The 57,671-nt window shown below is 64.0% G+C and carries 41 protein-coding genes and 1 riboswitch; of the genes, 21 read left to right on the forward strand and 20 right to left on the reverse strand.

All coding sequences use genetic code 11. From position 1 onward, the window contains the following. The first annotated feature begins 686 nt into the window (after positions 1-686). The gene (locus EA187_RS18705) at positions 687-1,784 is read left to right on the forward strand and encodes a TIGR00341 family protein (protein WP_164856403.1); all 1,098 of its coding nucleotides are present in this window, start codon (positions 687-689) and stop codon (positions 1,782-1,784) included. Between the two features lie 8 nt (positions 1,785-1,792). Here EA187_RS18705 and ppk1 read toward each other — a convergent pair whose 3' ends face one another. The 4 genes from ppk1 to EA187_RS18725 all read right to left on the reverse strand — a co-directional run bounded on the left by ppk1 (position 1,793) and on the right by EA187_RS18725 (position 6,176). Beyond that, a complete protein-coding gene (gene ppk1 / locus EA187_RS18710) occupies positions 1,793-3,871 on the reverse strand; it encodes a polyphosphate kinase 1 (protein ID WP_127781258.1) in 2,079 nt (692 codons plus the stop codon). 99 nt (positions 3,872-3,970) lie between these two features. Then, positions 3,971-4,738 carry a hypothetical protein gene (locus tag EA187_RS18715; protein ID WP_127781259.1) on the reverse strand — a complete coding sequence of 256 codons (768 nt, stop codon included), beginning with the start codon at positions 4,736-4,738 and terminating at the stop codon, positions 3,971-3,973. Further along, on the reverse strand, positions 4,735-5,301 hold the full coding sequence (locus tag EA187_RS18720) for a peptidylprolyl isomerase (RefSeq protein WP_127781260.1): 567 nt from the start codon (positions 5,299-5,301) through the stop codon (positions 4,735-4,737). Before EA187_RS18720 ends, EA187_RS18715 begins: the two co-directional genes overlap by 4 nt. An 83-nt stretch (positions 5,302-5,384) precedes the next feature. Continuing rightward, positions 5,385-6,176: a hypothetical protein gene (locus tag EA187_RS18725; RefSeq protein ID WP_115607909.1), complete on the reverse strand. Its 792-nt coding sequence runs from the start codon at positions 6,174-6,176 to the stop codon at positions 5,385-5,387. Between the two features lie 228 nt (positions 6,177-6,404). Here EA187_RS18725 and EA187_RS18730 point away from each other — a divergent pair, with 228 nt between their 5' ends. The 4 genes from EA187_RS18730 (at position 6,405) to EA187_RS18745 (ending at position 11,154) form a co-directional block, all read left to right on the forward strand. Then, positions 6,405-7,430 (forward strand): ROK family protein, encoded by a 1,026-nt coding sequence (locus EA187_RS18730; protein WP_164856404.1) that lies wholly within the window; start codon positions 6,405-6,407, stop codon positions 7,428-7,430. A gap of 203 nt (positions 7,431-7,633) precedes the next feature. Further along, a complete protein-coding gene (locus tag EA187_RS18735) occupies positions 7,634-8,920 on the forward strand; it encodes a diaminopimelate decarboxylase (RefSeq protein WP_127781262.1) in 1,287 nt (428 codons plus the stop codon). A 37-nt stretch (positions 8,921-8,957) separates the two neighbouring features. Further along, positions 8,958-10,496: an MBL fold metallo-hydrolase gene (locus EA187_RS18740; protein WP_127781263.1), complete on the forward strand. Its 1,539-nt coding sequence runs from the start codon at positions 8,958-8,960 to the stop codon at positions 10,494-10,496. A gap of 115 nt (positions 10,497-10,611) precedes the next feature. Beyond that, on the forward strand, positions 10,612-11,154 hold the full coding sequence (locus EA187_RS18745; protein ID WP_127781264.1) for a hypothetical protein: 543 nt from the start codon (positions 10,612-10,614) through the stop codon (positions 11,152-11,154). Positions 11,155-11,587: 433 nt separating this feature from the next. Here the strand turns inward: EA187_RS18745 and EA187_RS18750 are convergent, their stop codons facing one another. Further along, positions 11,588-12,469: a hypothetical protein gene (locus tag EA187_RS18750; protein ID WP_127781265.1), complete on the reverse strand. Its 882-nt coding sequence runs from the start codon at positions 12,467-12,469 to the stop codon at positions 11,588-11,590. A 241-nt stretch (positions 12,470-12,710) separates the two neighbouring features. Further along, on the reverse strand, positions 12,711-13,070 hold the full coding sequence (locus EA187_RS18755) for a cupin domain-containing protein (RefSeq protein WP_115607900.1): 360 nt from the start codon (positions 13,068-13,070) through the stop codon (positions 12,711-12,713). A 675-nt stretch (positions 13,071-13,745) separates the two neighbouring features. Between EA187_RS18755 and EA187_RS18760 the strand changes: the two genes are divergently transcribed. The 3 genes from EA187_RS18760 (at position 13,746) to EA187_RS18770 (ending at position 16,871) form a co-directional block, all read left to right on the forward strand. Further along, entirely contained in the window at positions 13,746-14,669 is a 924-nt protein-coding gene (locus tag EA187_RS18760; protein ID WP_127781266.1) for a hypothetical protein, read from the forward strand. Positions 14,670-15,339: 670 nt separating this feature from the next. Next, positions 15,340-16,383, forward strand: a complete 1,044-nt coding sequence (locus EA187_RS18765; protein ID WP_127781267.1) for a hypothetical protein — start codon at positions 15,340-15,342, stop codon at positions 16,381-16,383. A 107-nt stretch (positions 16,384-16,490) separates the two neighbouring features. After that, entirely contained in the window at positions 16,491-16,871 is a 381-nt protein-coding gene (locus EA187_RS18770) for a hypothetical protein (RefSeq protein WP_127781268.1), read from the forward strand. Positions 16,872-17,273: 402 nt separating this feature from the next. Here the strand turns inward: EA187_RS18770 and EA187_RS18775 are convergent, their stop codons facing one another. Then, positions 17,274-19,991: a cation-translocating P-type ATPase gene (locus EA187_RS18775; protein ID WP_127781269.1), complete on the reverse strand. Its 2,718-nt coding sequence runs from the start codon at positions 19,989-19,991 to the stop codon at positions 17,274-17,276. A gap of 549 nt (positions 19,992-20,540) precedes the next feature. Between EA187_RS18775 and EA187_RS18780 the strand changes: the two genes are divergently transcribed. After that, positions 20,541-22,484, forward strand: a complete 1,944-nt coding sequence (locus tag EA187_RS18780) for a hypothetical protein (RefSeq protein ID WP_206524425.1) — start codon at positions 20,541-20,543, stop codon at positions 22,482-22,484. Between the two features lie 72 nt (positions 22,485-22,556). Then, positions 22,557-24,419 carry a tetratricopeptide repeat protein gene (locus EA187_RS18785; RefSeq protein WP_127781271.1) on the forward strand — a complete coding sequence of 621 codons (1,863 nt, stop codon included), beginning with the start codon at positions 22,557-22,559 and terminating at the stop codon, positions 24,417-24,419. Between the two features lie 132 nt (positions 24,420-24,551). Here EA187_RS18785 and EA187_RS18790 read toward each other — a convergent pair whose 3' ends face one another. The 3 genes from EA187_RS18790 to EA187_RS18800 all read right to left on the reverse strand — a co-directional run bounded on the left by EA187_RS18790 (position 24,552) and on the right by EA187_RS18800 (position 29,404). Further along, positions 24,552-25,412: a hypothetical protein gene (locus tag EA187_RS18790; protein WP_127781272.1), complete on the reverse strand. Its 861-nt coding sequence runs from the start codon at positions 25,410-25,412 to the stop codon at positions 24,552-24,554. 420 nt (positions 25,413-25,832) lie between these two features. Beyond that, positions 25,833-27,956 carry an ATP-binding protein gene (locus tag EA187_RS18795; RefSeq protein ID WP_127781273.1) on the reverse strand — a complete coding sequence of 708 codons (2,124 nt, stop codon included), beginning with the start codon at positions 27,954-27,956 and terminating at the stop codon, positions 25,833-25,835. Positions 27,957-28,210: 254 nt separating this feature from the next. Further along, the gene (locus EA187_RS18800; protein ID WP_127781274.1) at positions 28,211-29,404 is read right to left on the reverse strand and encodes an FIST signal transduction protein; all 1,194 of its coding nucleotides are present in this window, start codon (positions 29,402-29,404) and stop codon (positions 28,211-28,213) included. A 304-nt stretch (positions 29,405-29,708) separates the two neighbouring features. Here EA187_RS18800 and EA187_RS18805 point away from each other — a divergent pair, with 304 nt between their 5' ends. The 3 genes from EA187_RS18805 to EA187_RS18815 all read left to right on the forward strand — a co-directional run bounded on the left by EA187_RS18805 (position 29,709) and on the right by EA187_RS18815 (position 32,927). Continuing rightward, the gene (locus EA187_RS18805) at positions 29,709-30,155 is read left to right on the forward strand and encodes a CBS domain-containing protein (RefSeq protein WP_127781275.1); all 447 of its coding nucleotides are present in this window, start codon (positions 29,709-29,711) and stop codon (positions 30,153-30,155) included. Positions 30,156-30,327: 172 nt separating this feature from the next. Next, positions 30,328-31,305 (forward strand): ATP-grasp domain-containing protein, encoded by a 978-nt coding sequence (locus EA187_RS18810; RefSeq protein ID WP_164856405.1) that lies wholly within the window; start codon positions 30,328-30,330, stop codon positions 31,303-31,305. Between the two features lie 194 nt (positions 31,306-31,499). Next, positions 31,500-32,927 carry a hypothetical protein gene (locus EA187_RS18815; protein ID WP_115607881.1) on the forward strand — a complete coding sequence of 476 codons (1,428 nt, stop codon included), beginning with the start codon at positions 31,500-31,502 and terminating at the stop codon, positions 32,925-32,927. 435 nt (positions 32,928-33,362) lie between these two features. Here the strand turns inward: EA187_RS18815 and EA187_RS18820 are convergent, their stop codons facing one another. After that, positions 33,363-34,106 (reverse strand): flavodoxin family protein, encoded by a 744-nt coding sequence (locus EA187_RS18820; protein WP_127781277.1) that lies wholly within the window; start codon positions 34,104-34,106, stop codon positions 33,363-33,365. Between the two features lie 199 nt (positions 34,107-34,305). On the opposite strand from EA187_RS18820, the gene EA187_RS18825 reads away from it, so the two are divergent. From EA187_RS18825 to EA187_RS18835, 3 genes are all read left to right on the forward strand, one after another. Continuing rightward, entirely contained in the window at positions 34,306-35,808 is a 1,503-nt protein-coding gene (locus tag EA187_RS18825) for an SDR family NAD(P)-dependent oxidoreductase (RefSeq protein ID WP_127781278.1), read from the forward strand. A 210-nt stretch (positions 35,809-36,018) separates the two neighbouring features. Beyond that, complete coding sequence (locus EA187_RS18830) at positions 36,019-36,882, forward strand: PhnD/SsuA/transferrin family substrate-binding protein (RefSeq protein ID WP_164856406.1); 864 nt, start codon at positions 36,019-36,021, stop codon at positions 36,880-36,882. A 104-nt stretch (positions 36,883-36,986) separates the two neighbouring features. Continuing rightward, positions 36,987-37,937, forward strand: a complete 951-nt coding sequence (locus EA187_RS18835) for an aldo/keto reductase (RefSeq protein WP_127781279.1) — start codon at positions 36,987-36,989, stop codon at positions 37,935-37,937. A 94-nt stretch (positions 37,938-38,031) separates the two neighbouring features. Here the strand turns inward: EA187_RS18835 and EA187_RS18840 are convergent, their stop codons facing one another. Together EA187_RS18840 and EA187_RS18845 are read right to left on the reverse strand one after the other, a co-directional pair. Next, positions 38,032-38,364, reverse strand: coding sequence for a hypothetical protein (locus tag EA187_RS18840; protein WP_127781280.1), 333 nt, complete (start codon positions 38,362-38,364; stop codon positions 38,032-38,034). A gap of 11 nt (positions 38,365-38,375) precedes the next feature. After that, positions 38,376-39,152, reverse strand: a complete 777-nt coding sequence (locus tag EA187_RS18845) for a collagen-like protein (protein WP_127781281.1) — start codon at positions 39,150-39,152, stop codon at positions 38,376-38,378. A 174-nt stretch (positions 39,153-39,326) separates the two neighbouring features. On the opposite strand from EA187_RS18845, the gene EA187_RS18850 reads away from it, so the two are divergent. Beyond that, a complete protein-coding gene (locus EA187_RS18850) occupies positions 39,327-41,318 on the forward strand; it encodes a serine/threonine-protein kinase (RefSeq protein ID WP_127781282.1) in 1,992 nt (663 codons plus the stop codon). 13 nt (positions 41,319-41,331) lie between these two features. On the opposite strand, the gene EA187_RS18855 is transcribed toward EA187_RS18850, so the two are convergent. Continuing rightward, positions 41,332-42,252: an SDR family oxidoreductase gene (locus EA187_RS18855; RefSeq protein WP_127781283.1), complete on the reverse strand. Its 921-nt coding sequence runs from the start codon at positions 42,250-42,252 to the stop codon at positions 41,332-41,334. Between the two features lie 625 nt (positions 42,253-42,877). Between EA187_RS18855 and EA187_RS18860 the strand changes: the two genes are divergently transcribed. Beyond that, positions 42,878-45,103 carry a S9 family peptidase gene (locus EA187_RS18860; RefSeq protein ID WP_127781284.1) on the forward strand — a complete coding sequence of 742 codons (2,226 nt, stop codon included), beginning with the start codon at positions 42,878-42,880 and terminating at the stop codon, positions 45,101-45,103. Between the two features lie 190 nt (positions 45,104-45,293). Here EA187_RS18860 and EA187_RS18865 read toward each other — a convergent pair whose 3' ends face one another. From EA187_RS18865 to EA187_RS18885, 5 genes are all read right to left on the reverse strand, one after another. Further along, the gene (locus EA187_RS18865) at positions 45,294-45,605 is read right to left on the reverse strand and encodes a DUF3817 domain-containing protein (RefSeq protein ID WP_127781285.1); all 312 of its coding nucleotides are present in this window, start codon (positions 45,603-45,605) and stop codon (positions 45,294-45,296) included. A gap of 65 nt (positions 45,606-45,670) precedes the next feature. Next, positions 45,671-46,030 (reverse strand): hypothetical protein, encoded by a 360-nt coding sequence (locus EA187_RS18870; protein WP_127781286.1) that lies wholly within the window; start codon positions 46,028-46,030, stop codon positions 45,671-45,673. A gap of 241 nt (positions 46,031-46,271) precedes the next feature. Further along, positions 46,272-47,216 (reverse strand): hypothetical protein, encoded by a 945-nt coding sequence (locus EA187_RS18875; RefSeq protein ID WP_127781287.1) that lies wholly within the window; start codon positions 47,214-47,216, stop codon positions 46,272-46,274. Positions 47,217-47,441: 225 nt separating this feature from the next. Then, the gene (locus EA187_RS18880; protein ID WP_127781288.1) at positions 47,442-48,653 is read right to left on the reverse strand and encodes an MFS transporter; all 1,212 of its coding nucleotides are present in this window, start codon (positions 48,651-48,653) and stop codon (positions 47,442-47,444) included. A 301-nt stretch (positions 48,654-48,954) separates the two neighbouring features. After that, positions 48,955-50,289 carry an aspartate aminotransferase family protein gene (locus EA187_RS18885; RefSeq protein WP_115607855.1) on the reverse strand — a complete coding sequence of 445 codons (1,335 nt, stop codon included), beginning with the start codon at positions 50,287-50,289 and terminating at the stop codon, positions 48,955-48,957. Between the two features lie 288 nt (positions 50,290-50,577). Continuing rightward, positions 50,578-50,792: riboswitch (cobalamin riboswitch) on the reverse strand. Between the two features lie 240 nt (positions 50,793-51,032). On the opposite strand from EA187_RS18885, the gene EA187_RS18890 reads away from it, so the two are divergent. Next, the gene (locus tag EA187_RS18890) at positions 51,033-51,572 is read left to right on the forward strand and encodes a hypothetical protein (protein WP_127781289.1); all 540 of its coding nucleotides are present in this window, start codon (positions 51,033-51,035) and stop codon (positions 51,570-51,572) included. 105 nt (positions 51,573-51,677) lie between these two features. Here the strand turns inward: EA187_RS18890 and EA187_RS18895 are convergent, their stop codons facing one another. Beyond that, positions 51,678-53,603 (reverse strand): peptidase associated/transthyretin-like domain-containing protein, encoded by a 1,926-nt coding sequence (locus EA187_RS18895; RefSeq protein ID WP_127781290.1) that lies wholly within the window; start codon positions 53,601-53,603, stop codon positions 51,678-51,680. A 607-nt stretch (positions 53,604-54,210) separates the two neighbouring features. On the opposite strand from EA187_RS18895, the gene EA187_RS18900 reads away from it, so the two are divergent. Next, positions 54,211-56,367, forward strand: a complete 2,157-nt coding sequence (locus EA187_RS18900) for a sulfatase (RefSeq protein ID WP_127781291.1) — start codon at positions 54,211-54,213, stop codon at positions 56,365-56,367. A 285-nt stretch (positions 56,368-56,652) separates the two neighbouring features. Then, a complete protein-coding gene (locus tag EA187_RS18905) occupies positions 56,653-57,330 on the forward strand; it encodes a DUF2293 domain-containing protein (RefSeq protein ID WP_127781292.1) in 678 nt (225 codons plus the stop codon). Positions 57,331-57,671 lie beyond the last annotated feature (341 nt).

A 57,671-nucleotide genomic window follows, 5' to 3' on the forward strand; every position in this document is an offset into this window, starting at 1 on the left:
CCAGGAGGTTGCATTCAGCGATTGGCTTTGAATCTCCCAATCGCTACGAAGAGAAGATGGCCCGCGCCGCGCTAGGTCAGGCGGCATGAATTAAGAGATGACTGTCCAGGAAAGCGGGGCAACTTCACACACCCGCATAAAACCTTGCGATGGTCCCTCTCTCGGACGGTCAACGTCACCCACAACTTCCCAAACGTTGAACCCAATGCGGCACGACTCACTCCCCCCACAACTCGCCCCACACCCGCATAAAACCTCGCGATGGTCCCTCTCTCGGACGGTCAACACCACCCACAACTTCCCAAACGTTGAACCCAATGCGGCACGACTCACTCCCCCCCACAACTCGCCCCACACCCGCATAAAACCTTGTGATGGTCCCTCTCTCGGACAGACACACCGGACGGCGGCCGTCCACCTCGCAAACTTCCCCACGACCTCTCAAACCTCCCCACAACGCGAACCTCCCACGCCCCACAACCACCTAACCACACAACCTCACAACCTCAACGCGAACCTCCCACGCCCCACAACCACCTAACCACACAACCTCAACGCGAACCTCCCCAACACACATGGCAACTCCCATCTTCGCGAACCTCGGTGCCTTCCCACCCCCCCTCCACCTGTGCGAACCTCCCCACTTCGATGCCCCCACACGCCCGGTCCCACCTCCCGAGTGCCAGATGGCCCTTCGACAGGTCGACATCTACCTTCCCCCCGAGCACGAGCCTCTTGGCGAGCTCAAGGACGCCCCCAGCGCCCTCTCCCGCCACGATCTGACATTCGATGACGACTCCACACTGACCTCCATCGTCCTGGAAACCGGCGACTCCGACGCGCTCCTGGAGTGGCTGCACGCGAAGGTCGGCGATATCGAAGGGCATCGCATCGTCGTGCGAGAGGTGCTGGCAACGCTGCCCCGACAGGGCGAAGAGGAAGGAGAAACGACCGTCGAAGAGCTGGGGGCGCTTCAAAACGGAGACGAAAATAACGAGGAGGAGCAAGACAAGGGGGCGGCCGCCCGCATCAGCCGCGAGGAGGTCTACCAGGACGTCACTGACGCGATCAGCGTGACCAGCGTGCACTACGCCCTGGTGGCGCTCTCCACCATCGTGGCCGCCGGCGGCATGCTGCGCGACAGCTCCGCGGTGGTGATCGGCGCGATGGTCATCGCCCCCCTGATCGGCCCCAACATCGCGCTGGCCCTCGGAGCCACCCTGGCCGACTGGAAGCTGATTCGACGCTCCGCCCTGGTCAACTTCCTGGGACTCCTCCTTGGACTCGGACTCGCCGTGCTCGGCGGCTTCTTCCTTCCGGTGGACATCACCGTCGGCGAAATCGCATCGCGCACCCGCGCCGGACTGGCTGACGTGGTGCTGGCGCTGGCCGCCGGCGCCGCGGGCGTGCTCTCGGTGACCCGCGGGGTCTCCACCGCACTGATCGGCGTGATGGTCGCGGTCGCACTTCTTCCCCCTCTGGTTACCACCGGACTTTTGCTGGGCACCGCCCACTGGAGCGGCGCCTACGGTGCGGGCATGCTTACGCTGATCAACCTGGTGGCCATCAACCTGGCGGGCATCATCACCTTCCGCATCCAGGGCATCCGCCCGATGACCTGGTATGGCGAGGAGAAGGCCCGACGCCTGAGGTTCTATGCCATCGGGCTCTGGCTGGTGCTGATGGGATTGCTGATCGTGGTGATTGTTTTTGCCCCCCCGAGCTCAATCACCGGCGACGAAGCCTCCTCCCCCTCCACGACCATCGAGACCCCGCTGGACTGAGCCCAACCTCACCCCTCGCTCAAACTCTTCAAAAGGCTCTGCTGCGAAACCACGATCTTCTCCTCCTCGCCAGCCTCCACACGCACATAGCTGCCGTCGGCCTGCAACTCCCAGGCGTTGAGGTTGTCGCGAAAATGCACGTCGAGGCCTTCCTCAATCACCCGCGCACGATGCGCCTCATCCTCAACCGGGAAAGCCACCTCGATGCGCCGAAACATGTTGCGCTGCATCCAGTCCGCGCTGGCGAGATACACCTTCGGATCGCCAGCGTTATGGAAGTAGTAGACCCGGGAATGCTCCAGAAAGCGTCCCAGGATCGAGCGCACCCGAATGTTCTCACTCACTCCCGGAACCCCCGGACGCAAACAACAGATACCGCGCACCACAAGCTCCACCCTCACCCCGGCCTGGGAGGCTTTGTACAGCTCACGAATAAGCCGGGGCTCAGTGAGCTGATTCATCTTCGCGCGAATCAACCCCTCACCACCGGCTTCGGCCTGCTTGATCTCGTTGCGAATCAGGCGCAGCAGGCGTTTATGCAGATGAAAGGGGGCCTGCACCAACTTCTTGAGCTTGAGCGCCTTACCCAGCCCGGTGAGCTGCTGAAAGACGCGATGCGCATCGGCGGTGATCGTCTCATCGGCGGTCATCAGGCCAAAGTCCGTATAAAGCCGGGCGGTGCGCGGATTGTAGTTCCCCGTCGACAAATGCACGTAGCGCCTCAATCCCCCCGCCTCTCTCCGCACCACAAGCGCCATCTTGGCGTGGGTTTTATGGCCCATCACCCCGTAGAGCACATGCGCGCCGGCGTCCTGAAGACGGTTGGCAATCGCGATGTTAAAGGCCTCGTCAAAACGCGCGCGCAGCTCCACGACGGCCGTGACCTCCTTGCCGGCGCGCGCCGCCTCGGCCAGCGCCTGAGGCAGCGGTGACTCCGGATCGGAGCGATACAGCGTCTGTTTGATCGCCAGCACGTTCGGGTCGGCCGCGGCCTGACGAATGAACTCCAGCACCGGGAAAAACGACTGATAGGGATGGTGCAAAAGCACCGTCTTCTGGCCAATCGCCTCGAAGATATCGCCCTGCCGCATCGCCGCCGGCGGAGGTGCGGGCACAAAGCCCGGATATTTCAGGTCGGCCCGCTCCAGATCGGCCGGGATCATCATCAGGCGGTTGAGGTTCACAGGCCCGTTGACCTGATAAAGATCGGCCTCCGTCAGCTCGGTCTGCTCCAGCAGAAAGCGCGCCACGTCCATCGGGCAATTATCCGCCACCTCCAGACGCACCGCCTCCCCGTAGTTGCGCGCATAGAGTTCGTCTTCGACGGCGATCATCAGATCTTCGACTTCCTCCTCATCGACGTAGAGCTCGCTGTTGCGCGTGATGCGAAACTGATAGCAGCCGGTCACGCTCATCCCGGCAAAGAGCTCATCGACATGCGCATGAATCACCGACGACAAAAACACATAGTCGTGCGCCCCACCGCTCACCTCCCGCGGCACCTGAATCAGCCGGGGAAGGCTGCGCGGCGCGGGCACCACCGCCATGCGACTCTGGCGCCCGAACGCATCTTTGCCCTCCAACGACACGACGAAATTGAGGCTTTTATTGACCACCCGTGGAAAAGGATGGCTCGGATCGATGCCCATCGGACTGAGCACCGGCAGGACCTCTTCTTGAAAATAGCGCTCCACCCAGGCCCGCTGGCGAGCACTCCAGCTGGCGCGTTTCAAAAAACGCACGCCCTCCTGCTCCAACTCCGGAATGAGCACCTCGTTGAGCAGCCGGTACTGCGCCTCCACAAAGGCCGAGCAACGCTCACAGATCTGCGCGAGCACCTGGCGGGGTCGCATCCCATCGGGGCCCACGATCTCGGTATCCACCTGAATCTCATGCTTGAGCCTGGCCACCCGAATCTCAAAAAACTCATCAAGGTTGGTGCTGGAGATGCACAAAAACTTCAGGCGCTCCAGGAGCGGCACACGCTCATCTTCGGCCAACGCAAACACGCGGGCGTTAAACGCCAGCCAGTTCAGCTCGCGGTTCAGATAAAGACTCGAGTCACGCAGGGAGGTCTGTCTGGCCATAATTCACTCCTCGATACATGAAGGCATCCCCGGTCCACACATCGCGGACCAGCTAAAACGAAGTCCCCACAAGCTGCGCGAATGTTCCAAAAAGGGAAATTAATCGAGCGACAAACGCACGCCCACGCTGAGCATCAGCTGCCAGTTGAACGCCGCCGTGTAACGCCCGGGCTGAGCAAAGCTCTGGTAGCCCTCAAAGCGCTCAAAGGTCGACTCGGCCACAAAGGGGTTCCAGGTGGCGTTGAGCTCCACCGGGATCGTCAGAGCGCCGCGATTCAGGGTATAGCCAAGCGCCATCGCTGCGCCCACATAGGATGGCGCGCGGGTCTGCATCTCGCTTTGACGGCCATCCTGATCGATGGTCGCGTTGCTGGTCACGCCGAGCACCAGCTCGGGGCCGGCCGCAAGGCTTAAGCCCCCGGCATCCCAGGCGTTGGAGAGCTCCACCATCACGGGCAGGCGCAGGCTGTGAGCGCGCAGCACCGCGTCGATGCGAGCGCCCCGCTCCACATCTTCGGCAAAGCCCTTCCCGCTCTGAAATCCGTAGAGAAGCTCAAGGCGCGCGGAGAGTTTGGCGCCGGAGCCCTTCCAGAGGGCAGCGCGCGCGGTGGGCCCCACCACAAAACCCGTGCCCCGGAACGCCGTGCCATACAGCAACGTGGGCGCGCCCACCGGATCTTCGGGGCGATAAAGCCACCCGAAGCTCGCACCGGCGCGCGCGCCCACCTCAACCTCTTCCAACCCACCGAGCTCCAGCGCCTCAGCCCCCTGCGGTATGCACAACGCCGTCAGCAGGCAGAGCACCGCAACGCCCATCAGGCTCGCGCCCCCCGGGCGCCCGTGTGCTGAAGCTCGGTAGGTCGTCATACGCGTTTAATCTCCACTTTCTGCATCACGGCGTCTTCGTGGGGACAGTCGCGACGGTCACGGGGCAGATTGCCGATCGTCTCCACCACGTCCATGCCCGCCACAACTTCACCGAAGACCGCGTGGCGGTTGTCGAGGTGAGGCGTCGGCCCCAGCGTGATGAAGAACTGGCTGCCGTTGGTGTTCGGACCGGCGTTGGCCATCGAGAGCATGCCCGCTTTGGTGTGCTTGAGCTCCGGGTGGAACTCATCGGCAAACTTGTAGCCCGGACCGCCGGTGCCCTGCCCCAGCGGATCGCCGCCCTGAATCATAAAGCCCGGGATCACGCGGTGGAAGATCACGCCATCGTAGTAGTTACCTTTGGACTCTTCAAAGGTGTTCAAATCGGTGTAGGCGCGCTGACCGGTGGCCAGGCCCACGAAGTTCGCGACGGTCTTCGGCGCGCGAGCTTCAAAGAGTTTGATATCGATCACACCGTGATTGGTATGAATGATCGCGTGCAGCTCACCTTCGCCGCCGACGTAATCAGCGGGGACTTCCGAAAAGCTCTTCAACTGACTCATAGATGCTCCTTTAAAAAGGGCGCGTTTTACGGCGCGAAAAAAACCCATCAAACGTCCTTCAAGGGGGGTGTCGCCGCAGAGAATTACAGCAGCAAATCAAACTCGTAAAGCACCCCGGTGAACACACCGACATGGCCCTGGTACTTGCCATCGTAGGTGATCTCACCGGTGGACTCATCGTAGGTGGCGCGCTCGCTCATCGCCTGATCAAAACCCAGATTATAGCCCATACGCAGCTCCACCGGGATACGTACCGGCCCCACACTGATCTCCATGCCCGCGCTCAAGGTAAGCAGGGTGTAGTTCGAGGGCGCAATCTGGTTACGATCGTTGAGCTGGTTGGCGTAGCCGCCCATCGAGCCGGCGCGCTGCTCTTCGCGGTACTCCAGCGTACTCTCGGACTGGAAGATAAACTCCGCCCCCAGCCCGAACACCGGGCTGACCACCTCCGAGGGCACGCGAAACTTCAGCATCAAAGGCACGTGGTAGGCCGTGGAGACCTGATCGCTGTGAATGCGCGCGATGGTGCGTCCGCTGAGCGCATCATTTTTATCGACATAACCGCTGGCCTGATCGACCGAATAATAAAATCCCGTCTCCAGCCCCAGCCAGCCCAGCGCGCGCAGCTCCAGGCTCAAGCCCCCCTTGGGGCCGACGCCGAAGTGCCCAAAATACTCGGGTTTGGGAAAGTAAACCTGATTTCCCTGCTCGCTGGTCAGCCGCGAATCATCCGGGATGCCCTGACCGGCCACCATCGTCACGCCGCCTTTGGCGCCGACGGCGATCTCCAGTTCGAAAGCCTCGGCGTGGGCGGGCACCGCCGCCAGCGCCAGACCCGAGAGCGCGGCCACCAGGGCCAGGGGAGCACACTTCATCATGACCTCATCCTATCCGGCCCACCCCACGCCATCATCGAGATGGGGAGAAGGCCACGATCCAATTCATCGCTTCAGCATCATGCGCCGGGGTCTGGCCTTCGGGCGAGTCGCGACAGGACGAGCATGCTCGCTCTCTTGGTCGCGCTGCTGCGCTCGGGTTGACTCCGGACGACGCGACCATACAACTTTGAACTCCTAACTCCAACATCGCTATGCGAGGTGAGCTTGGATCCCATCTTAAGTGTGGGCATCGACCTGGGCGGCACCAACGCGCGCCTGCAGGTCTTCAACGACGCCCTCCACCCCATCAGCGAGGCACACACACGCGTGCGCGAGCACTGCGAGCCCGAGGCGATCTGCCAGCAGCTCTGCAATCTTCTCAAAAGCGCCTGCCTCGACGCTCGTCTTAACGTCGGGCACCTTCAGGTCATCGGTGTCGGTCTGGCCGGGCAGCTTTCCCGGGACGGTCGCACAGTTCTCAACGCGCCGAACCTGGGCTGGCTCAACACCGCCTTCGCCCGGATCTTTGAGGAGGCCCTGGCGTCGGAGCTCGGTGTGGCGCCACCGGTGTACATCTTCAACGACCTCAACGCGCTGGTGTACGACGAGTGGCGTCTGGGAGCTGCCCGAGATGTGGGCGATGTGCTCGGCGTCTACGTGGGCACCGGCGTGGGAGGGGCAATCATCGCCGGCGGCCAGCTCATCCGCGGTCAGGGTAATAACGCCGGCGAGCTGGGTCACATGAAGGTGGTACCGGAGGGACGGCGCTGCGGCTGCGGTCAGCGCGGCTGTCTGGAAGCTTACGCCGGCGGCCGACATCTGGAAGCGAGGGTCGCCGAGACGCTCGACGCTCACCCCACCCTGCGAGACGCCCATCCGGAACTGGCCGGTGCCGTGCTCCAACTCTCGGCCATCGACCCACTCGCCGAACACCATCCCGCGCTCAGCGAGATCTGGGAGCAGACCAGCGATCTTCTCGCGTTGAGTCTGGCCAACGCCTGCACCCTGCTCAATCCGGCGGCGCTTATCTTAGGCGGCGGCGTCCTCGACCATTGCCCCAACCTGCGCAGGCGCGTTGTCGACAAGACCTTGCCCCTGGTGCTGGACGTTGCGCGCCGCGAGCTTCAGGTCTTGCAACCTCTTGGAGGCGCCGAATCCGGCCCCCGCGGAGCCGCCACACTCGCCATGCAGGAGCTCGCCGCGCCCCCCTCCTCCCCCATCCCCACCGTCCCCCCCGGTTCCCCCCGCTGACCGGGCGGTATTCGCGCCAACAAAACACCCGCGAAATCCTTGCGCAGCCTTGATTTTTTTCACGTTTTCCATTAAGGATTCGCACCCCTGTCGGCGCCGGCAACAGCGGGCCCTTCCCCCCTTCAAAACCACCCGCTTCGCGCCGATGTCTCTCCCGGACTTTGAGCCGGGTTTCCGTCAACATCCTCTGGAGATCACATGACGTGAACAGATTTCCTCAGATCCGACCGACTGCCCTCGATCCTGCCCACCAGAACTGGTGGGTCCGCGACGGCCTTCGCCCCGAAACCCACCGCCTCCAGATCGCCGGCCACGACGCCGAGCAACTCTTAAGGCACGTCGACCGGCCGCTCTTCGCCTATGACCTCGACCGGGTCGAAGCGAATTATATGAGGCTGCACGACGCCTTTGCCCGCCATGGACATCCCTTTCAGGTGTTCTTTGCGGTCAAAGCCAACCGTTTTAGACCGATCGTCGAGACTCTGCGCGCCACCGGCGTCGCCGGGATCGACGCCGCCAGCCCCCGCGAGGTCTTGTACGCGTTGGAGATGGGTTTCCCCGCTGAGAAAATCACCTTCACCAATGTGAGCGTCAGTCACCGCGATCTTGAGCAGCTCAAAGGGCTGCCGATCATGCTCAACTGCGACTCGTTGAGCGTTATCAACAAGGTCGCCGACGTTGACCCCGGCCGCGCCATCGGTCTGCGCATCAACCCGCAGGTCGGCGTGGGCATCAACGAAAACCTGACCTACGCCGGTCAGCGAGCCACCAAGTTCGGCATCTACCTCGATCGGCTGCCCGAAGCGCTGGAGCTGATTCAAAAGCGCGGCCTGCGCCTGCAGGGCCTGCATATGCACGTGGGCTGCGGCTGGACCGGCTCGGCCATCACCCAGTACTTCCAGGCCGTCGATCGCCTCACCGCAATCGCCCGCGACGTCATCGATACCCACGGCCCGCTGGAGTACCTCAACTTCGGCGGCGGACTGGGCGTGCCTCTGACCGCCGGCGATGGTTCGGTCGACGTCAACCTCTACTCCGAAGGCATCGTCGAGCGCGTGCGCCAGCTCGGGCTGGGCATCAAGGTCTGTGTGGAGCCGGGCGACTACATCGTCAAAGACTCCGGCGTGCTCCTCTCCGAGGTCGTGATGGTCGAGGAGAAGGGCGGCACCGAGTTTGTCGGTGTGAACACCGGCTTTAACGTGCACACCGGCGCCAGCCACTACGGCCTCTACCAGGAGTTCGTGCACACGACCCGCGCCGACTTCGGCCCGCAGAAGAACGTGACCATCGTGGGCAACATCAACGAGGTCATCGACGTCTTTGCCGCTGACCGCCCGATGCCCTTGATCGAAGAGGGCGACATCCTGGCGATGCTCAACGCCGGCGGCTACGGCGCTTCGATGATGATGGAGCACTGCCTGCGCGAGCCCGCCATGCAAATGGGGCTTTCGCAGAAGGGCAACCCTTTTGCGCACTCCTTCGATTCTTGAAGTGATACGCCTTGCTTGAGCGAGGCGGTCTGGAGCTATGACAGAACCTCCCCCCCCCATCCAGACCGCCTCGCTCACTCTGATCCGCTTCGATCGCGGTCGCCCCGAAGTATTCTGGGCGCGCCGCCGGGCGGATCGTTCGTTTCTTGGCGGATGTTTTGCGTTCTTTGCCGGCGGCCAGGAGCCCACCGACCGTGCTCTCCCCACAACGCTGACCTCGCGTGACCGTGGAGATGACGCGCCGGCGGCGCACGCCAGCGATCCTCACACCGGGGTAACTCGCAACGAAGACGTGCTGCGCGCCACCGCGCTCCGAGAGTGCTTTGAAGAGTGCGGCGCACTCTTCTGTGAGAGCGGCCTCATCACCTCGCCAGCCGGCTCGCCACGCAGAGCCCGAACCCTCCCCGCCCATCTCCCCTCGCCGCTTGCCACCCACCGGCTGCGCTACCATTTTAGCCGCCGTACTCCGAGTTGGATGCCCCCGGCCGATACCGCCTTCTTCACCCTGCGGCTGAGTGACGAGGAGGCCCGCGCTCTCGATAACCTCAACGCCTGGCTCGACCCCGATGAGCATGACGAAGGCGCCTGGATGCCCCCTCAGGCAGCCCTTCAAAGCTGGGAGGATGGCCAGGCGCTGGCGACGACGCCGATTATCGGTCTTCTAAACGCAGTGGCGCAGGACATCGAGCCCGCGCGAAATACCGAGGCTGCCCCGCTGCCCCTGGATCCCAACCCACAGCCGGTAGCTGAAGCCGTGGCGTACCTGGGAGGTGTGGTCGTGCTGCCCCTTCGCACCGCCACACTTCCGCCGGCCACCCACACCAACACCTACCTCCTCGGCCGCTCCTCCTTTGTGATCGTCGACCCTGGCCCCGACGACCCGGCCGATCGGGCTCTTTTGAGCGCCGAGATCGAGCGCCGCATCGCCGCCGGTGACACACCTCAAGCGGTGATCCTCACCCACCACCACCGCGACCACATCGGTGGCGCCGGCCTTATCGCCGCGCGCTTCAACCTGCCGATCTTCGCTCACCCCTTAAGCGCTCCCCTCCTCCCCCATCTCAAAACCCGTACGCTGAACCACGGAGAGACCGTTGCCCTGGGCGAGTTCGGCGAGCTTGAGGTGTTGCATACGCCCGGCCACGCTCCCGGGCATATTGCGCTCTACCATGAGCCCTCCCAAAGCATCTTCGCGGGCGATCTGGTGACCTCCCAGGGCACCATCATCATCGACCCGCCCGAAGGTCATATGGGCGACTACCTGCAGAGCCTGCACACTCTACTCGCGATGCAACCCCGCGTGCTCTGGCCCGCCCACGGTGCTCCCATAGCAGCGCCCGAGCACCTTCTTTCCCGCTATATCGACCACCGGCTGGCACGCGAAGCTGCGGTGCTCGCCGCGCTCCAGGCCCGCCCCACCCCGGCCGTCCCCGAAGACCTCATCGCCGCGGTCTACCCCGAGATTCCCCGGGCCATCTGGCCTCTGGCAGCCCGCAGCCTACTCGCCCATCTCCTTCATCTCAGCGAGCAGCGCCTCGCCACACACCACGACAACGGCTCTTTCGTCGCCACGTAGGCTCTCCATCGACGAGACCCACCGCCGAGGGCGGGTTTTGACAGCCCGGCGCCCGACATGGCATATCGTCGGGGCAACGCTTCCCAAACCCACCCTGCTCGCTATGGAGCGCATCATGACTCAGGCATCGCCTCAGATCGGCCCGCTCGGATCTACCATTGAAGTGCCCTCACTCGCGCAGCACACCCTCTCGCACCTTCTTGCGACGAGCGGCTTCGACCGCGTGCACTTCTTCATCCGCGAAGGGGTCGACGCCGGCGCCATCGACGCCCCGCCCCCCGAAGGCGACGCCCTCAAGCTCGCACTGCTCGACTACACCCACCCCCTCGACATCATCGACGACGCTGTCTTCGAGCATATCGAGGCCGCCGACGTGCAACCCGCCACCCTGCGCGATCTGCTCTGCTTTGCCATCGCCCACCCCGGCGCCCAACTCGAACACGACATCGTGGCCACAGGCACCATGCGCACCCGCCACGTCTACGGCTCCGAACGCGAAGGCGAGACCACCTGGGCCCACACTCACCGCGACCGCACCATCTGCCAGTGGATCACCGGTCTTACCCACACCGGCACTCGCCGCGAGCTCGTCCCGCTGGAGCTCTACCTCAAAGACCTGCTACGCCAGCCGGCAAAGATTCTGGTGCGTCTGGGCTGATCTTAGCGTGCGCATGACCGTCAGCGCATGACCGTCCGGGACACGGACCATCGCCAGTATTTATGCGGGTCACCCGAGCGCCCAGCGCATGACCGTCCGGGACACGGACCATCGCCAGTATTTATGCGGGTCACCTGCATATCACAGCTTCATACGAGCGCCCGAAACGTCCGGCTGTCAGACGGGCGTTTTTTTCGTCCCCCCTCTCCCTCCGAGACACGGACCACGGACCACGTCCGTCAGGACCACGTCCGTCCGAGACACGGACCACGTCCAGCGTTTACGCAGATCTTACGTATCCGTGCCCCCGCGACTTCCACATTCAAGCAGAGCCCGCCCACGCGACCTCCGGCCAGACACGAAGGTGCCGCTGCAGCCGCGCTACCAGGCTACCTAAGTCTCCCCGTCAGCATCGAGCTGGCGGGCTGTTTTCTCACCGAAAAAGCCGTCCCCCCTGACGTCGCTTCTCGATCTCCACCTCCCACTCGGCCCGCCTCTTTGCTTCTTCAGCTGCGGCCTGGGCGCGGTCGGCTTCCATCGCCATATCAATGTCCTTACTAACGCTAGCCCATTCGTGCAGCCGGAGTTCCTCGCCATGCTCGCCAACTCGCACCAGCGTGCCATCCTCAAGGCGGCGCATGCGGCCGGCGGCGATCTCCTCGCTGATATCGACTTCTTCTGCGTTTGCCAGCGCGCTCAACCACTCCGAGGTCTGCTCGCCAATCGGCGACACATGTCCTGCTATATAGTCTGGATCATCAGCCTCAAAGACCACATTCTCAAGCCCGCCATAGTGGTCCTGAAACATACTGACCTGTACCGAACTCAGGTGATAATTGAAGTGCGACATAGGCAGCGACACAGTCAAAAGTCCCACCGGAAGCCCCACCAACGCCACCGCCGCGATCGTCAACGGCCAGCGCAGCCTGTGCTTTCGCAATAGCCGGGAGACACCTCCCATCACCAGCGCCGAAGCGCCCCCCACCGTAATCACCGGAAACATCCGAATCGGGTCAACAAACCACTCAAACTGAGCCCAGGCTACCAATATCGGTGCAAGCCAGGCCGCTGCCGCTACCCCAAACCAGCGCCTTCCCGGCACTTCGAACGCCTCGAGCACCCCGGCGTCTCGTCGCCGATGAAGCACCACCGCATGAAGGATCGCCGCCTGCACGATCATCAATACGCCAAATCCACCGATCTGCATCGCCTCCATCAGCGGCTCTCCAGCCAGCACGTCGTCCAGCACTCGGTACGACCCCACCCAGACAAAGATTGCCCCGAAAATGTAAATCAACAGATAGAGCACTCCCATTCGCCATCTCCCATGACACAGTCGTGAATATTTCTTTAGCGTACTCCGCGGAGCTTAGCGTAAACCACCTCGCACCATACCCTCCCTCCAAAGGAAGTATACCACACAGCGCTTGCACAACTTGAAATCCGTCCGTCCGATAGACACACACCACATGTCGACTGCCCCGGATACGCGCCCGGTATCCCTCCGACAAACCGATGCGCTACACTGTCGATACGCCCCCCCTTTTTCATCCCCCTCACGTCGTCGCAGCTTCTTCCGAAGGCTTCATTCTGCCGTGCACCGCCAGCCAGACGCATGGCGAGTCACTGCTTGTCGCGACCACGCGATGACGCTGATGCGCAGCAATGAACACCGCACTTCCTGCCTCAAGTTTGGACTGCGTACCGTCCTCCCATTCCAGCGTGGCCTCACCACCCAGCAGGACGACCCACTCGTCGAGCTCCTGGTCGTACCACCTCCCCTCAGGCGTCTTGTGCCCATGCGAGATAATGCGCTCAATGCGCAGCCCCTTGCCAGACGCAAGCGTCTCGAAGAACTCGTCCTCCTGGGGCAATGTATCGGGAATCTCGAAGAGTCTTACAGGCTCACGCTTCATAATCTATCTCGGGTCATCGGCGCTTGTGCTTCGCTCAAAAAAGTAACAACAGGCGACACTCTTTCCGGCATTACCCCAATAATCTTACCACACTTCAACTCTGGTGATAACGAGTCAAAAACCAACAAAACACGAACCCCACGCCCCCTTAAAAAACCAAAAAAATAGCACCACACCACATACCAACAAACCACAACTATTCCATCCCTATGTCAACGCAACTATGCATACCCTTCCCAAACTTCCCTGCTCGCACCGCCAGTCCAAATCACCACTGAAAAGCCATGCGTATGGATCGTATGTCGGCAGTCTCTTGCTGACACCTCGCCATTGGGCAGGAAGCTCCTTACCACTTTCCCTACCCCCGGCAAAAATCACGATGCATATCAGCAACCGTCAACGGTTCACCCCGATCCTTCGCGCCCCGATCCGTCCGAGACACGCGCACCGACCCGTCCACCGACCCGTCCGAGACACGCGCACAGATCCGTCCGAGACACAAACAATCCCCCGCCTTTACAAGCCCGATCCGTATCCGGCCACGTTCCCCCGTCTTCCTTTTTCGCACCGCCTCTCCCCTACCCTCCAAAAAAATCCTCGTCACCACGCAAATATCCCCTCGACAACGCGATAACAGCTCCATGCAGGTCTCATTACCTTCACCCGGAGCGCCCAATGACTCGCCCTCGCCGACATCTCCCTGGCCAGGTCGTCGCCATCACCCGACGCTGCTTCGACCGCACGTTCTACCTGCGGCCCGACGACACCATGAACGCCATCGCCCTCTACGTCTTCGCCAACGCCGCTCAGACCTACGACATCGAGATTCACGCACTCCTGGTGATGTCCAACCACATTCACATGATCATCACCGACGTCAAAGGCCGCCGCAGCGAGTTTATGCGCGACGCGATGTGCCTCATCTCCAAGGCCCGAAGCCGCGATCTCGATCGCAAAGATTACCTCTGGGAAAGCGGCTCCTACCGCGAAACCGTACTCCTCGATCGCGACGCTCTCGAACGCAAACTCCTCTACACCTGGCTCAACCCGGCTGCAGCCAACCTGGTCGAGCGTGCCCATGAGTGGCCCGGCGCCAAAATTCTGCCCTGCGACTGGGGAACATCGATAAAGATACCCAAACCGGACGTCTATTTCGGCCGAAAGTCACCGGACTTCGCACAGTTCACACCCCAGCCACCTCCCGGCTTCAACGCCTCCGACCACGATGAAGTCACCACGTATTTCGAAGACCTCCTCACCGGGGCCGAAGACGAGCTCATCGCCACGCGAGCAAGAGAAAAGCGCCGGGTGCTGGGCGTCGAAAAAGTCCTGAAGACCAGGCCCTTCAGCAAGCCCAAAACGGCATCACCACGCACCCGAATTACCCCGCGTTTTGCCACCCGGAATGCCGCTCTGCTCATCGCCGCAATCGCCCGTCACCGCGCCTTCCTAACCGCCTACGACCACGAGCGACAGCGTTGGCTCAAAGGCAAAAAACGCGTCGAGTTTCCCTGCGGCACGGTCTGGCTTCGTCGACACGCCCCCGTTAAATGCCGAGATCCCGAGGGCCCCGAGCCAGGCTTAGCCTCGATGATGTAGGTGCTACATCTCCGATACCGCCACAAGCGATCACACGCCCGAAACAAAGCATGCCTCGACGCTCCCCCGAGGCGTTGCATGCACACCTCTGCCTGCCTCGCTGCCCTGCCGACACGATGCACGCGTCCAGCGCCCTCACGAGCGCCCCGCCCTCGCGAACACACCCTACATCCATCACGTTCGCGACCGCTCCCCAGCCCCCAAACTCCCCGGCTCTCGACGATACGTCCCCCATCAACGCGCTTCGCCCAACTCTACGCTTCCGGCACAAGCCCGTTCGCCCGCATAAACACACACCATCGTCCGTCCCTCGGTCGGTACAATGTCCCTCTCTCGGACGGTCGAAGAATCAGACGGTCGAAGAATCACGGACGGTCGAAGAATCACGCCCCCATCCACATCGACGACAACCCGCCATACTGGGATGGCCCGGCACGCATCGCTATAAAGCACGCGCCCTGAATCTCGGAACAGCCAGGCCAACAACATCCAATCCGACCAACAGACGAACCAAACCTGACATCCGCAGGCCTTATCCACAATTCACGATCAACCAGACCACGCGCATAGCGCCCCAGGCATCTCAGTTCCATTGACCTCGCCAACACCACCCGCCATCTTTAGCGCTCATCCATCACGCCCAGAGACGCTACCCACGAGACATACGCCGATGTTCTACGAGTCCTTCCGCTACCCCGACAACAGCACCGAAGGACTGCTTCTCACGATTCCGACATCGGAGATGCGCGGCAAAGCACCGCTGCGCCTGGAGTTCGCCACGAACTCCCTCACGTCAAAACGCACCAGGTTTGGTTTACGTCTCGTTCATCATGACCGCCCGCTGATGTGGTGCACCCTCGATCCCCGATGGGAAAAGAGCCTGATACTACGCGCCGCCCCGGGCGATATCTCGATCATCGAGCCTATTCGCGCCGCCGAAATCCGCGCTGTTGAACGTGCTGGAGCAGCGGAACACCCCGATTCAGCCTGGCCAAAGTACTTCATTCGCGCCCTTCAAAAATCTCCCGCCTCGCCACTTCATCCCGGCACATGGTGGGTTCGCACACTCTCTGGCACCAACATGCCCGCCGAGCTTCGGCTCTCTTCGCACGGAATGTTCGGCACCATTGAGCTTCCTCGTTTCTCGCTCAACGAGCCCGGCTTCACCTACAACGAAGCCTGGGAAGCTCAACCGGTTCGCACATCCGTCATCGGTCTTCGCACACTCAAAAATCCCGACGACAGCCGCGTCAAGATGTGGCGAAAACGAGCGCGACAAGGCTCATTACCCCCGCTGCTCCTTCTCTACGTCTCCTCGCTCGGCGCCTACATACTCCTCGACGGCCACGACCGCCTGCACGCCGCCCTGCTCGAAGGTCACCTCCCCTCCTCGGTCGCCCTTTTTCACCTTCGCTATCAATCGTGGCCGCCAAATCTGGCAGCTCAACGCGGCCTGGCCCAGCAATACCAGTCAATCCTCAACGGCGATCCCCAAAAGCTCCCCGGCTTCAACCGTGCGCTCATCCAGGCCTCCCGATCTGGCAGCTGGTACCCGAAGTCACGCGCCTGGCCTGTGCCGGGCGGGTTTAAAGCCTGGGGCGCCGACGTGACCGCTCGACTCGCTCAAGTGACGAGCGCGCAGGGCCAGCGTGTCTGTCGCCAGATGTTCGTAGCTCAGGGCTCCGACCGAGAGACAGACGAAATCCAGCACTGACGCGGGGAATCGCCCCAAACCCATAGCTCCGACCGAGAGACAGACGAAGTCCAGCACTGACGCGGAGAACCTTCCAAAGCCCAACCCAGAACTCATCCAGAAATCAAATGCGAACGAACTACGCACACTATGAAGTTACCGCCAGGGTCGCGGCACGACTCGGACTTCCGTGGCATATAAACATGCAGGATTGGAACATCGAGGTCGCTGACCCAACGCGCATCGACGACTTCCTCAGTGCGTTAGCGGCCGCCAGCGAACGGGAGGAGAGAATCTGCCTGCTCGATCTGGTCCTTGCTTCGCTCGACGAGTGGTTTGAAGCTCGCGAACCACTCGAAACCATACACCTCGACGACATGGCTCAACGGGTATCGTCATTGGCCGGTCCTACACTACGAGACTTTCCAGATGTGGCGGAATACTGGGTAGAAAATGACAATCCGGTCGCACAACTCCTTCGCCGGCTCTTCGCGGACCCCGAATTTTGATGTTGAGTAGCTGCCAGCTACCAGAACTCCGACCTCGCCACGTCGACCGTCCCTCGGCCGATATGATGTCCGCCCCTCGGTCGGTTTACACAGGGGACGATGTCCGTCCCTCGGTCGGTTTATACACACCCTACATCCATCACGTTCGCGACCGCTCGCCAGCCCCCAAACTCCCCGGCTCTCGACGATCCGTCCCCCATCAACGCGCTGCGCCCAACTCTACGCTTCCGGCACAAGCCCGTTCGCCCGCATAAACACACGCCATTGTCCGTCCCTCGGTCGGTACAATGTCCGTCCCTCGGTCGGTACAATGTCCGGTCGGTACAATGTCCGTCCCTCGGTCGGTACAATGGGTCGGTACAATGTCCGTCCCTCGGTCGGTCGAAGAGGTCGGTCGAAGAGTCACGCCCTCCTCAGCCCCAACACCACACGCTGTCCCGCCTGAATCACCACCAGCGGCACCACCCCCAACCCCACCGCCAACGCCCACCCCTCCACCCCGGGACGCACCGTCTCCAACAGCCCCCTCAGCCACGGCACATACACCGTCATCGCCAGCAACACCGCACACCACACGATCGCCCCCCATACCCATCCATTCCGCATCACCGGACTCACCCACGCATCGCTATCCCCCCCCCGCGGCGACACATCTCGCATATTCAGAGCGTGAAACGCCTTCCCAAACCCCAGCGTCAAAAACGACACCGTCACCGCACGCTCCAACGCAAACCCCAGCACCTGCAACGAGACGGCCAGCGACACCAACACCGCCGCCGAAATCACCACCCCATACACGCCGATCGCTCCCCAGTGATGCCCCGTCAGTATCGACTCCTTCGGCGAACGCGGCGGTCGACGCATCAACTCCGACGCTCCCCCCGTCGCCACAAGCGCCAACGACGGAAACACGTCCGTCACCACATTCAGATACAGAATCTGCATCGCCGTCACCGGCAGCGGTGCCCCTGCCAGCGACGCCGCCACAATCACCACAATCGATGCCCAGTTGATCGACAATAGAAACACCACAAAGCGGCGAATGTTCGTAAAGATCACTCGCCCCTCCTCAATGCCGTAGACAATCGTATTGAAGCGATCATCTCGCAGCACAAGATCCGCCGTCTCCCGCGCCGCCTGGGTGCCTCGCTGTCCCATCGCCACCCCGATGTCCGCACGCGCCAGCGCCGGCGAATCATTGACCCCATCCCCCGTCATCGCCACCACCTCGCCGGCCTCCTGATGCAACGCGATAATATTGAGCTTCTGCTCCGGACTTACCCGCGCAAACATCGATGCCGCACGCACCCGCCCCCTCTCCTCCCGGGAAAGCTCCTCGGGTGCCCGTAACTCCTTGCCAACGATCACCTCCGCCTCATCCGACGCCACAAGCCCTATCTGCAACGCGATGCTGCGCGCCGTCGCCGCCTGGTCCCCCGTGATCATCACCACCCGCACGCCGGCCTGCGCACACTCCCGAATCGCCTCGCGAACCTCCTCCCTCGGCGGATCATAAAACCCAACGAGCCCCACAAAGGTCAGCTCCTCATAAGGTGCCGCCTGCGCATCCTCCACCTCCCGCGACGCCAGCGCCAGCACCCGCAACCCGCGACGCGCCATCGCCTCGTTTTCCCGGTGCCAGCGCCCCCGTTCCTCCTCATCAAACGCCTGTTCCTTTCCCTGGCACCGCCACCGTGTCGACGCCCCAAGCACCTCTTCCGGTGCCCCCTTCACGGCCACCCTCACCCGCCCCTCTTCCAGGCGGTGGTAGGTCGCCATCATCTTCACCTCCGAGTCGAACGCCTCCTCCCGCACCTCGGGCATCCGCTCCAACTCCCCATCCACGTCCACCCCCTGCTGCCGCGCCAGCCTCAACAGCGCAACCTCCATCGGGTCCCCCATCGCCTGCCCATCACGCCCGATCGAGGCGTTCGTACACAGCACCCCCACCTCCAGCGCCTCTCCCACCTCACGCTCTGCTCCCGAATCTCCCCCTCCCACCAACCTCCCAACCTCCCCGCCTCCCTCCACCATCACCTCACCCGATGGCAGCACCAGACACCGCACCACCATCCGATTCTCCGTCAACGTCCCCGTCTTATCTGTACAGATCAACGTCGTTGCCCCCAACGTCTCCACACTTGCCAGCCGTCGCATCAACGCATTCTTCTCCGCCATCCGCAGCATCCCCCGCGCCAGCGTCAACGTCGCCACCACAGGCAGCCCCTCCGGCACCGTCGCCACTGCCAGCGCGATCGCCGTCATCCCCACCTCCTCCAGCGTCTTTCCCGCCGCCACCCCGGCCGGCACCACAAGCGCTGACAACCCCAGAGTCACCCAGATCAACCGACTCGCAAGCCTGTTGAGCCGATGCTCCAGCGGCGTCTCCCCCTCCTCCTCCCCCTCCACCAACGCCGAGATTCCCCCCAGCTCCGTGGCCATTCCCGTGGCCACCACCACCCCTCGCCCCGTCCCCCGCGTCAGCGTCGTCCCCTTAAAAAGCATGTTGCTGCGCTCCGCCAACTCCGTACTCGCCGCCAACGCCTCAACCCCCTTCTCCACCGGCAGCGACTCCCCGGTCAGCGCCGCCTCATCCACCTGCACACGGTTCGCCTCCACCAGCCGAACATCGACCGTGATCACATCCCCCTCATCCAACAGCACCACATCCCCCGGCACCACCTCATGCGCACCAACCCGCAACGGGCGTCCCTCCCGAACCACCGTCGACCATGCCTCCTCCAGTTGCCGCAACGCCTGCATCGAACGCCGCGCCCTCAAGTCCATCGCCAACCCCAACACCCCGTTGATCAGCACCACAATCGCCACCGCAACGCCTTCAACCCAGAACCCCAACGCCATCGAGACCACCGCCGTCACGATCAAAAAAATGATCACCAGGTCATCGACCTGATCCACCACGATGCTCCAGATCGACCGCCCCTTGATCTCCCGAAGCTGATTCGGCCCGTACCTCTCCAGCCGCCCCGCAGCCTCCTCCCCGCTCAACCCCAGCGTCGGATCAACCTCCAGCGCCCGGGCAACCTCATCGGCTTCTCGGCTCCACACCCGCGACAGCACCACTCCCGCTTCCGCAGCATTCGTCCCTCCCGATGCCATCTCCCTTCCCTGCACGCGCCCCATACGCCTCCCGGCAGCTATCCTCTCCCAAAACTCGACGCATCGCCCCCAACCCTAAGCAACGCACTCCTCTCGAGAAGCCTCTTCCCCCCGTCGCACCTCAGCCTCCCCCAATCTCGAATCCTCCCCGGCACAATTCTCAACACCAGCCCCCATCCGAGCACCCGCACGAGTCCGACGCCCCACCCCCACTAAAAAACCGAGCGCCTCCAGGGCGAAGTCCAGCAAGGAGCAAGGAGGAGCGTGCAGCAGCGCTACCGCGATGACGACGCGACACCACCTCCAACCTTCTGCGCCCACAAAAAAACCGAGCGCCTCCAGGGCGACGCCTGGCAAGGAGTGAGGGATGAAGCTGTAGCAGCGCTACCGCGAATCCCTCACGACGCAGCCAGCGTCGTCCTGGAGGCGCTCGGCACCCGGCACCTTGCCGTTGGGAGAACTCCGGGGCTACTATCGCTCCCCGCACCCTCGGGCTCCCGCCTCTCCTCTCGTCGGCCTCCTTATATGCCCTCCCCTCGCCAGCTAGCCTTGTTGCTGCTTGTCCTTGGCGCCCTGCAGGCCACCTCTCTGCCCGCACAGGCCCAGCAAAGCCCCCGCGGCTTTGGTCCCACCGTGCGCATGAGCAGCTCGCTTCCCTCCGAAGACGCCGAGGCCGAAGCCCTCTTGCGCGCCACCCGCGCCGCACTCCGAGACCAGGCCCGTCAGGCCCTCCACGCAGCACTCGTTGACCCTGCCGACCCGAGCGAGAGCCCCGCAGAATCCTCCGCGCTCCAAACCCTGCGCAGAGTCATCGACGATCCCTCCACCACCGCCGGATTCCGAACCGCCCTGCAGCTTCAGCTTGCCGCGCTTCACATCTTCCACAACCGCCCCGATCTGACCGACCAAACCCTGACCCGCGCTCGTCGCCTCGCCGGAGACTCCCGCGCCCTGCTGCGCTCCATCGAACTCTTCGAGACCGGCCGCGCCCTCGCCCTGGAGCAACACGACCAGGCACGCTCCCTCGTGGGCTGCGCCCCACCGGTCGCCGACGCTGCCTCCACCCTGCTCTGCCCCCCCGACGCGCAGCTTCCCCCCGCCTCCATCTTTCATCGTGAATTTCTGGTCGCCGCGCTTCTTCACCGCCCGCTGGAAGACGCGCGCGACAGCGTCCAGGCCGCGCGACGCTTCATCATCGAGCCCCTCACCCTGGCACGCGCTCGCGCCGCATCGGGCCCTCTTGAGCCCGTCGACGCCCTCCTCGCCAACGCGCAACTTCTCAATGACGAAGCCGCAGAACTTCGCCTTCACCTGGCACTGGCAGACCTCATCGTGCAGCGCGCAGACACCACCCGCACGGCAGACTCGCACCTCCAGAGCGCCACCGACCTTCTCCAGCGCCAACGTGACGGCTTTGCTGAACTTCGCCTCCTCGCCCTGGACGCTCGCCAGTGCCTCGACCGCGCGCCCGCAACCGCCTGCACCGATACCGCCCGTTCGCTCGCTACCCTCACAGAACTTCCCCGCGATATCCTCCCCGACATCCCCTGGTCCCGCTACTGCACCCCGGATTCCGAGGAACTCGCCATTCCTTTCTGCCTTCAGGCCGAAACTTCCGCCCCCCCGCAAGCCCGCGCCGACGCCTCCCTCACCCGCGCCCGCATCCACCTTAATGCCCTTCACCCCACCCCGGCACGCTCCGCGCTGCGCGACCTCGAAGCACACCTCCAATCCCTCGATGCTCCTCCGCTCGCTCTCCTGCTTGAGCGCTGCCAGCTCAACGACCTCACCCGCACCTCGCGCACCTATAAGGTCTGCCAGCAGGCCCTCGACCGCCTCGCCATGCCCGCCGCCGAGACGCACGCGCAACGCGCCGACATCATCCACACCCTCCTGGCCATCGCACGCGCCACCCCGCCCGAACCCACCCCGATGGCTCCCTCCGCCTACCTACGCCTGGCCATCGATCTGGCCACCGCCGGCCACCAGCCCCTCTGGGGCCTGGCCAGCCGCGCGGCCCTCGAGCTGGCCGACCTCCACGCTCGCTTTAAACCCACGCCGCCCGACGCTCCCGCCTATTTCTCCGAGGTCCAGGCCTTCGACCAACGCACCCGCACGCGTACCGAACATCCTCATCTCGACCAGCCTCTCGATGACGCATCCCGCGCCCGAAACCTCTCCCGCTGGCTCGACACCCTGGCCTCGCTGCAACTCTGGCCCGAACTCCTCCACCGCGCTCGCCAGTCCTACGACCACGCTCGTCGCACCGACGACACCACGCTCGGCGCACACGCCCTCCTGCGACGCGCCCAGGCCCACCACGCCCTCAACCAGCGAGACCGCGCCTGCGCCACACTCCTCGCCGCCGACGCCCTGGGCACTCCCGCACACCTCCGCGAACTCTCCGAACGCCTCCGCTCCGATCTTCCCTCCCGCTGCCTGCCCCCGACCTCATCACCCGGCTCCGCCCGCGCAAACCACAGCCCGAAATAAGCCCCGTGCCTCCTCCGGTTCTCCCTGACACGCGCGCGCCCTGACTGCCTGCCCCTCACCTTGAGTTCCTCTATGCGCTCTCTCCTCGCCACCTGCCTTGTGCTCGTCGCCACCACCCTTGCCGCGCTGCCCGCCGCTTTTGCGCAGGATGACGACGCGCCTCCCGCAGCCTCCTCAACCGAAGGCGCACACCTCAACGACGCCCGCGCCCTCTACCAGGCCGGTCACTGGGAAGACGCCCTCGCCGCCTTCAACCGCGCCTTCGAGCTCGCCCCGGATCGCTCCGAAATCAAAGCCGCCGCCGCCCTCGAAGCCGGCTCCCTCCTCTGGGAACAGGGCCGCTACGAGCCCGCCCGCCAGAAGGTCACCTTCGCCCTGGAGCTCGCCCGCGAGCTCAACCTCGACCACGCCACAGGCCAGCTCCTCCTGACCCTCGGACAGATCGAGTCCGCCACAGGCCAGCTCCGCAGCGCCGAGGACACCCTCAACATCTGCGTGCAGCTCACCGGCGAAATCAACGACGAGGTCTACCGCGCCCTCTGCCGCATCAGTCGACGCGCCGTACGCACCCTCCTCGGCCAAAACCCCGGCAGCGAATCCGATCTTCGCGCCGACATCCGCACCCTCCAGAACACCGACTCCCTCCTGGCCATCGGCACCGCCCTCACCCGCACCGCCGACCTCTACCAGGACAACGGCGACCTTGAGCAGGCCCAACGCCTCCTGGCCCAGGCCAAACGCCACATCGAAGCCGCCGACAGCGTCCCGGCCCGCGCCCGCCACCACCTGCGTGAGGCCCAGCTCCTCCGCCGGCAAAACAACCTCAGCGCGGCATCCGAACTCCTCGGCAAAGCCCTGCCCCTTTTCGAATCCATGAACAACCGACCCATGATCGTGCACACCCTGGGGCTCCAGGCCGAGATCGCCGCCCTCAACAACCAGGCCGCCCAGTCGCTCACCCTTTACCGCCGCGCCCTCAACGTCGCCGACACGACCTCCAATCCCCTCCTTAAAGGCCGCGTCCACCTCGCCCTCTGCGAGCTCAACATCCCCCGGGCCCCGCAGCACTGCCAGCAGGCCATCGACACCTTCGAGACCGGCCAGCTCGCCACCTACCGCGTCCGCGCCCACGCCTCGCTGGCCCGCGCCCACCAGGCCGCCAACCGCTTCAACGATGCCCGCACCCACTACATGCGCGCCATCGAGCTGATCGACGACCTCCCCGAAGGCAACACCCTCTACAACGAATCGCTGGCCACCCAGCACGCCAACCTCTGCGTCGTCAACACTCGCCAGCGTGCCACCGGCTCCCTGGCAAGCTGCCTGGAGGCCCGCGAACGCCTCCAGAAGCTCCCCGACGCCGACGCCGCACACCACCGCCGCACCCTCTCCCACGTCACCCACGCCGCCGGCATGGCCGCCCTCCAGGAAAACAACGCCGAGCGCGCGATCGACCTCCTCCAGAACGCCGCCGACCAGGCCCTCGCGCTCTCCCCCCCCGACCTCGCCATCGCCTCCGACGCCCTCCTGCGCCTCGGCGCCACCTACGCCGCCCTCCCTGACCACGCCCGCCAGGCCCGCGACGCCTTCACCCGCGGTCTCGACGCTCTCAACCTCCCCGACCAGCCCGAAGGCAGCGACAACCGCCCCGCCCGACTCGCACTCCTGACCCAGCTCACCCAACTGCATCTCAACCAGCGCGACGCCGACGACACCCTCTCCCGCGCCGCCCGACTCATCGACCTCGCCGCCGAACTCGACGACGCCCGCACTCAGGCCTGGGCCCACAACGCCCGCGCCAGCGCCCACCTCCTCAACAAAGACCAGGACGCCGCCCGCGCCGAGCTCCAACGCGCCCTTCCCCTGGCCCGTCAGGCCGACGACGCCGAGCTCACCGAGCTCATCGAAGACAACCTCAAACGCTTCGAATCATGACACCTCCCCCGGCCTTCGGGAGCCCCCACAAAAAAAGCGGTGGAGCATAACGCTCCACCGCCTCCCCGGGCCTGGCACCCTGAAAGCCGGACATGCGAGGTCACGAGGCCAACGCCTCCAATCACGACATCCTCAGCCTTCGGTCTCCTCCTCACGTCCCGCCCTCGCCTGCCCGCCCTCCCCGAGCACCTCCACATCCTCAATCGCCTCCAGATCGACCGCCTCCGCCTTACCGGCTCGACGCCGCCGCGTCGGCCGCACCCGCTCGGCGTGGGCGGGCATATCGCCCAGGCGAAAAAGGTGCTCCACGATCGCGGCCACCGGCACATAATGCCGGTTCCAGTCTTCAGCGGCCAGCAAACGCCGGTTCTGTGCGTCCTGGGTCTCGCGCTCGTCGAGCCCCAGCGCCGAGAGCCGCTCCTCAAGCGCATCCGCATGCACCTTGAGCCCGGCGGCAAGCTCGGCGGTATCCGGAGCGCTGATCTGCAGGATCAGCTCAAAATCCGCCAGCCCCCTCTCAAGCGCGAGCTGCGCAAACTGCGCATACACCAGCAGCTCCAGCGGCCGCTCCGGCGTCTCACCGGCCAACCCCACCGAGCGACTGGCCTCGCTTCCCCAGAACGCGTCAATGATCCCCCGCGTCGCGATCACGCTCTGGCGAAGCGCCGCCACGCAAGCGTCTCGCTCCTCGCGCCCCCGGCTATCCTGAGCGTTCTCCACGGACACGCGCAGGTCCAGCTCCGCAAACGTCTCGTAGCGCGTCGCGAGCACCTCGACCAACGCATAAAGCACCTGCTCGACGCTCAACTCCGCCGGTACCCCCCGGGGAAAAAGCTTCGCCTCGAGTCGCTCACTGAGCTCCCCGCCATGAACCCGCACCGATGACGCAATGTAGCTCTGAATCGCACTCTTATCGGCCGAAAGACGAGACACCTTCGCCATAACAATCCCCTCGCTGACAAAGCCCCCGGGCAGGTCACTTTGACCACTCAAAGGACCTCCCCGACATCGAGGACGTGGTGTGTTGATATCCAACGAGCGTAAAGCGCATGAGCCGACCGAAGCAACCCCAACGCTTCTGCCCCCTGCCCGGAGCCTCGTTTTGACGCACGATCGCCCCGGAAGCCTCCCCCGGGCCTCCCCGGCCCGGGGCGTTCCCCACCGATGGCTCCGCCCCCCTCCCACGCAGGGCAAACCCCAATCTGGAGCCTTCAAAGACCCACCACCCCCGAAAAAAAGCCGCCGGAGCCTCCCGCTCGCCAGGCCCTCTCCCCACAGGCGATCGGAGCGCTCCCGCATGATTTTCGCGGACGTCGCCTTTCCATCGGAACGCTCCAGAACGCGATTTTCAAAATTTCGAACCCGATCCGAAGCGCATAAACACTGCGTCTTCAAGCGATCGACGCGTCGGCCTCAGCGCTGCTTCTCCAACCAACCAAGCAACGCCTGGCGATCGAAGGGCTTGAGCAAAAACTGATCCGCTCCCAGGGCTCGCGCCTTCGGGCGATTGTCGACCATCGTGACAACAAGCACCGGAATCTCCCGCAGCTCCTCATCGCTGCGGAGTAGACGCAACACATCCCAGCCGTCGATCACCGGCATGCTCACATCGAGCACAATGGCGCGGGGATGAAGCCGGTGCGCCAGATGCAACCCCTCCGCCCCGTTGTACGCCGACGCCATCGCCACGCCCGCACTCTCCAGGGTGCGCCGCATCAGCGCGTGAAGATCCGGGTCGTCGTCGATCACAAGCACACAGTCCTGCGCCTCCCCCCCGGCACCATCTCGCGGCAGCGAGTTCCCCTCGCTCCGCGTCATCGCCGAGCGCACCAGCGCCTGCTCCAGGTCCTCCGACGCCCCGGCGACCACCTTCACCTCGCGGGGCAGCCGCACGCGAAACACGGAGCCGACCTCAAGCTCCGACGCCACCTCAATCTCCCCGCCCAGCATGTCACAAAGGTGACGGGTGATCGCCAGCCCCAGCCCCGTCCCATCCACCGTCCGCGTCCAGGAACTATCGGCCTGGGAGAACGCCTCAAAGACACTCTCAAGCTGCTCCGGGCTCATGCCCACGCCGGTGTCTTCCACCCGAAAACACAGCCCCTCACCTCCCCTCGCCGAGTCCACCTCTACATCAAGCCTCACCTGCCCCTGACGGGTGAAACGCGCCGCGTTACTCAACAGGTTGTAGAGGATCTGACGCACCTTGGCCGCGTCGCTCACCATCTCGCCAACGCCCTCCCCGCAGCGTAGCTCGAAGTCATTCTCGTTCTTCTTAAAGAGCGGCCCCACGCTGGCGACAACCTCCTCGACGAGCGGCCTCAGCTCAAAGGGCTCCGGGTGAACCTGCATGCGCTCCGCCTCGATCTTGGAGAGCTCCAGCACGTTGCTGATGATCGAGACCAGATGCTTGCCCGCCGAGATGATGCGCCCCAGATCATCGGCATACATCGTCTCCCCCTCCGCGCTCATCTCCTCAAGCACGATCTCCGAATACCCCATGATGGCGTTAAGCGGCGTTCGAAGCTCATGGCTCATCGTGGCCAGAAACGTGCTCTTGGCCTTGCTGGCCTGCAGCGCCTCGTCCCGGGTCGTGCGTAACTCCTCGTTGAGCACACGCAGGGCATCCTCGGCTTCGCGCTGCTCGGTGATATCGCGCCCCGAACCGTAGATGATGCGGGCGTCGGCATCGAAGCTCATCTTCCATTGCAGCCAGCGTTGTTGCCCCTTCTCGGTGGTAAAACGCGCATCAAACCCCACCGAAGCGCTGCGCGATAACAACGCGCGCACCTGGCCCCGCACCCTCTCCCGATCCTCCTCGACCACCAGCGCATCAAACGCACGCCCCCCGAGCGCACCCGGCGCATATCCCAGGCCCGCATCCATCGAAGGGTTGGTCTGAAGCAGCCGCCCCTCGGCGTCGAGAATGCACATCGCATCATCGGAGGCTTGAAAAAACTGATCGCGGGTCGAACGCTCGAACGCCTGCAGCTTCAACTCACGCAGGTCGCGGTTAAGCAGCGCCTGGGTGGCCAGCATGCTAAAGCGGCGAGCCAGCTGCACATGTTTTGCCGAGAAGAAGGCGGGCTCAGAATGCGTGCACACCATCAGCGAGGGCTCGGGCTCCTGGCGAAGCCCGATATGCAACGCGGAGCTCGCCACCAGCGCATGCGACCTCTGCAAATCCTGCCACTCGGCGATCATCGCCGTATTGAACACCGCCACCGGCTCCCCTCCCAGCGCCTGTCGGGTCACCGCCTCCCCTCGCCAGCACATCTCCTCCAGCCCGCTGCAGGTCGTCGCGACCAGATGCATCGCGTCCACACGCGTCCCGGTGAAGACATAGGCCTGCTCAAACCCCAGCAGATCCTGAAGTATCTCAAAGAGCCCACCAAACATCGCTCTGGTGTCGGTGATCGAGCCCAGAATCTCCAATCCCCTCAATAACCCCTCGGTCTCCAGCCGCAACTCGCGCTCTTTGCGCCGAGCGCGCTCCAGGTCCAGGAGAGTTTCGCGCAGGGTTTCGGATTCCGTCATCGCATACCTCGAAGCGTTACGACGCTGTGAACAGAGAAAGAGAGCGCTCAAGACGAGCGTTCACGTGAGGAAACCGGTCACGCCACAAAACGTAAGGCGATGTCAGAAGCATCGTTGCCGCTCTGCATCGCCGCTTGTGGTGCCCTCGATGCCGACGTCGAACCCGACGCCCATGCCAGCTCACCACGAGCCCGTAGTCTGCGCCCGGGACGCCCCCACTCGCCCACCACCTTCGCGCACGCAAGGCACTCTCTTCAGCGCAAAAATGTCACCACGGAGATCATCAGGTTACCGTGGCGATTCTCTCCACCGATAAAGCACCCCTGCTCCCCAAACGTAAATGCCCCGATATAGGGTTTTCCACCCAAAACCTCCCCCATCTCCCGGGCGACCTCATCGATACGCTCTTGCACCGTGAGCATGCACCCGGCGCAGTAGATCACAAGGCTGCCCACAATCTCCTTATCCTCCGAGCTTGCAATGTCCCGAACCGCCTGCCCCACGCGTCCCGCTCGAGAGATCAGCGAATCCACCGTGCCCCGCATCAGCACGAGCTCCTCCCCCTCTTCCACCGTTGAGAAGAGCGTCAGCCCCCCCTCCGGAGTCAGTCCATCAGGGTGCGAGAGCTGATAGTAGGGGGTGCCCTCAATCCTGCCGACCACTCGCCCCAGCGGAAAGAGCGTCGTTTTCCCCAGGATATTGCCCCCCTGCTCCAGTTCGTCGTCAATCGCACCGCCGGTCCACGCGTTGTACACCTGCGCGGCCGGCTGGTCGTCGATCTCATAGAGCACTCGCCCCTGCGCCCGCGTCACCCTGCCCACCCGGGCCGTGGGCTCGTAGCCGCTGTGAAAGGAGTAGTCGACGTCCGCCGAGCTAAAGATCGCCGCGATCACCACGGCGTTCTCAAAGACCTCCCCGTTGGCAAACTGCTTCCAATGCCCGGCAACCGTGTTATCAGCCGAGCTTCCGCCCAGAATCGGCACCCTGGAGCCGAGCAGCTGCTGAATGCCCTCGATCAGCTCCTCTTCAACTCCCGGCGCAGCCATCAACCACAGCATCTGCGGAACCTGCCCGGGACGCCCCGCCTGACTCAACGCTTCCTGAAGCGCCCGCTGCGCAGCCTCCCGCGGCGAATCCCCGATCTCCCAGGCGCCCACCCCATAGGCCCCTTCCGCATCCGCGATCCCCATCATCGCCAACCCATGTCCCTCCTCGCTGGCCATGCCCTCGTCGGTCATCACCCCCTGGCAGGATGTCCCGCCATGAATCGGCACATCCCCGGCCAACGCCACAAGGTGCGCGTTAACTGCCGCCGTATCGTATGTCTCCGTCGCATACAGAAAGATGATGTCCGGCGACGCTTCCAACCGCTCAGAGAGCAGCCGATAGCCTTCGCGAGCCGCCACTTTCGGGTCACGAGCAACACTTCGAGCGCTTGCAAACTTCATAGGTCTCCTCGCAGCTGAGATGTCTGATGTCGCCGTCGAGTGTATGCGCCGCCCCCCGACCTCCACAAGCGAACGCAACGCCTGCGCACGCCCTCCCTTCAAACGTAGGGACACCGCCCCAACACATCGGCCCGGGCCTCGGCCAGCCCCCCCTGGTCGCCATGCCTTGTTTCAGGCGTAACTCTCCCTGTCCCTGACCGCGCACGTGCCCCCTTGGGGCCTCCCCACTCTGTCCCTAGGTTTGCCCACACAGCCGCACATCTGGCGGCTGCTCGTACAGACACTTTTCCATGGAGCATCCCCCATGAACATCTACGACATCATGACCTCCGAGCCCACCTGCTGCTCGCCAGGCGACTCGATCACCTCCGTGGCTAACCTCATGAAACAAAACGACTGCGGCCTCATCCCCGTCGTCGCCACAAACGGCCACCAGAACCCCATCGGCGTCATCACCGACCGCGACATCGTCTGCCGTCTCGTCGCCGAGGGCAAAGACCTCAACGGCTGCACGGTCGGCGATGCCATGACCTCAACCGTCATCACCGTCGAACACGCCGCCCCCCTTGAGAACGCGCTTAACCTGATGGAGAGCAATCAGCTCCGCCGCCTGATCGTCGTCGACGACAACGGCGACGTCTGCGGCGTTATCTCCCAGGCCGATATCGCCCGTCAGGCCAGCCACACCCTGACCGGAGAGGTCGTTCAGAGCGTCTCCACCCCCTCCTCCAGCTCTCACGTCCTGCACTGAGCCCTGCGGCGCGCCCCGGAGCATGAACCGACGCGGCCCCCTGCACGGGGGCCGCTTTTTTGCGACCTCACCCCTCCCCAACCCATCCCAACGCTTGACGCTCTCCTTCAATCTTGCTTTTTTCCCCCACCTTGAACGCTTCAATGGCATTGCCCCCGGCTGGAGTCACCCCATGAGCTCGCTTCCCCCCGTCCATATCCTCTTTGAAAACCCCGACTGGCTCCCGCCCCTGCGCGACGCGCTCCATAAAGAAGGCTTCGAGTACACCGAGATCCCGGTTCACCACGGCATCATCAGCGGCCCCCCCGCCCCGGGCATCTACCTCAACCGCATGAGCCCCTCCTCGCACACCCGCGGCCACCTCACCTCCGTGGCGCTCACCCGCGAGATTTTGGCGCACCTTCAGGCCCACGGCGCCCGGGTGGTCAACGGCCTGGCCGCCTTTGAGCTCGAGATGAGCAAGCTGCGCCAGCACCTCACCTTGCAGCGCTTCGGCATCCGCACCCCGCGCACCGCCCTGGCCGTCGGCACCGAACACCTGGTCAGCCTGGCCCGGACCTTCGAAGGCCCCTTCATCACCAAACATAACCGCGGCGGCAAAGGCCTGGGCATCGAGCGTTTTGAGAACGCCGACGAGCTCCAGGACCGCCTGGCTCAAGGCGACTTCGACCTCGGCCCCGACCACCAGGTCCTCATCCAGCAGTACATCCAGGCCCCCGAACCCTTCATCACCCGCGTCGAGATCGTCGGCCAACGCATGATCTTCGCCATGCGCTCGGCCACCGATGAGGGCTTCCAACTCTGCCCCTCCGACGTCTGCCAGGTCGAACTCCAGCGAGAGAAAGCCCAGGCCGCAGCACTCGCCGACAATTGCCCGATCGACGGCGGTGCCAAATTCTCCCAATCGCCGCTCAAAGCCGACGACCCGCTCGTCCTCAAATACCTGGCCATGTGCGCTGCCAGCGGCATTGAGCTGGCCGGCATCGAATTTGTCGAAGACGCCCACGGCCACCGCTACACCTACGACATCAACGGCACCACCAACTACAACCAGACCCTCGGCCGCCAGATGGGCATCCACGGTATGGAGGAGCTCGCCACCTACCTGCGCCACGTGGTCGCGCCCCAGGTCATGGCCGAACTCGGCTAACGCGGGAATCTCCCGGCCCACCTTGCCTCAGGCCCGAGACGGCGCAGTTTTAGCGCGCCGCCCGGGCCTTTTCTCTGCCCACCACATCAGACCCCAGGGAGCTTCAGGGGAGCGAGCGCTACCCGCCCGGGCTATGCGGCGAGCCTCCTGAGCCGTGCTCATTCGCCGGGATCGACTCTCTCCCGAGGAGCACCATGCGACGATCATGCCTTTACCTGCTGGCCTGTCTTTCGCCCGCCATCGTACTCAGCACCGCTTGTTTTAACGCGGAGTCACCGCCCTCAGAACGCGCCAGGGTCACGCCTGCGACACTCGAACCCGGGCAGGCCCTCACCACCTGCAGCCAGCCTCAGGCCTGCCACCAGGGCTTTGTGTGCACGCAGGGCGGCCACTGCGTCGATCCGACCGGCCAGGTCTCGGCCACGGCCGCCCTCCAGGCCGACTTCGATAACCTCCCGACCGCCGTGGGCCTGGGGGTTCCCTACGAGCTGCCTCCCAACGCGCGCCTGCGCCTCGACGACCCCGACGGTGACGGGATCGCGCTGCAGGTCACCAACCCCATCATCCTGCAGGGGCAGGGCTCGGAGCTGGTGGTCGAAAACGGCGTCATCGCCCTTCGCATCTCCGCGCCCGCCAACTGGTCTTCGGTGCGCGACTTGAGCTTTGTGCCCACCACCCCCTCCCAGCCCCATCAGGGCATCGGCATCGACGTGCGCGCCCACGGGCTCCGCCTGGACAACCTCTTCTTCGATCGCATGGGCACCGGCATTCGCGCCCACTCCATCGTCGACGGCCAGCACGCCAACCTCAACATCCAGCAGTGGAGCCGCCTGGTCTTCTGGGAATGCCACGAGCACGCCATGCACCTGGCCGGCGGCGACACCAACGCCGGCCTCTTTACCGGCCTGGAGGTCCGCGCCGGAAACGGCATCCTCGACTCGTCCTTTTTGGGCAACACCTACATCTCGCCGACCATCAACTCCACCACCGTCGACGCTCTTACGCTCGACAGCTCCGCCAGCTCGGCCACGGTGCTGGGCGCCTACACCGAGATCAACGCCCCGCTGATGCGCGCCAACTCCTTCCACGACCTGCACCTGGGAGGCAACGCCATCGACCGCCTGGATTCGGAGGGCGATCGCATCGGCCGCCACCACGCCTCGCTGCGCTTTCGCGACCCGCAAACCGGCCTGCGGGTGCGCATCCCCGGCGCCCCTCACGCCGCCCTGGCCTTTCATCACCCCGAGGATGGCGAGTGGTGGTACCTGCGCTATTTTGACGAGCCCAGCCGAATGATGTGGGGCTTCTCCTACCGAAACACCTCCACCTCGGCCTACCGCTGGACGGGCCACCAGCACCCCCAGGGCCCGGCGCTCTACCAGGCGGGCACGCCCCTGAACACCACGCTCGCCATGCAAACGCTCTCCTCCGAATCCTCCACCACCCCCGGCGGCCCCCCGGCCCACGCCCCGGCCCTGGGCAAACGGGCGCAGACGCCGGTCACCCCCGACCCCAACTGGGACGGCTCGGAGCCTCCCCGCTCCGAAGATCCCTACTTCGACATCACCCCCGACGAAGACGCCTTTTTCTGGGAAGATATGCCCACCCCCGGAACCCCCTGAACCGTCCGAGACACGAACATTCCCCAACACCAATGCGCCCCACCAGACGTCCGCACGTATTTTTTTGTACCGCATACCTCACCCGCATCCCCACAGATCTGACCGCATCAGGGCGAAGTCCAGCAAGGAGCCAGGACGAAGCTGTGGCAGCGCCACCGCGAGTCCGCAGCGACGCCGCTGGCTTTGTCCTGATGCGGTCAGCGCAGTCCTGATGCGGTCACCGGCGGAACCCCCTGAACCGTCCGAGACACGAACATTCCCCAACACCAATGCGCCCCACCAGACGCCCGCACATATTTTTTTGTACCGCATACCTCACCCGCATCCCCACAGATCTGACCGCACTCAGGGCGAAGTCCAGCAAGGAGCCAGGACGAAGCTGTGGCAGCGCCACCGCGAGTCCGCAGCGACGCCGCTGGCTTTGTCCTGATGCGGTCAGCGACGGTACTCGGGGTTGGGGTGGCCAAAATCACACCCCTCATCCCACTCATCGCGCAGGTTGCCCCAGGCCGGAATCCCCCCGGCCTCTTTGAGCATCCGCGCCAGATGCAAGAGGTTCCACGTCATGAAGGTGGTGTTGCGCTGGGTAAACGCGTTCTGCGGCCCACCCGAGCCCTCATCGCCGTACGAGAGCCCCGGGCCGGCCTCGCCCACCCACCCGGCATCGGCCTGCGGACCGACCAGATACCCCAGGTGCTGCAAGGCGTAGAGGATGCCGCTTGAGCAATGCTTCATGCCGTCTTCGTTGCCCGTGATCAGGCACCCGCCCACCTTGCCATAATAGAGGTACTGCCCCTTCTCGTTGGTCATCCCCGACATCGAGTAGAGGCGCTCGATCACCGTGGAACACACCGAGGAGCGCTCTCCCAGCCAGATCGGCGTGCCCAGCACCAGGATATCGGCCGCCATCACCGCTTCGAAGATCTCGGGCCAGGCATCCTCCTCCCAGCCGTACTCGGTCATATCCGGGTACACGCCGGGGGCGATGGCGTGATCCACGGCTCGCACGCTCTCGACCTGCACGCCGGCGTTGCGCATGATCTGGCGCGAGACCTCCATCAACGTGTCGGTGTTGGAGCGGCGCGGCGAGCGTTTGAGCGTGCAGCAGATAAACATCGCTCGCAGATCTGAGAAGTCCCAGTCGCTCGGGTCGCATGCCTTTGAGGGCTCTTTGGCCATACTCGCCTCCTGAAGCAAAGTGGGGGTGTCTGCCTGAATCTTGGCACATCCTCTGCCCGGTCACCCGCCCCCTCCCTTCCCTGCTAAACGTAAGACGCTCAATTCACCCGTGCTTTCAAGCACTTAACCCCTGCACAAAACGCCTCCCGTCGGCACACGAACCTTGCCTGCCCGCAGGCGATCGGCTAAGACCGCGCCCATGGACGATCTAAAGAAAAAACTCGACGCCGCCTCCGCTCTCATGGAGCAGATCATTGAAGATCGCGGCCTCCTCGCCAACATCGACGAACCGACCCAGCGCCGCTTTCTGATCGCGGCGGGGCGCGTCTCCCACCCTTCCAAGCACGCGCGCCGGGCGCTGGCTCGGGCTCGTCAGCGCGACAAACGCGACCGGGAGCGCGACGAAGACCAGGCGCTCATGGATCAGACCGGGATTCGCCAGCTTCGCGACAAACCGATCTTCGAGACCCCCAAGCGCCGCGCCGAATTCGAGGGCACGCCCCACCAGCTCCCCGAACCCTTTGAGCTGGTGCGCACCGAGCCCATCGGCCACACCCATCAGGAGCGCATCTGCTACGTGTGCCGTGAGAGCTTTGGCCAGGTGCACCACTTCTACGACCAGATGTGCCTGAGCTGTGGCGACTTCAACTTTGCCAAGCGTTCCCAGACCGCCGACCTGCACGGACGCGTGGCGCTGATCACCGGGGCCCGCGTCAAGATCGGCTACCAGGCCGCCATCATGCTCCTGCGCGCCGGGGCCCGCGTCATCGCCCTGACCCGCTTCCCCAACGACGCCGCGCGCCGCTACGCCGCCGAAGCCGACTTCGACGACTGGAAGCATCGTCTGGAGATCTACGGTCTGGATCTGCGCCACACCCCGGGCGTGGAGGTCTTCTGCCGCCACCTCAATCAGCACCTGCCCCGGCTGGATTTCATCGTCAACAACGCCTGCCAGACCGTGCGTCGCCCCTCCGGATTTTACGACCACCTGATGCAGGGCGAACTCCACGGCGAGGGCGTGCCCGACACCGCGCGCCAGCTGGTGGGACGCGTGGAAGTTGCGAACAACGCCGACGGCGCCACCCTCACCCGCCCCGGCGCCAGCTCCGCGCTCCTGAGCCAGGTGGAGCTCCTCGACGAAGATGCCGAGCGCGGCCATCACCTCTTTCCCAAAGGCCAGCTCGACGCCGACCTGCAGCAGGTCGACCTGCGCAAGGTCAACTCCTGGCGCCTCAAGCTCCAGGAAGTCTCCGCGGTCGAACTCCTGGAGGTCCAGCTCGTCAATGCCGTGGCCCCCTTCATCCTCAACGCGCGCCTCAAGCCGCTGATGGAGGCCGTCCCCACCCGCGACAAACACATCGTCAATGTCAGCGCGATGGAGGGCCAGTTCTACCGGATCTTCAAGACCGACCGGCACCCGCACACCAACATGGCCAAGGCCGCGCTCAACATGATGACCCGCACCTCGGCCACCGACTACATCGAGAGCGGCATCCACATGAACTCGGTCGATACCGGGTGGGTCACCGACGAGGATCCGGCCGACCACGCCCGGGCCAAGCGCGAAATGCATCGCTTTCATCCCCCGCTGGACATCGTCGACGGGGCCGCGCGCATCATCGACCCCGTCTTCAACGGCATCAACACGGGCGACCACGTCTGGGGGCTCTTCCTCAAAGACTACAAACCCACCGACTGGTAAGAAACGCCTTCCTTTCGCGCCATATCCTCGTGGCTCGCCATTCCGATCTGCCCCCCACTCGCCCTATTGGGCCTGGGGGGCATCTTTTTCTCCATCGATCGTTGACGGTTGTCTTGACTGCCTCCCCTGCGTTACGAGATGCCCTCTGCGACTGGACTTACACGCGCCCACACCCACTTGCGGCGCGCCCCCTACAACCCGAGCCGTACCATGACCCAACCTCTCCGCGTCGGCGGCGTGCCCGAACACTTCAACACCCCCTTCTACCGGGCCGCCGAACGCAACCTCTTCGCAGACCAGCCCTTCGACTACAGCTTCACCGAATACTTCGGCGGCACCGGCCAGATGCTCGCTGCACTCGATGCCGGCGAGCTTGATGTGGTGGTGCTTCTGACCGAGGGCGTGGTCACCCACATCGCAAAGGGCGGCGACGCCACCATTCTTGGCACCTACGTCACCTCTCCGCTGATCTGGGGGGTGCACGTGCACGCCGACTCGCCATACACCTCCATTGAGGAGCTGCGCGGCCAGCCCTTCGCCATCAGCCGCCCCCGCTCCGGATCGCACATCATGGCCTACGTGCTCGCGGCCGAATATGGCTGGGACCCGCGCACGGAGATGAGCTTTGAGCAGGTTGGCGATCTGGCGGGCGCGCGCGTCGCGCTGGCCGAAGGCCGCGGCACCGCCTTCATGTGGGAAAAGTTTACGACCAAACCCGTCGTCGACTCTGGCGAGTGGCGGCGAGTGGGCACGTGCGCGACGCCCTGGGCCCCCTTTGTGATTGTGAGCCGTCGTGACTTTGCCCGTCAGCGTAGCGAAGACCTCAACACCCTCTTCGCCACCCTGCAAACCCTCACCGAGGAGCTCAAGCATGAGCGCGAGGCGACCATCGCTGACATCGTCGCCCGTTTTGGCCAGCGCCCCGAGGACGCCGCTGCCTGGCTCGAACTGACGTCCTGGGCGGTGCGCCCTGGCATCGATCAACCGGAGCTGACCCGCGTCATCGACACGCTCACCGAGGTCGGCGTTCTCGACGCGCCACTGGCCGACGAAGACGTCCTCTTCCCGCGTTAACGTTCGACTTTTCGCTGCGGTGTTTATCTCCTCAGGAGCGCCACCGGCCGCACGGCCGGTAGCCCCTCCGTCCGCAACGCCTATAGAGCTCCCAGGGAGTACCCATGACCACCTACCCCACCCTCCAACTTCGCCACGGACACTCCTTCCCGGCCTTTGGCCTGGGCACCTGGAAGAGCAAGCCGGGCGAAGTCTACGACGCGGTGCGCGCCGCCCTGGAAATCGGCTACCGTCACCTCGACTGCGCCGCGGTGTACGGCAACGAGGCCGAAGTCGGTCAGGCCATCAAAGACGCCATCGCCGCAGGCGACATCACCCGCGAGGAGCTCTGGGTCACCTCCAAACTCTGGAACAACGCCCACCTCAAAGATGACGTCGCCCCGGCGCTTGAGCAGACCCTGCGCGATCTGCAACTCGACTACCTCGATCTTTACCTCATCCACTGGCCCATCGCCTTCAAGCCCGGCGTAGGCTTCCCCCGCTCCCCCGACGACTGGCTCACCCTCGAAGAAGCCCCTCTCTCCGAGACCTGGGAGGCGATGCTCGCGGCAAAAGACGCCGGAAAGTCCCGCTCCGTCGGCGTCTCCAACATGGGCCCCGAGCGCATCCGCGCCCTGGGCGAAGTCGGTGAGCTGCCGGAGGTCAACCAGGTGGAGTCTCATCCGCATCTGCAGCAGGGCGAGCTTTTGAACTTCTGCAATGAGCACACCATCGTGCTTACGGCCTACTCCCCCCTGGGCTCCACCGACCGCGAGCACCGCAAAGACGACGAGCCGCCGCTCCTTAACCATCCCACCATCGAGACCATCGCTGGCGAGGTGGGTGCCTCCACCGCCCAGGTCTTGATTGCCTGGGCCATCGCGCGTGGCACGGTCGTCATCCCCAAATCGGTCAACCGCAACCGTATCCAGCAGAACTTCGACGCCCTCAACGTCGAGCTCTCTGACGCGCACATGAAAACCATCGCGTCGCTCGACAAGGGCTACCGCTACCTTGATGGCCAGATCTTTGCCTCCAACGGCTCGCCCTACACCTCCGAGAGCATCTACCGCTGACGGCGACTTATCGCACAAAAGAAAAGGCCCGAAACCTGCAGGTTTCGGGCCTTTTCTTTTACGCTTCGCCAACGCTTCTCGCTGGCGAGCCAGCTTACTTCGAGGCGTCCACATACGCGGCGCGAGCGGCCGGGTCGGCGGTGATCTCAAAGATCTTCGCCTCCAGCTCCTGCTGCGTCATCTCGGCCTCAGCAAGCAGCGCGTCCACTTGCCCGGGGTTCGCCTTGATCTTGGCGCGAAGCGCCGCAACCTCGCGCGCCTCCACCACAAGCGCCGACTCCGGCGCGGCCTTCTCTTCGGCAGGCGCCTCTTCCACCGCCGCGCTCTCTGCCGACTCGGCCGGAGCCTCCTCGGAAGGAGATTCACACCCGGCGACCATCGCCAGGCTCACCAGCATCGCAATGCACATCCACATCATCGTTCGCATAGGTCGTCTCCTTACTGATCCGCGTTCGCGTTTTTGCCCTTCGCACCGGCTGCGGTCGGACGACGTCCCTGGCCACGCTCACCGGCCTCTTCGCCTTCTTCACCTTCGGCCTGCGAACCGCGAGGCGCCTTATCCTTCACGCCGCGTTCACCGGCCTGACCACGCTCACCGGCCTGGCCACGCTCACCAGCCTGACCACGCTCACCGGCCTGACCACGCTCACCGGCCTGACCACGCTCGCCGGCCTGACCACGCTCGCCGGCCTGACCACGCTCACCGGCCTGACCACGCTCGCCGGCCTGGCCATTCTCACCGGCCTGAGCGCGCTCCGGACGCGGGCGACGACGCTCGCGCTCCTCGCGAATCTTCGCGGCGAGCTCCTGGCCACGCACGCCGGACTCCACCTGCTCTTTGACGTAGTCTCCAAAATTCTCCATCGGCCCGTGCTCACGTGCGGCCTCGGCCTCGGCCTTCAGCGTTCGGGCAGCCTCGGCCGCCGCGCTTCCGCCTTCTTCAGCACGTTCCGCATCGTCTCCTTCCGCAGCCTCCTCCGCACCTTCAGCGCGGGCAGCCTGTCGCTCCCGAATCACCTCAATCGCACGTTGAATCTGCGGATTCTCTACCCCCGCCCGCTCCAGCTCCTGGGCAGCTTCGGGAAGCGCCAGGGCCTCCAGAATCTCCGCGGCTTTATCACCGGCCTGCTCCCCACCTTCCCGGGCAAAGGCCGACGCCGACATGCACGCCACCGCCAGAAATACTCCGGCCCAACTGACTCGTGTCCATCGCATCATACATCTCCTTTTTTTCTCTGGATGGGTCGTCCACTGCAAAGCTTAACCCACTCCTGCTAGACTCGCTACCCGCACGCGCCATCCTCTGCGCTACCGTCATCGGAGTTCTCCAACCCGCTCGCCGACGATCTCAACGAGCTTTTACACGTAGCCGCCCTCATAGGACGCTTCATGAGTGACTTCGATTCACCTGCCCCTACCCTCGTTGCCCGCTGGGAGACCCTGGCGTTGAGCGACACCGCTGCAGGTGCTCCTGATGCCGGTTCGACCATTGCTGCTCGTCGACCGCTGGAGACGTTCCAGCGTCAGCAAGCACTCGGCGCGCTCCCGCTGATTCACACCGGCAGCGATAACGACGAGAAGGCGGACTTTTTGCCCGGCGAGCCCCTGGGCCAGGGTGGCATGGGCGTGGTCCACCAGGCGCACCAACGCTCCCTGTGGCGCGATGTCGCCATCAAGACCATCCGCCCCGACCGCCGCAACTCCGAGTCCACCCGCGGCCTTCTTAAAGAGGCCTGGGTTACCGGGATGCTGGAGCACCCCAACATCATCCCGGTGCACGCGTTAGGCGTCGACGCCTCCGGCGCCCCGATGCTGGTGATGAAGCGCGTCGAGGGGCTCGCCTGGTTCGATACCCTCCAATCACCTGAGCTCTTGCCCCGACGTTTTGCCGGCTACCGGGAGCCCCTTGACGCCCATCTTGAAATTCTCATGCAGGTCTGCGACGCGGTGCACTTTGCCCACAGCCGCGGCGTGATCCACCGCGACCTCAAACCCGAAAATGTCATGCTGGGAGATTATGGCGAGGTCTACCTGGTGGATTGGGGCATCGCTGTAAGCCTGGTCGACGACGGCACCGACCGCATTCAGCTCGCCCGCGATGTCGACGAAGTCGCCGGTACCCCCTCCTACATGGCCCCCGAGATGGCGCGTGGCGAGGGCGCTTCGATCGACCAGCGCAGTGACGTCTACCAGCTCGGAGCCATCCTCCACGAACTCATCACCCACACCCCGCGAAACGCCGGCGATTCGGTGATGGCCGCCCTCATCAACGCCTACCAGGCCACCCCCGTCATCTACGGCCCCGATGTTCCCGAAGAGCTCGCCACCATCTGCAACACTGCCACCGCCCGTCTCCCCGAAGATCGCTTCCAGAGCGCCGAAGACCTCCGCCTGGCCCTGGCCAGCTACCAGCATCACCGCGATTCGCGCCGTCTGGCCGACGAAGCCCGCGTGCGCCTGATCACCCTGGAAGCCCACCTTCATGAGTGGTCTGGCGACGCCTCCCAGACGCAGCAGCCACTCGCAGCGACGGACCGCTCCGAAGATAACGACGCCACCGCCCGCATCTACCGCCTCTACGCCGAGTGTCGCTTCGCATTTGAGCAGGCCCTGACCGTCTGGCCCGACAACCTCCAGGCTCGCGAAGGCCTCGACCGCGCCATCGAGCACATGCTCGACTTCGAACTGAAACAGGGCGACGAAAAAGCCGCAGCGCTGCTCCTCGACGAAATCCGAGGCGATCGCAGCGCGTTTGAAGAGCGCCTGCGTGCCCTGCGCCTGCGTCTTCATGACGAGGCTCGCGAGCTCCAGAAACTCAAAAAGCTCTCCTACGACGTCGACATCGACCTCAACAGCGCGGCCCGAAGCCGCATGAGCTTCTTGCTCGGCGTCGTCCTCGGCATCATCCCCCTCATCAACAGCGGGCTCGTGCACCTGGGCCTGGCCACCATGACCTTCCCCGAGTACTTCCTTCAGTACGTGGGCGTCATCGGCGGCGCCGGACTTATCGTCTTTTTGATGCGAAAGCGGCTCTTAAGCAACGCGATCAACACGCGCATCATCATCAGCATTTTCGTCATCCTCTTCGGATCGCTGATCATGCGCGTGATGGGCTTTATCCTGGGCCTGGACGTCGCCGGCTGCATCGCCCTTGAGAACGGCCTCTTTGCCTTCGCCCTGATGATGATGGCCACGTCGCTCGACGCTCGCCTCTGGCCGGCCAGCATCGCCTTTCTGGCCGGTGCCATCGGCGGCGGCCTGCTCCCCCACTGGATGCTCGAGTTCGACGGTGCCAGCAACGCGGCCGCTCTCTGGATCATTGCCTGGGTCTGGCGCGTCCCCCGCCAGCGGAGCCTGTCCGGCCAGCGCGGCGAATCCTAAGAAAAATCCCATCTTAAAGTCCCTCCACAATACGTTCACTTTCATCCCAAAGCCGCCGAGCAAGCTCCATATCTCGCCCGTAGCGGCTACTCTTTGCCTCGTTGCAATCCGCAAAATACGCCCCCGAAGCGTCCACATGGGGGTGCACTGCCACGTAGCACTGCGTCGCCGCCCCCTGCGCTACATTCTTCAGCGTCAACGACTCAAACATCCCGAACAACGACGTCAAAATCGGGTTCATATGCCGCGTCAGGTTGGTCTTAATCACGCCGGGATGCACCGAGTAGGCCCGACGCCCGCTGCCCTTAAACTGCCGCGCGAGCTCCCGCGCGAAGAGCAGGTTTGCAAGCTTCGACTGCCCGTAAAAACGCCACGCGTCATACCCGTTGCGGCCATCGAGGTTATCAAATGCGATGCCCCCCTTCGGCGTATGCTGATGCCCCGCACTGCTCAACGCCACCACCCGCGCATCTTCACTCAGGCTCTCACGCAGCCCCTGCGTTAAGATAAAATGCCCGATGTGGTTGGTCAGAAACTGAAGCTCATAGCCGTGATGCACCTGAAGCTCCGGTAACGCCATAATCCCGGCGTTGAGCATCAACACATCGATCGATCGCCCCGATGCCTTAACCGATTCCACACACGCCCGCACCGACTCCGGCTCCGAGAGCTCACACGCCACCGCCGTGGTCTGCGCGCTCACCCCCAGCTCGTCCGCCGTGGCCTGCGCCTTCTCTTCGGTGCGCGCCGCCGCAATGATATGCGCCCCCCGCGCCGCCAGCACCCGAAACGACTCCTTGCCAATCCCCGAGTTACACCCGGTGATCAGCACCGTCTTTCCGCCCAGGTCTACCCCCTCGGTCACCTCTTCAGCCGTCGACCCATACCCAAACCCGCTCGGCCCTCGCCCCTTGATCGCGCTCAACAATGACATCGCGTCTCCCTTGCCTCAGCTCTAAACACATCCCGGCGACCCATGCGCCGGCCCCTCTCTCACTTAGGCACAACCATGCACAACGCAACGCGATGTATACGATTACCTCCTCACCGGCAACCCGCCCACCGATGCCAACGCCCGTCCTGTATCACTACAAATGCCAGCCTATACCCCAAACGGGGCGTCGAGGGGGTCTAAACTTGCTCCCCGTGCCTCTCGTCTACCCGTCGAGGGGGTCTAAACTGGCTCCCCGTGCCTCTCGCCAGCCCGTCGAGGGGGTCTAAACTGGCTCCCCGTGCCTCTCGCCAGCCCGTCGAGGGGGTCTAAACTGGCTCCCCGTGCCTCTCGCCAGCCCGTCGAGGGGGTCCCATCGAGCACGCGGCGTTTTCTCTGCCATGCGTCCTCCCATCACCGCCCCCCCCCCCCACGCCCCTCCCAACGCACTCACGAACCTCCCCACTCCGCAAACCCCGACGCCCCACAACCACCCAACCACCCAACCACCTGACCACAAACCGCACGCCCCCCAACCTTGTCCCCACCTCCCACCTCTCGCTACTCTCCCCGCTGCAACGCTGAGAACTTACGACGTCTTCTAATCGCCCCAACCCTCGAGCCCCCCATGCCCCTTCACCGCTTCACATCGCTAAGCGCCGTCCTCGCGCTAAGTCTGACTGCCTGCGCCTCACCGGCCCCCTCCGCCGACACTGCCCCCACCGAAGAGGTGACCTCACTCGCCATCGCGCCGCCGGTCGCCCAACGCGTCGACAGCATCACCGAGATCCACGGGCGCACTCTTGTCGACCCCTACGCCTGGCTGCGCGATCGCGACAACCCCGAGACCATCGCCTACCTGGAGGCCGAAAACGCTTACGCCGAAGCCGCCATGGCCCACACCGAGGAACTTCAGGAGTCCATCTACCAGGAGATCCTCTCGCGCATCGATCAGACCGACCTCTCGGTGCCGGTGCGCCGCGGCGATTTCTTTTACTACTCCCGCACCGTCGAGGGGCAGGACTACCCCATCTACGCCCGCAAACGCGGCAGCCTCGACGCCGACGAGGAGGTCTTGCTCGATCTCAATCAGCTTGCCGAAGGTCACGACTACCTCGGGCTCGGTGCCTATGAGTTCAGCGACGATCATCGCCTGCTGGCCTACGCCATCGACACCTCCGGTAACGAGCGCTACGCCCTGCACGTCCTCGACATCGAGAGCGGCACTCATGTCGCCGGGCCCATCGAAAACACCTCCTCGGTGGCCTGGGCCAACGACAACACCACCCTCTTCTACACCACCCTCGACAGCGCGCATCGCCCTGACAAGGTCTTCCGCATGCGCCTTGATGAGCCCGACGCCGACCACGAGCTCGTCTTCCACGAAGACGACGAGGCCTTCTACGCCTACGTCAGCAAAACCCGCAGCGGCGACTTTTTGCAGCTCACCCTCTGGAGCAACGCCAGCGGTGAGTCGCATATCCTCGATGCCAACACCCCCGACGAAGACTTCCGCGTGGTCGCCCCCCGCGTCCCCGGCATCGAATACAGCGTCGCCCACCACGGCGACCACCTGCTCATCGTCACCAACGAAGACGCCATCAACTTCAAGCTGATGCGCACCCCCACTGACAACCTGGCAAAAGAGCGGTGGGAAGAGGTCATCCCTCACCGCCCCGAGACGCTGCTGCGCGCCGTTCATACCTTCAAAAACTGGTGGATCTTCGAGGAGCGCCACGGCGGCTCCCCGAGCCTGCGCGCCCGCAACCTCGAAAGCGGCGAAGAGCACACCATCGCCATGCCCGAGCAGACCTACTCGCTGCGTTTTAGCGAAAACCCCGAGTTCTCAGCCGACACCATCCGCTTTACCTACAGCTCGCTCGTCACCCCGCGCTCGGTCTTCGACTACACGCTCCCCACCCGCGCCCTCGATCTTCAAAAAGAAACCACCGTCCACCACTACGAACGCGAGCGCTACGAAAGCAGCCGCATCTACGCCACCTCCCCCGATGGCGCACAGGTGCCCATCTCCATCGTCCACAAAAAGGGCATCGCGCTCGACGGCTCCCACCCCCTCTTTTTGCTGGGCTACGGGGCCTACGGCATGAACTACGACCCCTACTTCTCGGCCTCCCGCATCTCCCTTCTGGAGCGCGGCGTGATCTTCGCCATCGCGCATATCCGCGGCGGCGGCGAGCTGGGCCGCCAGTGGTACCTCGACGGCAAACTCGCCAGCAAACAAAATACGTTCAATGACTTCATCGCCAGCGCCTCCCACCTCATCGAGGCCGGCTACACCTCTCCGGATCGCCTGGCCATCAACGGCGGCTCCGCCGGCGGCCTCCTCATCGGTGCCGTCCTCAACCAGCGCCCCGATCTCTTCGAGGCGGCCGTCGCCGATGTGCCCTTTGTCGACGTCATCAACACCATGCTCGACGCCTCCCTCCCGCTGACCGTCGTCGAATACACCGAGTGGGGAAACCCCAACACCCCCGAGGCGTTCGAGACCATCGTTGCCTACTCCCCCTACGATAACGTCACGGCCCAGGCCTACCCCCACCTCCTGGTCACCGCCGGCCTCAACGACCCCCGCGTCCACTACTGGGAGCCCGCCAAATGGGTCGCCAGGCTGCGCCACACCCGCACCGACGATCACCTCACCCTGCTGCAAACCAACATGGGCGCCGGCCACGGCGGGGCCTCGGGCCGCTACGCCTACTTCCGCGAAACCGCCTTCACCTACGCCTTCGTCCTCGATCGCCTGGGTGTTGACCACGAGGTAGGCACCTCGCAGCCAAACGCCGTCGATGCCGACGAAGAGACCGAAAACGCGAAGGCCTCGGCAACCGAGTAACACAACGCATAACCATTTATAATCGCTAAAGAAAAAGGCAGCCCTGCCGGGCTGCCTTTTTTCATGTTTATTTTTGATTCATCTCCTCCCAACCGCCCACACGAATCTCCCCACGCCGCAAAACTCCGCGCCCCACAACCATCCAACCCCAACACGCGAACCACCATCCCCCCGTACCACCTCAAACGCCTTAGTCCGCGGCGAGCGCCGGTGCCTTTTCACGCTCCGCCGCCCCCGACGAGAGATCCACCACAAAAGGCGCAAAAGGAATCACCGACGCCGCCAGCGCCCCCGCCGTCTTTTCCAGGGTCCATTTGGAGCGAAAGGCCTCCAGGAGCACCCACGCCACAAAGATCATGAACAAAAAACCGTGCGCCATGCCCACCACACGCACCATCTGGGGCTGATCCCAGACATACTTCATGGGCATCGCCACAAAGAGGAGCACCACCATCGAGAGTCCCTCGATAAGCCCGAATGTTTTCAGCGACACGAACTTCATGTTTTGCCTCACTGCCTGTTAAGCGCACGACTTCAGATCAACGGATCAAGCCTGCGCAACCCTGCTCAGAAGGGTCGAAAGACCATCAGCCCCACACACCCCACCAGCGCCAGCGTGCTGACTGCTGCCAACGCCGCGCTCCGTCTGCCCTCGGCTGCCGCCGACCACATCACGGCGTTCATCACCGCGGTCATCAGCAAGAAGGTCACGACGATCCAGCCGCTGAAGAGCGCGTGGTTGTACATACCCACCATCACCATGCCGCCTCCCCAGGTCGCCATATACCCGGGCGCAGCTACCACGTACGCCGCGCGCTGGCGCAGCCGCAGGCCCTCGCCAAGAAAGGTCAGCGCCGCGCCGGCTGCAAAGAGCACAAGCCCCGCGTACTTGACCAGTTTCAACACCGGCAACATCTCACCGCTCATCATCCGCCTCGTTGCGTCTCTTAGAACTCGCCAGCGCCGCGCCCATCGCGTCGCATTGCGCGATACCATCGCAGAAATTGCGGCGGGTGCAAGGTGGCAGGCTGTCGCAAGGTGGCAGACCCGCTGAAGATCAGCTCGCGCGCGCTCTCTCGGCTCGCACCAAAAAAAAGGGCGACCCGCAAAGGGGTCGCCCTGTTCAATCTGCCCGAAAACTCAATGCGGCTCCCGGGGTTTCAACGTATCAGCCCGCATGGGCCTCACAGCCACCAATATCCTGGCAGATCAACGTGGTGCCACACTCGCCGGCGGCCTCATTGCAGTCTTCGCGCGGGGTGTAGCCCTCGGGACAGACGTCGTAATTCGTGGTGCAGTCGACCACCGGCCCGCGGCAGTAGGCGTTGACCTCGGGACAGAGCTCGACGATGAAGCACATCCGGTCGGCGTCCGGCCCCAGGTCCACGGTGCAGTCTTCGGGGGCGACCGCCTCCAGGCCTGCCGGGCAGGTGTAGGAGGCCGGGTCGCATTCCCCCGGAGCACGGGAAGCGCAGTAGATGGTGGTGCCGCACATGCTCACCTCCCGGCACTCGTCCTGTCCATCGCAGCTATCGACCTGAACCTCGGCAGCCTCACAGACCGGCAAGGCGTCACAGATATCGATCTGTGGCGAGCAGCCGTAGGTTTCACCGCAGGCACTCAACTCGATGCACCCGTCAACCCCCTCGCAGCTCTCCACTTTGGTGAACGTGTCGTCACAGCCGGCAAGATCCACGTCACAGGTGGCTTCCTGCGGCACGCAGAGCACCTGCTCGTCGCAGGCATCCACCGCGCGGCAGTCTTCGTCCGCGTAGCCATTGCAGCTCTCCACTTCGGCTTCATCGGCCGCGCAGACGGGCACGTCGGTGCAGCTTCCCGCCTCGGCGCAGAAGATGGTGGTGCCGCAGAGAGTAACTTCATCGCAGGAATCGAGTCCCTCGCAGCTGGCCACCTCCTCAAAGCCCTCATCACACGACGGCAGCGCCAGACAGGCATCCTGCGCTCCGGCATCCCCGGCATCTTCATCGGGAAGCACATCCTCCTGCCCCACATCCGCTGGCTCATCAACGTCGGGGTCCGAGCTACAGCCAGCAATCAAAGCGCTCGCCAGAAACATCACCACGCTCAGGCGCATCTTCTTCATCCATGTCATCGCGTCTTCCTCATAAGAATCATCAAACGATCCACGCCCTCACCGGGGCAGCGTGAACCCGTTCTGGCAAAGCAGCCAGCGCCAGACAAGAAGGAAGGGATCGACCAACGTCGACGTCCCCTCACTGCGCCGTGAGCAGACATGGATGCCGATGGATGCGAGCCCGAGCGCGATGCGTGCACGACGCAAAACGCGGCCGCGTCATCAACCCGAGCTCACGTCGCACTACGGACGACGCCGCCAGAAGGGCCGCCCCCCCACCACCGGACGGTAGGGTTTCTGCAACTCCGCTCCCACCCCCTCGCGCTGCGTGGTGCGGTAGAGTGCAAAGAGCCCGATCGCCGCCTGGATCACCGCCACGCCCACGTAGAACCCGCCCGGGCCCATGGCGTCCATCAACGCAGCCACCCCCACCGGTCCGGCCGTCGCCCCCAGCCCGAAGACCAGCACCAGGGTGCTGCTGGCGGCCACACGCTGACCCGGGCGCAGGTGATCGTTGGCGTGCGCCATCCCCAGCGCATAGACCGGCATCGAGAAACCTCCCACCAGGAAGATCAGCCCCAGGGTGAGCGCCGCGCTCTGCCCCATCATCACCCAGGCCACAAGCGCCAGAGCCACGCTCAACGCGCTGGTCAGCACGATCACCGCCCGTCGCGCAAAACGGTCGCTGAGCCTGCCAATCGGAAACTGAAGGATCGCCGCGCCGGCGATGAGCATCGCCATAAAGATCGAGATCTCGGCGACCGAGAGTCCGACCTCCTCCCCGAATACCGCGCCCATCCCCAGAAGGGCTCCCGTGGAGAGCCCCGCCCCCGCGCACGCCATCACCCCCAGCGGCGAGAGCGTCCAGAGGGCGCGCGGACTCAGGCGCTCCTGCTCCTCGGAGGGCTGTGGCGCGCTGGTGGTCAGCGAGATCGGCACCAACGCCAGCGAGATCAACACCGACGTCAGCACAAAGAGCACGAGCTCCGCCGGCGAGCCCACGTTGAGGAGGAGTTGTCCCCCGCTTAAACCTACGTACTGGACGACCATGTAGAGTGAGAGAAGTTGGCCCCGTGTGCGGTTATCCGCCCGATCATTGAGCCAGCTTTCGGCCACCACATAGACGCCGGCATAACAGAACCCGGTCACCAGGCGCATCAGCCCCCAGAACCAGGGCTCAAGAATGAGACCGTGCAACAGGATCGCCGCCGAGGCCATCGATGACCACGCCGCAAAGACCCGAATATGCCCCACATCTTTGACGATTTTCGGCGTGAGGGTGGAGCCGGCCAGAAAGCCCACATAAAACGCCGACATGATCGCGCCGGTCGCCCCGGTGCTAAAGCCCTCGATCGAGGCACGAAGCCCCAGAAGGCTCGTCTGAAGACCGTTTCCCAGCATGATCAGCGCGATCCCCACCAGGAGCGCCCAGGAATGTCGAAGCGCGCTTTTCACCCTGCACCTCAGCCTCAATCAACACGATATGACACCGCGCAGCGCGCGAACTGCCGCGCTCTACTCGAATCCCACTCGCCGAGCAAGCACCGCAACTACGCCGTGAGCAGAAGTCGACGTCGATGGCTGCGAAGTCGAGAGCTTCTCGGGCAAGGCGCGAAACTAACGCTGCCCGAGGTGCTCTCAACGCAGCAGATGCTCGAAGAGGCCGTCGCTCACAGTCCCCCCCTGCCCCTGGTCGTTTAAGATACCCCTCACCGAAGCGCCCGCCGGCGTTGTACCGCGGGCGCTCGCCATGCGCTCAGCTCAGGTCTTGAAGCAGACGTTCCAGCATGGCTCCCAGGGTTTCGATGTCATCTTCGGTGACGTTGAGGTGAGGACGCAGGCGAATGGTATCGGCCCCGGCCCCCAGGAGCAGAAGATTCTCGCGATCGCGGGCGCGCTGAATCAGCGTCTGCTTGAGTCCGGGAGTTCGCATCGAGAAGCCCTGGTAGAGGCCGTAGCCCCGCACGTTGTACATAAGCTCGGGGAAGCGCTCGGCCAGCCCCTGGAGCATCTCCACAAGCAACGCGCCCAGCGCCGGAACCTTCTCGATGAGACCTTCGCGCTGCACGATGGCGTACTCCTGAACAAAACGCACCATATCCGCCAGCGTGCCCCCCCACGTGGAGTCGAGCACCCCGAGGTCGTCCATTCGGTTGAGCATATAGACCACCCCGTTGCCGAGCTTCTTGCCGCTGGCCACCGCCTGCGGGGGATGGGGGAGATCGAAGGCGTCAATCGTGAAGAAGGTTCCGGTAGCGCCGCCGGCGGTCTGAACCTCGTCAAAGGCCAGCGGAATTCGGTGGGCATGGCAGAGCTCGGAGAGCTTCTGAAAAAAGGAACGCGGCGCGACGCGGTGGCCGCCGGCCCCCTGAATAGGCTCCAGGATCACGGCGACAATCTCATCACAATAATGCTCAAAGAGATTCTCCAGAACCGTCAGGCAACGCTCCACTTTCTCTCGGGTTTGGGCCGGACTCTCGCTGGTATCCAGGGCCGGAAAGGGCACCTGCAGGTTGCCCGGCACAAGCCCCTGAAAGTCTTTGGTCATCACCGGATCATGAGAGACGCGCGTGACGTTGAGAGCGAAGACGGTGCGCCCGTGGAAGGCCTGATCGAAGTACACAAAGCGTCGAGCGCGGGGCGTCTTCCCCTCCGAAAGCAGGCGTTGATGATGAAGGTTGATGAGGTACTTCATCATGTTCTCAACGGCCTCCGCTCCGGAGTTCACCGCGTAGACCTCCAGCCCCGGATTCTGCATGCACCGCGGGCCGAGTTTATGAAGGGTGCGGTAGTACTCCAGACACTCGGGGGTGAGGAAATCCGGGTTCGCGATCTTGTTGTTCGCAGCCACCACCAGACGCCGGGTGTATTCGGCCTCATAGAGCCCGGGGTGGTTATGAGCGATGAGCTTGGCGCCGTAATATCCCGCCCAGTCAAAGAGGCGGTTGCCTTCAAGCGTCGCCAGGTACATGCCCTCCGAGCGAGCCAGGTCGACGACAAAGGGGTGGGGTTCGGCCAGCACGTAGGCGTTGAGTTCTTTGAGAAGTGCGGCGCTGCCGGGGGCAGCAGGGGGCGCGGTGAGTTGGGGCATGAAAGACCTCGACAGACGTCAGAAGGGGGGCAAACCCCCGGGATCGCGGGAAACGAGCCTGATGTGGGAATGTGGGGGCCGACGGCTGCTCGCAGCCTCCCCGCGCGGTGGCGTGGGGCGAGCTAAGGAAAGAGCGGAGGCCTGCGATCGGTACGATCCCGGGAGGAAAACAAGCGGGCGAAAAAGCGCGCGCCAGACACAGGGAGAGGGTCCGCACAGAGAGGCACTCTGAGGTGGACCGGCGGCGCTCCCACGGCACGGCCAGGTCAAACCGATCCGGGATGGCTCTCCCTCGATCGGATGCGGGCAGGTCTTCGGGCTTTTGAGCGAGTCGCCCACCGATAGGGGGCGCGTGCCTACTGTCCACCGCTTCCCGGCCCCACGGGGGCCAGTGCGTCAGGTGTGGAGGTCGTTCTCAAGTACCGCTGCGGGGCAGCTCCGGCATTCAACCGGATTCCCTGTTCACACGCCTTCAACACAAGAGCAGCTCAAGACGTGCTTTGTCCCCTGGAGCGCCTTTTCCAGGCCTCCCGGGGAACACCAGCATGGCCGGGACGTTAGGCGCTGACTTCAGCGGGTGTCAACGCAATTTGCGGGACGGACGTGAGGAGGCTGATCGGCATGTGTTCGCCGCACTCCGCCCCCCGGCGAAGTCTGGGGTGGTCGCTTGCCTCACAGCTCCCCGGACATCGCCAGCGCGATTGCCACTAACGTTCGGAACACTCCCGACGGCACAAACGCGCGTGCAGACCACCTTCGGAACACTCCCGACGACACAAACGCACGTGCCGATTGCCTTCGAAACACTCCTGACGACACAAACGCATGTGCAGACCACCTTCGGAACACTCCTGACGACACAAACGCACGTGCAGATTGCCTTCGGAACACTCCCGACGGCACAAACGCACGTGCAGATTGCCTTCGGAGCACTCCTGACGACACAAACGCATGTGCAGATTGCCTTCGGAACACTCCCGACGGCACACACACACGCGCAGACCACCTTCGGAACACTCCCGAGGGCACACACGCATGCGCAGACCACCTTCGGAACACTTCTGACGACACAAACGCATGTGCAGATTGCCTTCGGAACACTCCCGACGACACAAACGCACGTGCAGATTGCCTTCGGAACACTCCCGAGGGCACACACGCATGTCCAGACCACCTTCGGAACACTCCTGACGACGCCGGAACGACCGCAAAACGCGTTCGGAAGTGCTTACAAGCGAAAAGGACAGGGGCTGCAGATGGTCTTTGAAGATGCGTACCACTAAAAACCCCCGACCGTTTCGACGGTCGGGGGTCATATGCAGAAGTAGAACCTTATGTCGCGGGGACAATCGAAGAGGAGCGACTTAGCGCTCCTCCCCCACCATCACTCACTCCGCGCCGCACTGGGCATCGAGCGGCGAGGGGTGAATCGACTGGCAGTGCCCCTGGTCGATGGAGCCGGGGATCCCGTTGAGTTGCACCGGCATAATACGATCCGAGTTCAGGCACGAGGTACCCATCCCGCTCTGGCAAGAGCCGACACTGACGTAGACCGTCCCCGACAGGCTCAGCGGCAGATTGAGCGCCCAGTTTCCTGTGGCATCACTCACCGTATGGGCCACCACCGGCCCCCAGGTAAAGGGGTCTTCCATGCCCGCCTCGCAGCTGCGCGCCGGGTAGCTCGAGTACACATACACCGGCACCCCGGGCGCCGGAGTCGTCCACCCGCCGAGCGAAACCGAGCTCTGCAGGCACGCCGTCTCTCCGGCGCCCAGCACCAGCGCATCGGCCTCAGCGCACTCGCCATCGCCACACTCGGCCACAGTCGCTCCTACCGTGCTCGCCATACCGGAGGCGACCTGCCCCTGGCCGTCGAGCGCGCTCAACTCCAGCTCCGCATTGAGCGGAACCTCGATGCAGTAGCCGCCCTCACTATCGCTGACCGCCGAGAAGAACTGCGCACCCACCGCGCCCTCGTGCACCGCGTACACCGTGGCGCCCTCGACCGGAGCATCTTCGCTATTGAGCACCTCGCCACTGAGACAGGTCCCCTGGTCGAGAAGCTCCACAGTGACCTCCAGGCACTCCCCTTCGCCCTCGCCAGAGCAGCTCGCGGGAACATCACTTCCGCTCACCGTCACCGGACCACCGTCCTGGTAGAGGAAGTCAGCGTGGTAGGCCCCCACGTTCAGCGTGCCGTCGAGCAGAAAATCCATGCACGCCTGCCCCTGAGCATCAGTGAGGCTCGTGCCGACCAGCGCCCCCTCAAAGTCCAGGCCATCGCCCTGCACTGTCGCCCCCGGGATGGGCTCGCCGGACTTCGCATCGACGACGGTGATGTTCACGCAGTTGCGCAGCGAAACGGGCTTATCAGCGTTCCACCAGCTGAAGTGCGTGGCGTCGCACTCCGCCAGACGTTGTATCCCCGCCTCGGTCACAGCGCACTCGCCCTCCTGCACCCAGCGGGCCTGCGCCAGGTCGAAATGCCAGAACTCAATGGCGTCGCCCGCCTCATAGGCTTCCAGGGCCTCAGGGATCACAAACTCCACGCGCGCCGACTCGCCATCGGCCAACTGCAACTTCTCGCCACCCTGCCAGAAGGAGATATCCGCCATCAGCACGCTCAAGATCGGCGTCTCCGGCCCCCCCCCTTCCGGAAGCCCGATAAGCGGCCCCGGCATAAAGCGGGCATCTTCGGTGGTCGGATCGAGCGAGGCAATCGTCGCCTCAACCTCTCCGTTCACCGGGTTGCCCTGACCGTCGACGAGGCTGTTGGCAGGCAGGCGAACCCGCACATTGCCGCGTGAGATGACGGCGTCCGCATCGTGGTTAAAAACCTGCGCCGGCCCCAGGGGAAGGAGCCGAAGGATCGCATGGGCCTCAACCCCCTCCTCGGCCTGATGGACCGGGTAGTCCAGACTCGACGGCGCATATCCCTCGGCCTGCACCTGCGCCAGAAAACGCGCCGCAGCTTCCGGCGCGTCGAGCACCACCTCACCGGCCGCATCACTGAGCAGAACCTCCTCGCCATGACGCACCTGAGCCCCTTCGACCGGAAGCCCCGCCTTGTTAAGGATCTTCACCCGCAGGGCCATCGCCGACCGCGCGATGGGGTCTTCGGCATCGGCATCCGGCTCTTCAGCGTCCGGAGCGTCGGCGTCCTGATCGGCGGCGTCCTCGTCGGCGGCGTCCTGGTCGCCAGCGTCCTGCTCATCTTCGATCTGAGGGTCGTCCGGAGTATCGGAACACGCCGACGCTCCAGTCACCACCAGACCGCCCGCAAGCATCATCATCACCAGCCGTTTCATCATCATCGCATGCATCATCATCCTCGTACTCAAGTCTGGGAGCCAGACCCCCTGCATCGCCGCCGGGGCCCGCTCCACGTTTGCGAAACGTCGATACAGTGTTGGCTTTTGCACAGTCGGTGCCAGACCACCGCCCGACACGCAAAAAACCACGCTTCCCCTCGAAATCAACGTTCTTCGCAACGATTGAATACGGGCGATCTTCACCTCGTCTCTCCTCTCCACCTTCACGATCGGAGTACGTGTTTTCCAACCACGACTAACCTTGCGGTCAATACACCCCGCCCCTCTACTCCACTCCGCCCCAGCTCCACGTCCCAGCGCAACGCCACCGCCCGGGATGGTGCCTTTCAAGCGCCCCGAACTCGCCCGAAACCCGGGGCAGCGCTACCGCGATTCCCTATCGACGATGCCAGCCTCGTACTGAGCGCAAGAAACACCTGAGCGCAGCCAGGCCGACGACTGGCAAGGAGATAGGGATGACGCTGTAGTAGCGCTAGCGTCGGCCTGGCTGCGCTCGACACTTCAATCGGAGCTCAAAGCGCGCTATGGATAAATCACGCAGCGACGTCCTGCGATGTCTTCCCCGCTCTCCCCCTGAACGCACCGATCGATGTCCCCACCCACTCCCACCTTCTGGCGAGATCTGACCCTCTGGAGCATCGGCGCCCTGCTCGCCGGCGCTCTCGGCGCGACCCTGGAGACGGCCCTCACCCTCCTGAGCGCGTCCGGCTCGTCGTTGAGCGCGGCGCTGTTGACGTTGATCGCGACCACCGCCCTCTGGACCATCGGCGCCGGGCTGTGGGCACCTCTCTCAGCAGCGACGCTCTGGGCTTCCACAGGACGCCCCACCGCCACGGGGCTTCTGAACCTGGCGAGTCGCTGGACGAGACGAGTCTGGCGCGAGCGCGCCACGGCCGCCGATCACCGACGCGCCGCAACACTGATGAGTACCGTGGTAGCGCTGCCGCTCTTTGCCGCGTGCTCCATCGGCATCACCACCTACCTCATCGAACACAGAAACGGAGCGATGCTCATCGCTGCGACCTCACTGGTCGCACAGCTCCTGATCGCCGGCTCGCTCGGCATAGGAGCGGCCATGCTGCGGCGACTCCTGCTCGCTGCACTCAAACGCAGGCCCGCGGCGAGCCGCTTTTTCAACACGGCCTATATCAGTATCGCCACACTCACCGCAGGGCTGAGCGTGGCCCTGGCGGCCTCCTGGCGCTTGCGCCACACCCTGATGGCCATCGAAGGCCCCACCATCGCGCTTATCGGCCTGTCCCTGCTCCTTCATCCGGTGATGGCCTTCTCGCTGCGTCAGCGCTCACCGGGCCGGCTTATCGGAGCGCTGGCGCTTACCGCGCCACTTATCGCGCTTCCGATCGCCGGCGTCTCCAGCCAGCTCCCGGAGACACGGCGTATGCTCGTCTTCCACGCCGAGACCTCTCGCTTTGTCCTGGATCTCTCCCAGCGCTACCTGATGCTCGACCGCCTCTTTCTAAACGGCGACTGCCCGGTACCGGGCCTGCTCACCCGGGAGGAGTTGCACGCGCATATCGACACGTGTCTCGATCCGGACTTCGACCGCCCTACCTCCCGTGAGGTGCTCCCCGAGGTTGAACGCCCCCAACTTAAGCAACGCCCTTCATTTGTGCTCATCACCTGGGATTCGGTGCGCGCCGAACGCCTGGGCTTCCTCGGGGGAGAGCGCCCCACCTCCCCCAACCTCGACGCCTTCGCCGCCGAGAGCGCGGTCTTCTCCCGTGCGTTCAGCCAGGACTCCGGGACCGGCCCCAGCCTCTGGTCGCTCTTCAGCGGAAAGACCCCCTTTCAAGTCGACCTCTCCGAAGGGCACCGATTTCCCCCGCTGATTGACGCGAGTGAACCTCTCCTCGCCGAAGTGCTCGTCGGCGAGGGCTACAACGCCGAGGCTATCCTCTGCGCCACGGTTTTTGATAGCCCGCGCTGGACGATTCGCCGCGGCTTTGAGCGCTTCGACAACGTCTGCGGCGAACGCACGCATCGCCTGGCTCCCAACGTTACCCGGGAGGGTCAGAAAGCGCTGCGTCGCCTGGCCAGTCAAGACGAGCCCTTCTTAATATGGCTGCACTACTACGACCCGCACGCGCCCTACTTCGACCACCCCGACGTAGCATGGGGCGAGGAGCCTGTGGACCGCTACGACGAGGAACTTCGGTACACCGACGCGCAGATGGCCCCCATCCTCGATCTCATTCAAGACCTCGGGAAGAAGCGCCCCATCTACACCTTCTTCGGTGCAGACCACGGCGAAGCCTTTGGAGAGCACGGCCCCGATCCCCACGCCCGAAACCTCTACCGGGCAGTCACCCATGTCCCGCTTCTGATGCACGGCCCTCATATCGAACCGGCCCGCTACGAAGAACCGGTCGCCCTCAACGACATCTATCCGACCATGCTTGATCTGGCTGAGATTCCCATCCCCGAAGCACGCACCATGGTCAGCCAGCTCCCGACCCTGCTCGGCGCCCCACCCGACCACCAGCGCATGGTCTTTCAAGAGAACTCCTACTCTCGGCCCCGACGCCATACCCGCGCGGTGATCCGGGGCGACTATCAGTTCATCATGGACCTGACCGCCCGCACCGAAGAGCTCTACCACCTTAAGGACGACCCGATGGCTCGCCAGAACCTCCTCGGTCTGGGCCTTATCGAAGAACACATTCTCCGTCAGGCCCTCACCCGCTTCCTGCTTACCTCCACCATCCCGGAGGGGCTCGACGACTGAAACCCACCGCCACCTCACCCGCATAGCTCTTGGACCTTGTTCGACTCCCGGACCTATCGACTTCCCGACCGAGAGTCGAACGACATCCCGACCACATCCCGACCGAGAGTCGAACGACATCCCGACCGACATCCCGACCGAGAGTCGAACGACATCCCGACCGACATCCCGACCGAGAGTCGAACGACATCCCGACCGAGAGTCGAACATCACCCTTTGTTTATGCGACGACTCGACGCTATCCCCCCCCTGACCGCCTTCGTTTTCTCTCTCACATTCGCTGCCATGACCGAACAAAATCGCATCGTCTCACCAACCTTCCCTTACGACATGGTTCGCCTGGAAGACGGCACCAAAACTCGCCCCCCCGAGGGCTGGGCACTCCTGAAACCCGGGGACGCCACCCTCACTCGCCGTGTCAAAGCCGCTGGCCCCTCCTGGACCGTCCAGGAGAAGAAAGGCCGCAAGACCTTCTCCCATGGGGTCTGGGCGCCGGCCGACATTATCGAGCGCGAAACAGTGCGTCGCGAAGCCGAACAGGCCTCCCCCGCCTATCAGCGCCGCCTGGCCGCCGACCGCGCTCGACGCACCAAAAAACACGAAGAATACGCCGAGGATTTTGAGGCTGCCGTCTTCGATTTCCTCAACTTCCACAGCCGCTATCGCGACCTCGCCAGGGCCATGGCCACGGCTATCGCAGCTCACGCCACCCCGGTTGGAAGCGGCACCGTCGCCCGCACCAAACGCATCCCCATTGAGGAGCGCGCCTCCGCGGCCACCATCGCCTGGATGCGCCATCAGACCACCGCCTATGACGACATGAAGATTGCCCGCGTCAAAGGCAAACGCCGGGAGGTCCGTCGCGAGCTGGCCCAACGTTCCAGAGCCCTGCTCAACACCTACCGCAAAGGCGAAGACACCCCGGAGCGCTGCCCCCTCAAGCTCGCACTCGCAAAACTTTAAACCAACCCACAGTCGTACACCTCCCAACCCACAGTCGCACATCAACCAGCATTTATGCGGCAATGCGCACCTTCACCCCCGACACGCATCGCCGCAATTCACCGGTTCTCCGCACATTTTCCCATCGCTTCCTCTACAACCAGACTCCCACACCCAAAAAACCACGCGCTCCCACCACCTCCGCACGCCATTCCCCTGAAAAACGTCCCCATCCGCAGCCACACGTCCCCAACCAACCCTCCACCCCACACAGAGCTCAGCCCTGAACGCCCACAACGCGCCAGAGCACAGAGTTTTTCATCTATCAGGTTTTTAACCTGCCGGAAGCGCGTCAGTAGCGC

It is taken from the genome of Lujinxingia sediminis (assembly GCF_004005565.1).
GTDB lineage: Bacteria > Myxococcota_A > Bradymonadia > Bradymonadales > Bradymonadaceae > Lujinxingia > Lujinxingia sediminis.

What these genes read in the sequence shown, in the direction of transcription:
- EA187_RS18740 (WP_127781263.1), top strand. Translation starts at nt 8,958, where the DNA reads ATGACAGAACCTCCCCCCCCCATCCAGACCGCCTCGCTCACTCTGATC.
- EA187_RS18875 (WP_127781287.1), bottom strand. Translation starts at nt 47,216, where the DNA reads ATGACATGGATGAAGAAGATGCGCCTGAGCGTGGTGATGTTTCTGGCG.
- EA187_RS18725 (WP_115607909.1), bottom strand. Translation starts at nt 6,176, where the DNA reads ATGAAGTGTGCTCCCCTGGCCCTGGTGGCCGCGCTCTCGGGTCTGGCG.
- EA187_RS18845 (WP_127781281.1), bottom strand. Translation starts at nt 39,152, where the DNA reads ATGCGATGGACACGAGTCAGTTGGGCCGGAGTATTTCTGGCGGTGGCG.
- EA187_RS18785 (WP_127781271.1), top strand. Translation starts at nt 22,557, where the DNA reads ATGCGCTCTCTCCTCGCCACCTGCCTTGTGCTCGTCGCCACCACCCTT.
- EA187_RS18800 (WP_127781274.1), bottom strand. Translation starts at nt 29,404, where the DNA reads ATGAAGTTTGCAAGCGCTCGAAGTGTTGCTCGTGACCCGAAAGTGGCG.
- EA187_RS18895 (WP_127781290.1), bottom strand. Translation starts at nt 53,603, where the DNA reads ATGATGATGAAACGGCTGGTGATGATGATGCTTGCGGGCGGTCTGGTG.
- EA187_RS18885 (WP_115607855.1), bottom strand. Translation starts at nt 50,289, where the DNA reads ATGCCCCAACTCACCGCGCCCCCTGCTGCCCCCGGCAGCGCCGCACTT.
- EA187_RS18820 (WP_127781277.1), bottom strand. Translation starts at nt 34,106, where the DNA reads ATGGCCAAAGAGCCCTCAAAGGCATGCGACCCGAGCGACTGGGACTTC.
- EA187_RS18765 (WP_127781267.1), top strand. Translation starts at nt 15,340, where the DNA reads ATGTTCTACGAGTCCTTCCGCTACCCCGACAACAGCACCGAAGGACTG.
- EA187_RS18720 (WP_127781260.1), bottom strand. Translation starts at nt 5,301, where the DNA reads ATGAGTCAGTTGAAGAGCTTTTCGGAAGTCCCCGCTGATTACGTCGGC.
- EA187_RS18815 (WP_115607881.1), top strand. Translation starts at nt 31,500, where the DNA reads ATGCGACGATCATGCCTTTACCTGCTGGCCTGTCTTTCGCCCGCCATC.
- EA187_RS18825 (WP_127781278.1), top strand. Translation starts at nt 34,306, where the DNA reads ATGGACGATCTAAAGAAAAAACTCGACGCCGCCTCCGCTCTCATGGAG.
- EA187_RS18810 (WP_164856405.1), top strand. Translation starts at nt 30,328, where the DNA reads ATGAGCTCGCTTCCCCCCGTCCATATCCTCTTTGAAAACCCCGACTGG.
- EA187_RS18860 (WP_127781284.1), top strand. Translation starts at nt 42,878, where the DNA reads ATGCCCCTTCACCGCTTCACATCGCTAAGCGCCGTCCTCGCGCTAAGT.
- EA187_RS18760 (WP_127781266.1), top strand. Translation starts at nt 13,746, where the DNA reads ATGACTCGCCCTCGCCGACATCTCCCTGGCCAGGTCGTCGCCATCACC.
- EA187_RS18840 (WP_127781280.1), bottom strand. Translation starts at nt 38,364, where the DNA reads ATGCGAACGATGATGTGGATGTGCATTGCGATGCTGGTGAGCCTGGCG.
- EA187_RS18830 (WP_164856406.1), top strand. Translation starts at nt 36,019, where the DNA reads ATGACCCAACCTCTCCGCGTCGGCGGCGTGCCCGAACACTTCAACACC.
- EA187_RS18870 (WP_127781286.1), bottom strand. Translation starts at nt 46,030, where the DNA reads ATGAGCGGTGAGATGTTGCCGGTGTTGAAACTGGTCAAGTACGCGGGG.
- EA187_RS18795 (WP_127781273.1), bottom strand. Translation starts at nt 27,956, where the DNA reads ATGACGGAATCCGAAACCCTGCGCGAAACTCTCCTGGACCTGGAGCGC.
- EA187_RS18715 (WP_127781259.1), bottom strand. Translation starts at nt 4,738, where the DNA reads ATGACGACCTACCGAGCTTCAGCACACGGGCGCCCGGGGGGCGCGAGC.
- EA187_RS18905 (WP_127781292.1), top strand. Translation starts at nt 56,653, where the DNA reads ATGACCGAACAAAATCGCATCGTCTCACCAACCTTCCCTTACGACATG.
- EA187_RS18745 (WP_127781264.1), top strand. Translation starts at nt 10,612, where the DNA reads ATGACTCAGGCATCGCCTCAGATCGGCCCGCTCGGATCTACCATTGAA.
- EA187_RS18755 (WP_115607900.1), bottom strand. Translation starts at nt 13,070, where the DNA reads ATGAAGCGTGAGCCTGTAAGACTCTTCGAGATTCCCGATACATTGCCC.
- EA187_RS18855 (WP_127781283.1), bottom strand. Translation starts at nt 42,252, where the DNA reads ATGTCATTGTTGAGCGCGATCAAGGGGCGAGGGCCGAGCGGGTTTGGG.
- EA187_RS18775 (WP_127781269.1), bottom strand. Translation starts at nt 19,991, where the DNA reads ATGGCATCGGGAGGGACGAATGCTGCGGAAGCGGGAGTGGTGCTGTCG.
- EA187_RS18705 (WP_164856403.1), top strand. Translation starts at nt 687, where the DNA reads ATGGCCCTTCGACAGGTCGACATCTACCTTCCCCCCGAGCACGAGCCT.
- EA187_RS18850 (WP_127781282.1), top strand. Translation starts at nt 39,327, where the DNA reads ATGAGTGACTTCGATTCACCTGCCCCTACCCTCGTTGCCCGCTGGGAG.
- EA187_RS18835 (WP_127781279.1), top strand. Translation starts at nt 36,987, where the DNA reads ATGACCACCTACCCCACCCTCCAACTTCGCCACGGACACTCCTTCCCG.
- ppk1 (WP_127781258.1), bottom strand. Translation starts at nt 3,871, where the DNA reads ATGGCCAGACAGACCTCCCTGCGTGACTCGAGTCTTTATCTGAACCGC.
- EA187_RS18865 (WP_127781285.1), bottom strand. Translation starts at nt 45,605, where the DNA reads ATGAAGTTCGTGTCGCTGAAAACATTCGGGCTTATCGAGGGACTCTCG.
- EA187_RS18805 (WP_127781275.1), top strand. Translation starts at nt 29,709, where the DNA reads ATGAACATCTACGACATCATGACCTCCGAGCCCACCTGCTGCTCGCCA.
- EA187_RS18900 (WP_127781291.1), top strand. Translation starts at nt 54,211, where the DNA reads ATGTCCCCACCCACTCCCACCTTCTGGCGAGATCTGACCCTCTGGAGC.
- EA187_RS18750 (WP_127781265.1), bottom strand. Translation starts at nt 12,469, where the DNA reads ATGGGAGTGCTCTATCTGTTGATTTACATTTTCGGGGCAATCTTTGTC.
- EA187_RS18770 (WP_127781268.1), top strand. Translation starts at nt 16,491, where the DNA reads ATGCGAACGAACTACGCACACTATGAAGTTACCGCCAGGGTCGCGGCA.